The sequence below is a fragment of the Mesorhizobium sp. L103C119B0 genome, assembly GCF_000502235.1.
Classification (GTDB): Bacteria; Pseudomonadota; Alphaproteobacteria; order Rhizobiales; family Rhizobiaceae; genus Mesorhizobium.
The window spans coordinates 1-55,291 of record NZ_AYXE01000004.1 but is presented as its reverse complement, the minus strand read 5'-3'; the positions used below and the strand labels follow the sequence as shown (position 1 = coordinate 55,291).

General features: G+C 61.1%; 56 protein-coding genes and 4 pseudogenes (1 of these 60 cut by a window edge). 32 read left to right on the top strand and 28 right to left on the bottom strand.

Annotation, left to right across the window (positions count from 1 at the left end):
• Positions 1-794, bottom strand: partial view of a sn-glycerol-3-phosphate ABC transporter ATP-binding protein UgpC gene (gene ugpC, locus X728_RS158415; protein WP_023831025.1) — the 5' portion only. The gene continues 259 nt to the left of window position 1, outside the view; only the first 794 of its 1,053 coding nucleotides appear in the window; it begins with the start codon at positions 792-794; the stop codon falls past the left edge of the window.
• 273 nt (positions 795-1,067) lie between these two features.
• Between ugpC and X728_RS158420 the strand changes: the two genes are divergently transcribed.
• The 3 genes from X728_RS158420 (at position 1,068) to X728_RS158430 (ending at position 4,872) form a co-directional block, all read left to right on the top strand.
• Positions 1,068-2,732, top strand: a complete 1,665-nt coding sequence (locus X728_RS158420; RefSeq protein ID WP_023831024.1) for a sugar ABC transporter substrate-binding protein — start codon at positions 1,068-1,070, stop codon at positions 2,730-2,732.
• A 97-nt stretch (positions 2,733-2,829) separates the two neighbouring features.
• Positions 2,830-3,945 (top strand): sugar ABC transporter permease, encoded by a 1,116-nt coding sequence (locus X728_RS158425; protein WP_023689462.1) that lies wholly within the window; start codon positions 2,830-2,832, stop codon positions 3,943-3,945.
• Between the two features lie 9 nt (positions 3,946-3,954).
• Positions 3,955-4,872, top strand: a complete 918-nt coding sequence (locus X728_RS158430) for a carbohydrate ABC transporter permease (protein ID WP_023669427.1) — start codon at positions 3,955-3,957, stop codon at positions 4,870-4,872.
• 232 nt (positions 4,873-5,104) lie between these two features.
• Here the strand turns inward: X728_RS158430 and X728_RS158435 are convergent, their stop codons facing one another.
• Complete coding sequence (locus tag X728_RS158435) at positions 5,105-5,848, bottom strand: creatininase family protein (RefSeq protein ID WP_023821098.1); 744 nt, start codon at positions 5,846-5,848, stop codon at positions 5,105-5,107.
• 3 nt (positions 5,849-5,851) lie between these two features.
• Positions 5,852-6,418, bottom strand: coding sequence for an SIS domain-containing protein (locus X728_RS158440; RefSeq protein ID WP_023821099.1), 567 nt, complete (start codon positions 6,416-6,418; stop codon positions 5,852-5,854).
• 183 nt (positions 6,419-6,601) lie between these two features.
• Between X728_RS158440 and X728_RS158445 the strand changes: the two genes are divergently transcribed.
• A complete protein-coding gene (locus tag X728_RS158445; RefSeq protein ID WP_023669424.1) occupies positions 6,602-7,624 on the top strand; it encodes an aldo/keto reductase in 1,023 nt (340 codons plus the stop codon).
• A gap of 90 nt (positions 7,625-7,714) precedes the next feature.
• On the opposite strand, the gene X728_RS158450 is transcribed toward X728_RS158445, so the two are convergent.
• The 4 genes from X728_RS158450 to clpP form a co-directional block, all read right to left on the bottom strand.
• Positions 7,715-7,987: an HU family DNA-binding protein gene (locus X728_RS158450; RefSeq protein WP_023669423.1), complete on the bottom strand. Its 273-nt coding sequence runs from the start codon at positions 7,985-7,987 to the stop codon at positions 7,715-7,717.
• Positions 7,988-8,183: 196 nt separating this feature from the next.
• A complete protein-coding gene (lon, locus tag X728_RS158455) occupies positions 8,184-10,595 on the bottom strand; it encodes an endopeptidase La (RefSeq protein WP_023682304.1) in 2,412 nt (803 codons plus the stop codon).
• 273 nt (positions 10,596-10,868) lie between these two features.
• Complete coding sequence (gene clpX / locus X728_RS158460; RefSeq protein WP_023831023.1) at positions 10,869-12,143, bottom strand: ATP-dependent Clp protease ATP-binding subunit ClpX; 1,275 nt, start codon at positions 12,141-12,143, stop codon at positions 10,869-10,871.
• 295 nt (positions 12,144-12,438) lie between these two features.
• Positions 12,439-13,068, bottom strand: coding sequence for an ATP-dependent Clp endopeptidase proteolytic subunit ClpP (gene clpP / locus X728_RS158465; RefSeq protein WP_023682306.1), 630 nt, complete (start codon positions 13,066-13,068; stop codon positions 12,439-12,441).
• Between the two features lie 309 nt (positions 13,069-13,377).
• Here clpP and X728_RS158470 point away from each other — a divergent pair, with 309 nt between their 5' ends.
• The 4 genes from X728_RS158470 to X728_RS01000000166520 all read left to right on the top strand — a co-directional run bounded on the left by X728_RS158470 (position 13,378) and on the right by X728_RS01000000166520 (position 16,056).
• Positions 13,378-13,968, top strand: coding sequence for a hypothetical protein (locus X728_RS158470; RefSeq protein WP_023831022.1), 591 nt, complete (start codon positions 13,378-13,380; stop codon positions 13,966-13,968).
• A gap of 107 nt (positions 13,969-14,075) precedes the next feature.
• Complete coding sequence (locus X728_RS158475; RefSeq protein WP_023693297.1) at positions 14,076-15,323, top strand: cytochrome P450; 1,248 nt, start codon at positions 14,076-14,078, stop codon at positions 15,321-15,323.
• Positions 15,324-15,341: 18 nt separating this feature from the next.
• Positions 15,342-15,644, top strand: coding sequence for a transporter substrate-binding domain-containing protein (locus X728_RS1000000172065; protein ID WP_348625504.1), 303 nt, complete (start codon positions 15,342-15,344; stop codon positions 15,642-15,644).
• On the top strand, positions 15,529-16,056 hold the full coding sequence (locus X728_RS01000000166520; RefSeq protein ID WP_280790547.1) for a transporter substrate-binding domain-containing protein: 528 nt from the start codon (positions 15,529-15,531) through the stop codon (positions 16,054-16,056). Before X728_RS1000000172065 ends, X728_RS01000000166520 begins: the two co-directional genes overlap by 116 nt.
• Positions 16,057-16,076: 20 nt before the next feature.
• On the opposite strand, the gene X728_RS158480 is transcribed toward X728_RS01000000166520, so the two are convergent.
• The 6 genes from X728_RS158480 to X728_RS158505 all read right to left on the bottom strand — a co-directional run bounded on the left by X728_RS158480 (position 16,077) and on the right by X728_RS158505 (position 20,687).
• Positions 16,077-16,424, bottom strand: coding sequence for a cupin domain-containing protein (locus X728_RS158480; protein ID WP_023693296.1), 348 nt, complete (start codon positions 16,422-16,424; stop codon positions 16,077-16,079).
• Positions 16,425-16,679: 255 nt separating this feature from the next.
• Positions 16,680-17,960: an O-acetylhomoserine aminocarboxypropyltransferase gene (locus X728_RS158485; protein WP_023693295.1), complete on the bottom strand. Its 1,281-nt coding sequence runs from the start codon at positions 17,958-17,960 to the stop codon at positions 16,680-16,682.
• A gap of 167 nt (positions 17,961-18,127) precedes the next feature.
• Entirely contained in the window at positions 18,128-18,649 is a 522-nt protein-coding gene (locus X728_RS158490) for a CoA-binding protein (protein WP_023669414.1), read from the bottom strand.
• Entirely contained in the window at positions 18,646-19,422 is a 777-nt protein-coding gene (locus X728_RS158495) for an AAA family ATPase (RefSeq protein WP_023693294.1), read from the bottom strand. Before X728_RS158495 ends, X728_RS158490 begins: the two co-directional genes overlap by 4 nt.
• A gap of 8 nt (positions 19,423-19,430) precedes the next feature.
• Entirely contained in the window at positions 19,431-19,853 is a 423-nt protein-coding gene (locus X728_RS158500) for a VOC family protein (protein ID WP_023689472.1), read from the bottom strand.
• Positions 19,854-19,865: 12 nt separating this feature from the next.
• On the bottom strand, positions 19,866-20,687 hold the full coding sequence (locus X728_RS158505; protein ID WP_023743588.1) for an enoyl-CoA hydratase: 822 nt from the start codon (positions 20,685-20,687) through the stop codon (positions 19,866-19,868).
• A 146-nt stretch (positions 20,688-20,833) separates the two neighbouring features.
• Between X728_RS158505 and X728_RS158510 the strand changes: the two genes are divergently transcribed.
• The 3 genes from X728_RS158510 to rpsI all read left to right on the top strand — a co-directional run bounded on the left by X728_RS158510 (position 20,834) and on the right by rpsI (position 22,463).
• Positions 20,834-21,298, top strand: coding sequence for a PaaI family thioesterase (locus X728_RS158510; protein WP_023831021.1), 465 nt, complete (start codon positions 20,834-20,836; stop codon positions 21,296-21,298).
• A gap of 216 nt (positions 21,299-21,514) precedes the next feature.
• Complete coding sequence (gene rplM, locus X728_RS158515) at positions 21,515-21,979, top strand: 50S ribosomal protein L13 (RefSeq protein WP_023669409.1); 465 nt, start codon at positions 21,515-21,517, stop codon at positions 21,977-21,979.
• 1 nt (position 21,980) lies between these two features.
• Positions 21,981-22,463 (top strand): 30S ribosomal protein S9, encoded by a 483-nt coding sequence (gene rpsI, locus X728_RS158520; protein WP_023669408.1) that lies wholly within the window; start codon positions 21,981-21,983, stop codon positions 22,461-22,463.
• A gap of 264 nt (positions 22,464-22,727) precedes the next feature.
• On the opposite strand, the gene X728_RS158525 is transcribed toward rpsI, so the two are convergent.
• Complete coding sequence (locus tag X728_RS158525) at positions 22,728-23,627, bottom strand: LysR family transcriptional regulator (protein ID WP_023693291.1); 900 nt, start codon at positions 23,625-23,627, stop codon at positions 22,728-22,730.
• 91 nt (positions 23,628-23,718) lie between these two features.
• Between X728_RS158525 and X728_RS158530 the strand changes: the two genes are divergently transcribed.
• Positions 23,719-24,591 carry an aldo/keto reductase family oxidoreductase gene (locus X728_RS158530; RefSeq protein ID WP_023823246.1) on the top strand — a complete coding sequence of 291 codons (873 nt, stop codon included), beginning with the start codon at positions 23,719-23,721 and terminating at the stop codon, positions 24,589-24,591.
• 200 nt (positions 24,592-24,791) lie between these two features.
• Here X728_RS158530 and X728_RS1000000171450 read toward each other — a convergent pair.
• Positions 24,792-24,994 (bottom strand): annotated as a pseudogene (locus X728_RS1000000171450) (glycerophosphodiester phosphodiesterase); the annotation flags it as partial.
• 141 nt (positions 24,995-25,135) lie between these two features.
• Between X728_RS1000000171450 and speB the strand changes: the two are divergent.
• The 3 genes from speB to X728_RS158545 all read left to right on the top strand — a co-directional run bounded on the left by speB (position 25,136) and on the right by X728_RS158545 (position 27,994).
• Positions 25,136-26,137: an agmatinase gene (speB, locus tag X728_RS158535; protein ID WP_023669405.1), complete on the top strand. Its 1,002-nt coding sequence runs from the start codon at positions 25,136-25,138 to the stop codon at positions 26,135-26,137.
• Between the two features lie 29 nt (positions 26,138-26,166).
• Positions 26,167-27,093 carry an N-acetyl-gamma-glutamyl-phosphate reductase gene (gene argC, locus X728_RS158540; RefSeq protein ID WP_023831020.1) on the top strand — a complete coding sequence of 309 codons (927 nt, stop codon included), beginning with the start codon at positions 26,167-26,169 and terminating at the stop codon, positions 27,091-27,093.
• A 61-nt stretch (positions 27,094-27,154) separates the two neighbouring features.
• Positions 27,155-27,994, top strand: coding sequence for an aminoglycoside phosphotransferase family protein (locus X728_RS158545; RefSeq protein WP_023739331.1), 840 nt, complete (start codon positions 27,155-27,157; stop codon positions 27,992-27,994).
• A gap of 95 nt (positions 27,995-28,089) precedes the next feature.
• Here the strand turns inward: X728_RS158545 and X728_RS0134610 are convergent.
• Positions 28,090-29,362: pseudogene (locus tag X728_RS0134610) on the bottom strand (IS256 family transposase).
• 272 nt (positions 29,363-29,634) lie between these two features.
• Here X728_RS0134610 and X728_RS01000000166515 point away from each other — a divergent pair.
• From X728_RS01000000166515 to X728_RS1000000172240, 3 genes and pseudogenes are all read left to right on the top strand, one after another.
• Entirely contained in the window at positions 29,635-30,237 is a 603-nt protein-coding gene (locus X728_RS01000000166515; protein ID WP_023703256.1) for a hypothetical protein, read from the top strand.
• A pseudogene (locus tag X728_RS1000000172245) lies at positions 30,234-30,326 on the top strand (hypothetical protein); the annotation flags it as partial. The gene X728_RS01000000166515 and the pseudogene X728_RS1000000172245, both read left to right, overlap by 4 nt.
• Positions 30,327-30,393: 67 nt before the next feature.
• The gene (locus X728_RS1000000172240) at positions 30,394-30,633 is read left to right on the top strand and encodes a hypothetical protein (RefSeq protein WP_348529228.1); all 240 of its coding nucleotides are present in this window, start codon (positions 30,394-30,396) and stop codon (positions 30,631-30,633) included.
• Between the two features lie 14 nt (positions 30,634-30,647).
• Here the strand turns inward: X728_RS1000000172240 and X728_RS1000000168515 are convergent, their stop codons facing one another.
• The gene (locus X728_RS1000000168515; RefSeq protein WP_023750018.1) at positions 30,648-31,016 is read right to left on the bottom strand and encodes a hypothetical protein; all 369 of its coding nucleotides are present in this window, start codon (positions 31,014-31,016) and stop codon (positions 30,648-30,650) included.
• A gap of 777 nt (positions 31,017-31,793) precedes the next feature.
• Between X728_RS1000000168515 and hxsD the strand changes: the two genes are divergently transcribed.
• From hxsD to X728_RS158575, 4 genes are all read left to right on the top strand, one after another.
• Positions 31,794-32,126 carry a His-Xaa-Ser system protein HxsD gene (gene hxsD / locus X728_RS158560; RefSeq protein ID WP_023672253.1) on the top strand — a complete coding sequence of 111 codons (333 nt, stop codon included), beginning with the start codon at positions 31,794-31,796 and terminating at the stop codon, positions 32,124-32,126.
• Between the two features lie 31 nt (positions 32,127-32,157).
• Positions 32,158-33,576 (top strand): His-Xaa-Ser system radical SAM maturase HxsB, encoded by a 1,419-nt coding sequence (gene hxsB / locus X728_RS158565; RefSeq protein ID WP_196815062.1) that lies wholly within the window; start codon positions 32,158-32,160, stop codon positions 33,574-33,576.
• A 1-nt stretch (position 33,577) separates the two neighbouring features.
• Complete coding sequence (gene hxsC, locus X728_RS158570) at positions 33,578-34,744, top strand: His-Xaa-Ser system radical SAM maturase HxsC (RefSeq protein WP_023703251.1); 1,167 nt, start codon at positions 33,578-33,580, stop codon at positions 34,742-34,744.
• A gap of 111 nt (positions 34,745-34,855) precedes the next feature.
• Positions 34,856-35,410 carry a PH domain-containing protein gene (locus tag X728_RS158575; RefSeq protein WP_023672256.1) on the top strand — a complete coding sequence of 185 codons (555 nt, stop codon included), beginning with the start codon at positions 34,856-34,858 and terminating at the stop codon, positions 35,408-35,410.
• Between the two features lie 2,312 nt (positions 35,411-37,722).
• On the opposite strand, the gene X728_RS0134590 is transcribed toward X728_RS158575, so the two are convergent.
• Both X728_RS0134590 and X728_RS158585 read right to left on the bottom strand, forming a co-directional pair.
• Positions 37,723-37,914, bottom strand: coding sequence for a hypothetical protein (locus tag X728_RS0134590; RefSeq protein WP_023672259.1), 192 nt, complete (start codon positions 37,912-37,914; stop codon positions 37,723-37,725).
• Positions 37,915-38,048: 134 nt separating this feature from the next.
• The gene (locus X728_RS158585; RefSeq protein ID WP_023672260.1) at positions 38,049-38,258 is read right to left on the bottom strand and encodes a hypothetical protein; all 210 of its coding nucleotides are present in this window, start codon (positions 38,256-38,258) and stop codon (positions 38,049-38,051) included.
• Between the two features lie 465 nt (positions 38,259-38,723).
• On the opposite strand from X728_RS158585, the pseudogene X728_RS01000000166500 reads away from it, so the two are divergent.
• The 4 genes and pseudogenes from X728_RS01000000166500 to X728_RS1000000171445 form a co-directional block, all read left to right on the top strand.
• Positions 38,724-39,253 (top strand): annotated as a pseudogene (locus X728_RS01000000166500) (zinc-binding dehydrogenase); the annotation flags it as partial.
• 207 nt (positions 39,254-39,460) lie between these two features.
• The gene (locus tag X728_RS158590) at positions 39,461-39,691 is read left to right on the top strand and encodes a hypothetical protein (protein ID WP_023669678.1); all 231 of its coding nucleotides are present in this window, start codon (positions 39,461-39,463) and stop codon (positions 39,689-39,691) included.
• Positions 39,691-39,933 (top strand): DUF982 domain-containing protein, encoded by a 243-nt coding sequence (locus tag X728_RS158595; protein ID WP_023669677.1) that lies wholly within the window; start codon positions 39,691-39,693, stop codon positions 39,931-39,933. The genes X728_RS158590 and X728_RS158595 overlap by 1 nt, the downstream gene beginning before the upstream one ends.
• 185 nt (positions 39,934-40,118) lie before the next feature.
• Entirely contained in the window at positions 40,119-40,403 is a 285-nt protein-coding gene (locus X728_RS1000000171445; RefSeq protein ID WP_023834289.1) for a PilZ domain-containing protein, read from the top strand.
• 396 nt (positions 40,404-40,799) lie between these two features.
• Here X728_RS1000000171445 and X728_RS158600 read toward each other — a convergent pair whose 3' ends face one another.
• Entirely contained in the window at positions 40,800-41,633 is an 834-nt protein-coding gene (locus X728_RS158600) for a Crp/Fnr family transcriptional regulator (RefSeq protein WP_023831017.1), read from the bottom strand.
• 481 nt (positions 41,634-42,114) lie between these two features.
• Here X728_RS158600 and X728_RS158605 point away from each other — a divergent pair, with 481 nt between their 5' ends.
• Positions 42,115-42,525, top strand: a complete 411-nt coding sequence (locus tag X728_RS158605; protein ID WP_023708169.1) for a hypothetical protein — start codon at positions 42,115-42,117, stop codon at positions 42,523-42,525.
• Positions 42,526-42,952: 427 nt separating this feature from the next.
• On the opposite strand, the gene X728_RS158610 is transcribed toward X728_RS158605, so the two are convergent.
• Positions 42,953-43,552: an SOS response-associated peptidase family protein gene (locus X728_RS158610; protein ID WP_023732391.1), complete on the bottom strand. Its 600-nt coding sequence runs from the start codon at positions 43,550-43,552 to the stop codon at positions 42,953-42,955.
• A 60-nt stretch (positions 43,553-43,612) separates the two neighbouring features.
• Positions 43,613-43,876 carry a DUF982 domain-containing protein gene (locus X728_RS158615; protein ID WP_023831016.1) on the bottom strand — a complete coding sequence of 88 codons (264 nt, stop codon included), beginning with the start codon at positions 43,874-43,876 and terminating at the stop codon, positions 43,613-43,615.
• Positions 43,877-44,066: 190 nt separating this feature from the next.
• Between X728_RS158615 and X728_RS158620 the strand changes: the two genes are divergently transcribed.
• Complete coding sequence (locus tag X728_RS158620) at positions 44,067-44,525, top strand: hypothetical protein (protein WP_023669674.1); 459 nt, start codon at positions 44,067-44,069, stop codon at positions 44,523-44,525.
• Positions 44,526-44,629: 104 nt separating this feature from the next.
• Here the strand turns inward: X728_RS158620 and X728_RS158625 are convergent, their stop codons facing one another.
• Both X728_RS158625 and X728_RS1000000171440 read right to left on the bottom strand, forming a co-directional pair.
• Positions 44,630-44,839 carry a DUF768 domain-containing protein gene (locus tag X728_RS158625; protein ID WP_023669673.1) on the bottom strand — a complete coding sequence of 70 codons (210 nt, stop codon included), beginning with the start codon at positions 44,837-44,839 and terminating at the stop codon, positions 44,630-44,632.
• A 28-nt stretch (positions 44,840-44,867) separates the two neighbouring features.
• Complete coding sequence (locus X728_RS1000000171440; RefSeq protein WP_023669672.1) at positions 44,868-45,029, bottom strand: hypothetical protein; 162 nt, start codon at positions 45,027-45,029, stop codon at positions 44,868-44,870.
• A 148-nt stretch (positions 45,030-45,177) separates the two neighbouring features.
• Between X728_RS1000000171440 and X728_RS158630 the strand changes: the two genes are divergently transcribed.
• The gene (locus X728_RS158630) at positions 45,178-45,930 is read left to right on the top strand and encodes a pseudouridine synthase (protein WP_023831015.1); all 753 of its coding nucleotides are present in this window, start codon (positions 45,178-45,180) and stop codon (positions 45,928-45,930) included.
• 22 nt (positions 45,931-45,952) lie between these two features.
• On the opposite strand, the gene X728_RS158635 is transcribed toward X728_RS158630, so the two are convergent.
• Positions 45,953-46,534: a histidine phosphatase family protein gene (locus X728_RS158635; protein WP_023699534.1), complete on the bottom strand. Its 582-nt coding sequence runs from the start codon at positions 46,532-46,534 to the stop codon at positions 45,953-45,955.
• 138 nt (positions 46,535-46,672) lie between these two features.
• On the bottom strand, positions 46,673-48,019 hold the full coding sequence (locus tag X728_RS158640) for a dicarboxylate/amino acid:cation symporter (protein WP_155922526.1): 1,347 nt from the start codon (positions 48,017-48,019) through the stop codon (positions 46,673-46,675).
• Positions 48,020-48,238: 219 nt separating this feature from the next.
• Here X728_RS158640 and X728_RS158645 point away from each other — a divergent pair, with 219 nt between their 5' ends.
• The 3 genes from X728_RS158645 to X728_RS21950 all read left to right on the top strand — a co-directional run bounded on the left by X728_RS158645 (position 48,239) and on the right by X728_RS21950 (position 51,977).
• Positions 48,239-50,098: an ATP-binding protein gene (locus X728_RS158645; protein WP_023696666.1), complete on the top strand. Its 1,860-nt coding sequence runs from the start codon at positions 48,239-48,241 to the stop codon at positions 50,096-50,098.
• Entirely contained in the window at positions 50,095-51,444 is a 1,350-nt protein-coding gene (locus X728_RS158650) for a sigma-54 dependent transcriptional regulator (RefSeq protein ID WP_023730992.1), read from the top strand. Before X728_RS158645 ends, X728_RS158650 begins: the two co-directional genes overlap by 4 nt.
• Positions 51,445-51,629: 185 nt before the next feature.
• A complete protein-coding gene (locus tag X728_RS21950; protein WP_032885862.1) occupies positions 51,630-51,977 on the top strand; it encodes a hypothetical protein in 348 nt (115 codons plus the stop codon).
• A 17-nt stretch (positions 51,978-51,994) separates the two neighbouring features.
• On the opposite strand, the gene ggt is transcribed toward X728_RS21950, so the two are convergent.
• Positions 51,995-53,734 (bottom strand): gamma-glutamyltransferase, encoded by a 1,740-nt coding sequence (gene ggt, locus X728_RS158655; RefSeq protein WP_023831014.1) that lies wholly within the window; start codon positions 53,732-53,734, stop codon positions 51,995-51,997.
• A gap of 140 nt (positions 53,735-53,874) precedes the next feature.
• A complete protein-coding gene (rhaI, locus tag X728_RS158660) occupies positions 53,875-55,167 on the bottom strand; it encodes an L-rhamnose catabolism isomerase (protein ID WP_023726817.1) in 1,293 nt (430 codons plus the stop codon).
• Between the last annotated feature and the right edge of the window lie 124 nt (positions 55,168-55,291).

Below are 55,291 nucleotides of genomic sequence, written 5' to 3'. Positions count from 1 at the left end.
CTGCCGGCCGCGACCGGGAACAGCGTGCCTGCTATCTCGACCTTGTCGCCCTTGCGCACCACGCCTTTGAGCAGGTTCATCGACGGCGAGCCGATGAAGCCGGCGACAAACAGATTGGCCGGCCGGTCGAACAATTCCAATGGCGCGCCGACCTGCTCGATACGGCCATCGCGCATGACGACGATCTTGTCGGCCATGGTCATGGCCTCGATTTGGTCGTGGGTGACGTAGATGGTGGTGGTCTTCAGCCGCTGGTGCAGTTCCTTGATCTCGGTGCGCATTTGCACGCGCAGCTTGGCGTCGAGATTGGAGAGCGGCTCGTCGAACAGGAAGACTTGCGGATTGCGCACGATGGCGCGGCCCATGGCGACGCGCTGGCGCTGGCCGCCGGATAGCTGGCGCGGATAACGTTTCAGGTACGGATTGAGGTCGAGAATGTCGGCGGCGCGCTTGACCCGCTCGGCGACCACGGCTGGATCGGTCTTGCGCAGCTTCAGCGCAAACGCCATGTTCTGCTCCACCGTCTTGTGCGGATAGAGCGCGTAGTTCTGGAACACCATGGCGATGTCGCGCTTGGCCGGCGGCAGATTGTTGACGATGCGCTCGCCAATGGCGATCGTGCCGCCGGAGACGGTCTCCAGCCCGGCCACCATCCTGAGCAGCGTGGACTTGCCGCAGCCCGACGGGCCGACCAACACCACGAACTGGCCATCGGCGATATCGACGCTGACCTCGTGCAGGACCTTGACGGTTCCGAACGCCTTGGCCACATTGCTGATCGCGACTTGAGCCATCGTCCCCCCTTTTCTCGCGGTGAAGCTAGCCATTGCCAACGGCAAGGGCAAGTCGGTATGTTATCGATAAAAAGCCATTCGTGTTGACAAGGTAATCGATTACGCAAATATTAGCTGTTGCCAATCCGGCAGTCGGATTTTTATCCGAAAATCGGAGCTCCAGGCGACGCAGGGTGGGGTCCCACGTCCCCGTATGATAAAGGAGAACCGCCGACGTTTCGGCGTCGGAGGGACTGGCATTTTAATTCACGACTGTTGTTCTGGGAGGAATAGATGAGAGTCGGTTTGTACGAAAAACTCGTCCGCGCGGGTGCCACCCGGCGTGCCATACTCAAAGGCGCGGCCTCGATGGCCGCGATCGCCGCCGCATCGGGCGCTGGGCTCGGCGCTTTCACCCGCCCGGCTGAAGCCGCCAGCGAGCTACGCTCCAAAATTCTGCAGATCCCCGGCGTCGGCAAGGGTCAGCCGACGGATGCCGATTTCCAGAAGGTCGGCGAACTCTGCCTGGAAGCCACCAAGGCCAACGTCAAGGAAGGCGAATTCGCCGGCGTCGAGCTCACCTTCATGGGCCTCAACAACCAGAACCTGCACAATGTGCTGTTCCGCGGCTTCCTGAAGCCGTGGGAGGCCTATACCGGCGCCAAGATCAGCTGGATCGACCTGGCGCAGGCCGACTACAATGCCCGCCTGCAGCAGTCGATCGCCACCGGCACCGTCGACTTCGACATCATCGAGATGGGCGCGCCCTTCGAAGGCGATGTCTGCGGCAAGGGCCTGACGTCCGAGATGCCCGACTGGGTCAAAGAGCAGATCGACATGAAGGATGTCGTGGCCTATCTGCAGCCGCCGGTCGGCACCTGGGACGGCAAGCAGTACCGGATCACCGTCGATGGCGATGCGCACAACTTCAATTACCGCACCGACGTTTTTGCCGATGCCGACCTCGCCAAGGCGTGGAAGGACGGCGGCGCGACCACCGAATGGGGTGTGCCGAAGACCTGGCAGGAAGTCCAGGCCGTCACAAAATTCCTCAAGGGCAAGAAGTTCAAGGACCAGGACGTCTTCGGCTATCTCGATGCGCCCAAGGCCTGGGGCGGTTTCGGCTTCTACTTCCTCGGCAGCCGCGCCACCGCCTATGCCAAGCATCCCGACGACAAGGCCTGGCTGTTCGATGCCGACACGATGAAGCCGCGCATCAACAATCCGGCCTGGGTGCGCGCCATCCAGGACGTCATCGACGCGCTGCCGTCGGAGCCCGCCGACCAGATCAACGCCGACCCGAACACGACAGCCTTCCAGCAGTTCCTGGCCGGCACCGGTTCGATGGTCACCTGGTGGGGCGACGTCGGCTCCAACGTCAAGACCAACGATAGCTCGGTCATCGGCGACGTCACCGGCTTCTCGATCCTGCCGGGGTCCGACGACGTCTACAATGCCAAGACCGGCGCTTGGGACAAACTCGCCAGCGGCCCGAACTATGCGCCGAACTGCGCCTATCTCGGCTGGGGCGTCTACGTCATGGCCCGCGTCGATACTGACGAAAAGAAGAAAAAAGCGGCATGGTCGGCCGCCGCTCATCTCGGCGGCAAGGACCTGTCAATCTGGACGGCGATGTATCCGTCCGGCTTCCAGCCCTACCGCAACTCGCATTTCGACATTCCCGAATGGGTGGCGGCAGGCTACGACGAGGCGTTCATCACCTCGTATCTGAAGTCGGAAGCCGACAGCTACAACCATCCGAACGCGGCGATCGAGCCGCGCATCCCCGGCATCTTCCAGTATTATTCGGCTGCCGAGGACATTCTGGCCAACACATTCGCCGGCAAGATGAAGGCGCAGGAAGGCGCCGACGCCATTGCCGCGGCCTGGGAGAAGCTGACCGACCAGATCGGCCGCGAAAACCAGATCAAGCTCTACAAGGCCTCGCTCGGCGTGTAGGCTGATCCTATCGTGACAACAGGTCCGGCGGTGCAAGCCGCCGGACCTGACCGGCTCGGGCCGGTCGCAGGCTTGATTTTTAAACGGACGGGGACGCGTGGCAGACCAGACCACCAATGCATGGCCGGCCAACGCCGGCCCAGCCGATCTGATCTCGCCGGCCCGCAAGCGGGCGGGTTTTGCCCTGATGGCGGCCGCCACGCTTGGCCTGCTGGCGGTGATCGCGTTTGAGATCCTCTACAAGAACGAGATCACCACGCTCGGCTTCGAGACCTGGCGTCCGATCGTCTACGCCTATGTTCTGTGGGGCGTGGCGCTCGGCATCGGCCAGGTGCTGACGCGCGGCGAGGACGGCCAGCGCGCGCTGTTCCTGCTGCCGGCGCTGCTGTTCACCATCGCCATGGTGATCTTCCCGACGCTGTTCGGCTTCTATATCGCGCTGACCGACTGGAACCTGTCGTCCTTTTCCGGCCGCAAGTTCAACGGGCTCGACAATTTCTGGCAGATGCTGGCCGATCCCTACTACCGCAACGCGCTGTTCAACATGGTGCTTTATGTGCTCGCCGTGCTGGTCGAATATGTCATCGCCTTCGGCCTGGCGCTGCTGCTCAACGCGCAGATCCGGGCACGCAAATTCTTCCGAGTCGTCTTCCTGATGCCGCTGATGCTGTCGCCGGTCGCGGTGTCGTGGATGATCGGCAAATCGCTGATGGAGTACCGTTTCGGGCCGGCGGCGACGCTGGCGCGCCATCTCGGCTGGGAAAACCCCGCCTTCTTCTCCAACCCGATCACCGCCCGCATCTCGATCATGGTGCTCGACGCCTGGACCTTCATCCCGTTCATGATGATAATGCTGCTGGCCGGCCTGCAGGCGATGTCGCGCGACGTGCTGGAAGCGGCGCGCGTCGATGGCGCCACGCCCTGGCAGACTTTCTGGCAGGTCACCTTCCCGCTGATGCTGCCGGTGTCGGTCACGGCGGTGATCCTGCGCATCATCTTCAAGTTGAAGCTCGCCGACATCATCATTACCGTCACCTCCGGCGGGCCTGGCGGCGCCACGGATTCGGTGTCGAGCTTCATCTACCGCGAATACCGCGACCGCTCGAATGTCGGCTACGGCACCATGCTGGCGATGGCCTATCTCGTCATCATCGTCGTGTTCGTGACCTGGCTGTTGAAATTCGCCAATCGCTTCGTGCGCAACGTGAACTGACGAGGCACAATGAGCGTCCAGACCACCGACTATGCTGCCTCGGAAATCCGCTCACCGCTGGGTTTTCTGGCCAATCGCATCTTCATCTATGGCGCGCTGGCGTTCTGGGCCTTCATCTGCCTGTTCCCGATCTACTGGACGATCACCACCTCGTTCAAGACCGCGGTCGACGTCACGCAAGGACACCTCATCCCGTTCGTCGACTTCCAGCCTGACTGGAAGGGCTGGCGCTCGCTCGGCCTGTCGCCGGATTCGATCTTCCAGACCTCGACGGTGCGCGAGGAGTTTTTCAAGCGCTTCATGAATTCGGTCATCACCTCGGTCGGCGCATCGAGCCTCGCCATCGTCATCGGCAGCCTCGCCGCCTATGGGCTGACCCGGTACCGCTATCAGTTCGCCTGGTTCAAGAACGAGGACATCTCCTTTTTCTTCCTGTCGCAGCTGATCCTGCCGCCGGTGGTGCTCGCCCTGCCCTTCCTGGTGCTTTACCGGGAAGTCGGCCTGCTCGACACACGCATCGGCCTGATCCTGCTCTACACGCTGATGGTGCTGCCGATCGTCATCTGGATCATGCGCGACCAGTTCAACTCGATCCCGGTCGAGCTCGAGGAGGCAGCGCTGGTCGACGGCCTGTCGATCTGGGGCGCCTTTTTCCGCATCGTCATGCCGATTGCGCTGCCGGGCATGGTCGCCGCCTTCATCCTGGCGATGGTGCTGTGCTGGAACGAGTACTTTTTTGCGGCACTCCTGACGTCGACCGACGCCAAGACCATTCCGGTGATGGTGGCGAGCCAGACCGGCTCGCAAGGCATCAACTGGTGGTCGATGGCGGCGCTTGCCACCGCCGCGATCGCACCGCTGGCGGTCATCGGGATTGCGCTTGAACGCTATCTGATCATGGGCATGACGGCGGGGGCGGTGAAGTAGGCGAGAGGCGGCGTGCCCCTCTACTGTTGACCTCGGCGGGACAGCACCCCCCTCTGGCCTGCCGGCCATCTCCCCCGCAAGGAGGGAGATCGGCAGCTTTGGCTGCATCGCTTTTCTTGCGACGTAGGTGATTGGCGAAAGCGGAAATGACATCTGATCTCCCCCCTTGCGGGGGAGATGTCCGGCAGGACAGAGGGGGGTGTGAAGGATCGCTACAGAGCGACTTTGTCTGCTAGCGCCCCAATATCGCCCTCAGGTGATCCATGATCATCGCCACACCCTTTCGCCCCAGCTCCGCCGAGGCCTCCGGCGCACTGGCCGTATACCACGCGGTATTCTCGCCAAAACGCCCGGCATCGACCGCTTCCGGACACAGTGCCAGCATCAATGATGTCTCGCCAACACCGGCGTGATCGAACGGATACTTCCCGTTCATGGCAGCCGACATTAGCGGGTGCACCTGCACCCAGTTGAAGAAATTCTCGCCGGCGGCGTGCCCGGAATAATAATCGGCCATCTCGTCTGAGCCCCACCAGCCCTCGCCGCGCTGCTTCTCGAGGAAGCGGAAGATCGCCTGGCGGCCGGCGGCCTTGAAGGCGAGATCGGTCGGCATGCCGGCGGCAAAGTTCTCGGTCTGGTGGTGGATGATGGCGTTGATGTTACGAAAGCCGATGCGCAGCAGGCTGTAGAACAATTCTTCGGCGAACGGCGCCAGCTGGTTGCCGCCGACCTGCACCGAGCCGTTGCCTTCGGGTGCTGCCACCACATAGCTCGCCGCACCGTAGTAGAAAGCCGGCAGGATGACGACGTCGGCCTCCTTCTCGTAGAGCTCCAGCGTCTTGACGACGGCCAGCGTGTCCATGCCGACGGCCATGTGCTCGCCGTGATATTCGAGCACGCCGAGCGGGAGAGCGACCGGCCAGTTCTCGGCGATCGCCTTGCGGATCTGGTGCGGCAGCATCAGTTCGTAGCGCATGATCTATTCCATGTTGGTGTGGCGGGCGCGCATGGCCTCGGACGACTGGCCGGTCAGCGCCTTGAGCTTCAGCACCATGACCTCGAACAGCAGGAACAGCGCCCCTTCGAAGACCGAGCCCATCGGCAGCAGCGATGTCTTTTGCGGCCCTTGGTCACGCGCCATGGTCTGCGCCGGGATCAGCAAGGTGAAGTCGGCAAGCGCGACCGCACTGCTGCCTGCCTCGGCGGTGAGCAAAAGCACGGTGGCGCCGGCCTGGCGGGCGACTTGCATCAAGGTGAGCACCGTCGTCGTCTCGCCCGGGCCGGAACTGACCAGGAAGACATCGGCTGCGCCAAGCGGTGGCGTGTTCATGTCGCCGACCACCGACACCTCAAGCCCAAGGTGATAGAGGCGCATGGCGAAACCCTTGAGCTGCAACGCTTCGCGGCCGCAGCCATAGACGCCGATCTTTTGCGCGCGGGCCAGGGTTTCGCAGGCGATGTCGATGCCGGCTTCGTCGACGCGCGCCAGTACGGCGCCCAGCTCTTGCAGGGCGGTCGAAAACATATCCGAGCCGGCATTCGCCATGAGAGTCCCATCTGTCGGGCCGGGTTTGTGGCCGGTGATTTCCGGTTGCGCGCTTTCGGAAAAGGCTTGTTTTTGTTCATGCTATCATCGGGAAAATGCCTGTCCAACGGCCATGGCGGCTTTTGCTGAGCCAGCGGCGTGATAGTGTCATGTCAGACAATCAATCCAGGAAATCAGCACGACATGAAGACACGGCATTTCGACCGCATCGGCAATGGCGGCCTCGACTTCACCGAGCTTGGCTTCGGCAGCGCGCCGCTCGGCAACCTTTACCGCGCCGTCCCCGACGCGGATGCCAACGCGACGCTGGAGGCGGCGTGGGCGACCGGCTGCCGTTACTACGACACCGCGCCGCTCTATGGCCTGGGCCTTGCCGAAACACGGCTCAATGCCTTCCTGCGCGGCAGGAAGCGCGACGATTATGTGCTGTCGAGCAAGGTCGGTCGCCTGTTGCGCGCCTGCCCGCCGGAGGAACGAACCGGCATCGGCAAGTTCTTCGACACACCGACGCGCAAGGAGGTCTACGACTACAGCTACGACGGCGTCATGCGCTCGTTCGAGGCGTCGCTGGAACGGCTTGGCGTCGACCGCATCGACATCCTTTTCGTCCATGACCTCGACATCTTCACCCATGGCAGCAAGGAGGCGTCAGACCAGCGCATCGAGGAATTCATGGCCTCGGGCTACAACGGACTGGTTGCGCTGCGCGACCAGGGCGTGATCAAGGCCTTCGGCGGCGGCATCAACGAATGGGAGGTTTGCCAGACGCTGGCGGAGCGTGGCGACTTCGACCTGTTCCTGCTGGCCGGGCGCTACACGCTGCTGGAACAGGAAGCGCTTGCCACCTTCCTGCCGCTCTGTGAGCAACGCGGCATCGGCATCGTTCTCGGCGGTCCTTACAATTCCGGCATCCTGGCGACCGGGCCGAAGCCAGGCGCCTATTACAATTACTCCGAGGCGCCAAGGGACATCATGGATCGCGTCGGGCGCATCGAGGCCGTCTGCCAGCGCCATGGCGTCAGGCTGATCGAGGCGGCGCTGCAGTTTCCGCTGCTGCACCCTTCCGTGGTGTCGGTCATCCCCGGCGGCCAGCGGCCGAGTGAAGTCGAAAGCAACCGCGCCCTGCTCGATGCCAAGCTGCCTGCGGCGCTGTGGGCGGACCTCAAGCAGGAAGGCCTGATGCGCGCGGATGCGCCGGTGGGCTGAAGGCTCGCCTCAGCGGGCTGACGGCCTGCCGCGATCGAGGCAAAAGAAAAGCCGGGCGAACCCGGCTTTTCAACATTCTCTGAAAAATTTTTAGTTGACCGCGTCCTTGAGGCCTTTGCCGGCCGAGAACTTCGGCACGGTACGCGCCGGAATCTTCACTTCCGCGCCAGTCTGCGGGTTGCGGCCAGTCGATGCCGCACGCTTGGAGACGGTGAAATTTCCGAAGCCGACGAGCCGTACATCGCCGCCCTTCTTCAGTTCGCCAGTGATGACGGAGAACACCGCCTCAACCGCCGACTGTGCGTCACCCTTCGAAATGCTCGCGGATTCAGCGACAGCGGAAACCAGTTCGTTCTTGTTCATAAAAATTCCCTTCCATGAGAAAACCGGAACTTTCGACTCATCCGGCAGGAGAGGGACTTTAGAAAGAAGCGCTCGCAAACCCAAGTCAAAAAGCCGGAAAAAAGTTGAAAAAAGCCCGGAAATGGTGGGTTTTTCACATGAAAAAGCCGGGCTCAAGGCCCGGCTCTCTCTTTGTGCACTGCAACTTTAGTAGTTTCTAATGTGCAAGCGACTTTCCAGCATCGTCAACGGTATCGGTGGAAGCCGGCGGATTGACTGGCTCGACCCACTCGATTGGCTCCGGCATGCGCACCAGCGCGTGCCTCAGAACCTCGCCGACACGTGAGACCGGAATGATCTCCATACCGTTCTTCACATTGTCCGGTATCTCCGCCAGATCCTTGGCGTTGTCTTCCGGGATCAGCACCTTCTTGATGCCGCCGCGCAGTGCGGCGAGCAGTTTCTCCTTGAGGCCGCCGATCGGCAAGATGCGGCCGCGAAGCGTTATCTCGCCAGTCATCGCCACATCGGCCCGGACCGGAATACCAGTCATGACAGATACGATGGCCGTCGCCATGGCAGCACCTGCAGACGGACCGTCCTTCGGCGTGGCGCCTTCGGGCAAGTGGACGTGGATGTCACGCTTGTCGAACAGCGGCGGCTCGATGCCGAAATCGATGGCCCGCGAGCGGACATAAGAGGCCGCCGCCGAGATCGATTCCTTCATCACGTCGCGCAGATTGCCGGTCACCGTCATGCGGCCCTTGCCGGGCATCATGACGCCTTCGACCGTCAGCAGCTCGCCGCCGACTTCCGTCCAGGCAAGACCGGTGACGACACCGACCTGATCGTCAGCCTCGACCTGGCCGAAGCGGAAGCGCGGAACACCGAGGTAATCGGCGAGGTTCGCCGCCGTGATGCTCACCGTCTTCTTCTTCGTCTTCAGGATCTCGGTCACCGCCTTGCGCCCGAGCTTCATCAGCTCGCGCTCCAGGCTTCTGACGCCCGCTTCACGGGTGTAGGTCTGGATGATGCCGCGGATCGCGTCCTCGCCGACGGAGAATTCCTTCGGCTGCAGGGCATGATCGCGGATCACCTTGGGCATCAGGTGACGCTTGGCGATCTCGATCTTCTCGTCCTCGGTGTAGCCGGCGATACGGATGATCTCCATGCGGTCCATCAGGGGCGCAGGGATGTTCAGTGTGTTCGCCGTCGTCACGAACATCACGCTCGATAGGTCGTATTCGACCTCGAGGTAATGGTCCATGAACGTCGAGTTCTGCTCGGGATCGAGCACCTCGAGCAAAGCCGATGACGGATCGCCACGGAAGTCCTGGCCCATCTTGTCGATCTCGTCGAGCAGGAAGAGCGGGTTGGACTTCTTGGCCTTCTTCATCGACTGGATGACCTTGCCGGGCATCGAGCCGATATAGGTGCGGCGGTGGCCACGGATCTCGGCCTCGTCACGCACGCCGCCAAGCGCCATGCGGATGAACTCGCGGCCGGTCGCCTTGGCGATCGACTTGCCGAGCGAGGTCTTGCCGACGCCGGGAGGGCCGACGAGGCACAGGATCGGCCCCTTCAGCTTCTTCTGGCGGCTTTGCACGGCGAGATACTCGACGATGCGGTCCTTGACCTTGTCGAGGCCGAAATGATCGGTGTCGAGCACGTTCTGCGCAAACGCCAGGTCCTGCTTGACCTTGGAGTTCTTGCCCCACGGGATCGACAGGATCCAGTCGAGGTAGTTGCGCACGACGGTCGATTCCGCCGACATCGGCGACATCGTCCGCAGCTTCTTCAACTCGGCTTCCGCCTTTTCGCGGGCCTCCTTGGAGAGCTTGGTCTTCTTGATGCGCGCCTCGATCTCGGCGGCCTCGTCGCGGCCGTCCTCGCCTTCGCCGAGCTCCTTCTGGATCGCCTTCATCTGCTCGTTGAGGTAATATTCGCGCTGCGTCTTCTCCATCTGGCGCTTGACGCGCGAGCGGATGCGCTTCTCCACCTGCAGGACGGAGATTTCGGCTTCCATGAAGCCCATCGCCTTTTCCAGCCGTTCCTTGACGGACAGCGTGGCCAGCATCTCCTGCTTCTCGGGGATCTTGATGGCGAGGTGCGAAGCAACCGTATCGGCGAGCTTGGAATAGTCGTCGATCTGGCTGGCGGCGCCCACCACTTCAGGCGAGATCTTCTTGTTCAGCTTGACGTAGTTTTCGAAGTCGGTGACGACCGAACGGGCGAGCGCCTCGACCTCGACCTCTTCCTCCTCCGGCTCGACCAGCGCCGTGGCGGTAGCTTCGTGGAAGTCCGGACGGTCGGTGAACGAGACGATCTTGGCACGCGACGCGCCTTCGACCAGCACCTTGACGGTGCCGTCGGGCAGCTTCAGCAATTGCAGCACATTGGCGAGCGTGCCGATGTCGAAGATCGCATCGGGCTCGGGATCGTCATCGGCGGCATTCATCTGGGTGGCAAGCAGGATCTGCTTTTCCTGACCCATAACCTCTTCCAGCGCCTTGATCGACTTTTCACGCCCGACAAAGAGCGGAACGATCATGTGCGGGAACACCACGATGTCGCGCAGTGGGAGGACTGCGAAGACGCCGTCGCTGGGAGCCTTGGATATTTTGGCCATTGTCCAACCTTTCATGTCGCGGCCGCTAATCGAGCCAACCGCGAATCTCATATTAACGACCGAGGATCGTTCCGCCTACCACCGTTTGTGACGGGAGTTTTACAGCACAGAATTCGGCACCACGGCCTTCCGATGTTAGTTGGATGCACGAGGGGCAAAGATCAAGGGTCGACACGTTCGTTCATCCACTCCGTCACAAGGATCGGTACCTCACCACAGCAAAACGGCGCCCCGCGGGCGCCGTTCCATAAAAAGGTTAGGCCAGATGCCAGATCAGGCGCTGACGTTGCCCTTCTTTTCCTTCTGCTCGGAATAGATGTAGAGCGGCCGGGCGCTGCCGGTCACCACTTCTTCCGAAATCACCACTTCGCGCACGCCTTCCAGGGCGGGCAGTTCGAACATGGTGTCGAGCAGGATCGCTTCCATGATCGAGCGGAGGCCACGGGCGCCGGTCTTGCGCTCGATGGCGCGCTTGGCGATCGCCGACAGCGCATTCTCATGGAAGGTCAGGTCGACACTCTCCATCTCGAACAGCCGCTGATACTGCTTGACCAGCGCGTTTTTCGGCTCGGTCAGGATCTGCATCAGCGCCGGCTCGTCGAGGTCTTCCAGCGTCGCCAGGACCGGCAGACGGCCGACAAACTCGGGGATGAGGCCGAACTTCAAGAGATCCTCGGGCTCGACCAGGCGGAACACGTCACCGGTGCGGCGATCCTCGGGCGAAGCGACGATGGCGCCGAAGCCGATGGAAGTCTTCCTGCCGCGATCCGAGATGATCTTGTCCAGCCCGGCGAAGGCGCCGCCGCAGATGAACAGGATGTTGGCGGTGTCGACCTGCAGGAACTCCTGCTGCGGATGCTTGCGGCCGCCCTGCGGCGGCACGGAGGCAACGGTGCCTTCCATGATCTTCAGAAGCGCCTGCTGCACACCCTCGCCCGACACGTCGCGGGTGATCGATGGGTTGTCGGACTTGCGCGAAATCTTGTCGATTTCATCGATGTAGACGATGCCGCGCTGGGCGCGCTCGACATTGTAGTCGGCCGACTGCAGCAGCTTCAGGATGATGTTTTCGACGTCCTCGCCGACGTAACCGGCTTCGGTCAGCGTCGTCGCGTCGGCCATGGTGAAGGGCACGTCGATGATGCGGGCCAGCGTCTGGGCAAGCAGCGTCTTGCCGCAGCCGGTCGGGCCGATCAGCAGGATGTTGGACTTCGCCAATTCGACGTCGTTGTTCTTGCCGGCATGCGCCAGGCGCTTGTAGTGGTTGTGGACAGCCACCGACAGCACGCGCTTGGCGTAGGGCTGGCCGATGACATAGTCGTCGAGAACCTTCAGGATCTCCTGCGGGGTCGGCACGCCCTCGCGCGACTTCACCATCGAGGTCTTGTTCTCCTCGCGGATGATGTCCATGCACAGCTCTACGCACTCGTCGCAGATGAACACCGTTGGGCCGGCGATCAGCTTGCGCACCTCGTGCTGGCTTTTGCCGCAAAACGAGCAATAAAGCGTGTTCTTCGAATCACCGCTGTTGTTGCCGACTTTGCTCATTTTCCTGTCCTTTCATGGCCGCCCGCCGATGGTCTGGCTGAAAGGGCGCATATTCTATCTATCGCGGGAATTCGCCGCCGCCAGTGTCCCGGCTCCCGCAACGCATTCCGTACGAAACACAAATCAGAAAACGTCGCAATGATTCGCGCCAACCCTGCACAAAGCTAAGCCGTCGAAAATCAACATAGCCTTAACGTAGGCAATCCCATCCACCGAGGGAACAGCCAATTGTGGCCGAAATGCCGCAAATCCCAGCAAAAGCGCGTTATCCAGCCACGCAACTGCCATGCAGCGCTTATGCCGCAGCGCCTTCGACCGGCTCGCGCGACGAAATGACCTTGTCGATGAGGCCGAAATCCTTGGCTTCGTCGGCTGTCATGAAATGGTCGCGGTCAAGCGTCTTTTCAATGTCTTCGTAGCTCTTACCGGTGTGTTTGACGTAGACCTCGTTGAGGCGGCGCTTCAGCTTGATGATGTCCTGCGCGTGCCGCTCGATGTCGGAGGCCTGGCCCTGGAAACCGCCGGAAGGCTGGTGAACCATGATACGGGCGTTCGGCGTGGCAAAACGCATGTCCTTGTGGCCGGCGGTCAGAAGCAGCGAGCCCATCGACGCCGCCTGGCCGATGCACAGCGTCGACACCGCCGGCTTGATGAACTGCATGGTGTCGTAGATCGCCATGCCCGAGGTCACCACGCCGCCCGGCGAGTTGATGTAGAGATTGATCTCTTTCTTCGGGTTCTCGGCCTCGAGGAACAAAAGCTGTGCACAAACCAGCGTCGCCATACCGTCTTCGACCGGGCCGGTGATGAAAATGATGCGCTCTTTCAGCAGGCGCGAGAAAATGTCGTAGGCCCGCTCGCCGCGATTGGTCTGCTCGACCACCATCGGAACGAGGTTCATGTAGGTTTCGACGGGGTTCTTCATGGACTACCCTTTTTGGAGATGGGGATTCCGGCGCCGGAACATCGGGCAGAATCGGTTCTTGACGGTTAGAATGTAAATAGGATGCCGGCTCACCCTAGCGCAAGGCCGCCTCCTCCTAGCCATCTGGTTAAGTCGAATCAAGGTTTCCGCGCAAGGGAAAGTCCGAACGCGGCCAGCGGCGTTTTTGCGGTGTAGCAATTCCTTAACCGCGTCGCTTAACGAAATGCGGCGAAACCGCTTTCCCCCGGAGAACCTTCCCCTACAATTCAACATTGAACCTCACGTTTCGGGTTCAAACAGGGGAGTGCCATGATCAGGAAAACTGCTTGCCTCGCCATCTCCGGCCTTGCCGGTCTCGGCATGGTGTCCGATGCGGTTGCCGGCGGCCGGGCCGCCGAATGCTATGAGCCGGTGCACAGGCCGGCGCTCTATGACACCGTCTATGAAGACGTCATGGTCAGTCCCGGCGGGCAGTTGGTCGACTATGATCCGCCGATCTATGGCACCATGGAGCGCGTCGAGCAGATCGCGCCGCCCCGAGTCACCTATGACATCGTACCGGCGAGAACCCGCACCGTTTACCGCACGGTCCAGGTCGACGATGGCGGCTATGCCTGGGAATGGCGCGTCATCCACGGCCGCAAGGTGCTGTGCAAGGTGTGGCGCAAGGCCCGCTACGCGCGTGTGGCCGAAACGGTGGTGGTTGAACCGGAGCGCACCCGCCGGCTTGTGCTGCCGGCCGAATATGAGAGCGTCGCCCATGAAGTGCTGGTGCGGCCCGAGCGGCGGCACGTCACCCAGATAGCGCCGTCATACCAGAGGATGGCGCGCCGGGTGGTGGTGCAGGAAGGCTCGACCAGCTGGCGCCGCGTGCATATTGCCAGGCATTGCGAGGATTAGACTTCGGTACTTCGCCGAGGTCCGCCTCGGTTGGCTCAATCCATAGGGCCGTCGGGTGCCAACATCCGGTCTGGCACCAAGCCGGCAAGCCGCGGTAATGGTCTGGCATGACCACATCCATGCCGCCCTACCTCGCCTTTGATCCAGCCACGCGCCGCCTGCGGCTCGATCCGCACGAACCGGCGTTTTTCCAGAACCCCTACGACGCCTATGCCGTCCTGCATGGCGCATCGAATGCCTTCTTCTGGGAGGAATTCGGCTTTTGGTGCTTTGGCGGCTTCGACGACGTCAACCGGCTGTTGCGCGACCGCCGCTTCGGTCGCCAGAACCCGGCCGGCATTCCCGACAGCCGCGGCATCGGCGAGGATCGCTCGCATTTGGCCGCTTTCGACGGCATCGAGAGCAATTCGATGCTGGAGCTGGAGCCGCCGGTGCACACCAGGCTCAGAACCCTGGTCAACCGCGCCTTCGTCTCGCGCCAGGTCGAGCGGCTGCGGCCGCGCGTGGAGGCGCTGGCCAATGAGCTGATCGACCGTTTCGAACCGCGCCAGGTCGATCTATTGCCCAGCTTCGCCGCACCTTTGCCGATCACCATCATTGCCGAAATGCTCGGTGTGCCGGTCGAAATGGGGCCGCAACTGCTCGACTGGTCGCACCGGATGGTGGCCATGTACATGCATGGCCGGACGCGCGAGACCGAGGAAGCGGCCAATCGCGCCGCGCACGATTTTTCCGACTTTTTGCGCGGCTATGTCACCGAGCGGCGGAAGAAGCCTGGCGACGACCTGCTATCGCTGCTGATCGCGGCACAAGAGGATGGCCAGAAGCTGTCGGAAGACGAGTTGGTCTCGTCTGCCATCCTGTTGCTCAATGCAGGCCACGAGGCGACCGTCCATCAAACCGGCAACGCCGTGCGCACGTTGCTGGCGCAAGGCGGCGACCCCGGCCGTTTCTTCACCTCGCCGGAAGCAACCGCTGCAACGGTCGAGGAGTGCCTGCGCTTCGACGCGCCGCTGCACATGTTCACCCGCTACGCCTATCAGGAGGTCGAGGTGACATCGGGGGTTGTCGTACAACCGGGCGAGACGGTCGGCCTGCTGCTCGGCATGGCCAATCATGATCCGCTTGCCTTTGCCGAACCTGGCGCCTTCCGGCCCGGCCGACTAGACCAGAAGAATGTCTCGTTCGGCGCCGGTATCCATTTCTGCATCGGTGCGCCGCTGGCGCGGCTGGAGTTGCAGGTGTCGCTGAAAACCCTGTTCGAGCGGCAGCCGCAACTCCATCTTGCGGAGCAGCCGCGCTTCCGCGACACCTATCATTTCCATGGGCTGGAAAAGCTCACTGTGAGCTTGTGAGGACGGCGGAGCCGACGCATGCCCGAGAAAATGAGATTCGCCTTTCTACAGGAACCACCCTTCTGCTTTATCGACGGATCGGGACGTCTGGGCGGCAGCGATGCCCAACTGGCCAAGAGGGTCTGCCTGACGCTCGGGCTGGAACTTTTGCCCATCGAGACCGAGTTTGCCGAGCTGCTGCCTGGGCTTGCCGAAGGGGTGGGACATGACCACCGGCCTGTTCATTTCCGAAGACCGCCGGAAGCTGGTCGACTTCACAAGGCCGATCTGGATGCTGGCGGATGGATTGCTGGTCGCGAAAGACAATCCCCGCGCCTTTGATGGCTATCGGTCCGTCGCCAATGATCGGACGGCGCTGATCGGCGTCATATCGGGCCAGATCCAGCACCGGACGGCCCTGCAAAACGCTATTCAGCCCGAACGGCTAAGGATATTTGCCACCCAGGCCGAAGCAGCTAACGCCGTCGCGGCCGGCGTGGTGCATGCCTATGCGAGTGTAGCGCTCGCGCATCGCGGCTATCTGAGCCGGCGACCCGACGCGCCTCTCGACGTCGTCGACGTCCCGGCAGTCGAAAAACAGCCAGCGCCCGGCGCTTTCGCTCTCGCCAAAGGCAGTGCCACCCTGCTCCAGCGCGTCGACTTATGCCTCAGTGATTTGCTTGGCAGTCCCTGGCACAGGGAGATGATGAGCGGATACGGCTTTTCCGACACTGACATCGATCGGCTTTTGTGAAGTCCAAGCGCGCCGCGAGATCAGAGCTTGACCACATACTCCTTGCGGGTCGTTTCAAGCACTTCCCAGCTGCCCCTGAAGCCTGGCCTGAGCACGAAGCTGTCGCCGGCCCGGACCGTGCGCGCCTCGCCGCCATCCTCGGCAACCACCGAGACGCCGGACAGGATGTGGCAGAACTCCCATTCGTCATATTCGATGCGCCATTTGCCCGGCGTCGCTTCCCAGATGCCGGCATAGAGGCGGCCATCGCGCTCCTCGACATTCCAGGTGCGGAACTTCGGATCGCCCGCAATCAGACGATCCGGCGCCGGGGCGCCATGTTCGGCGTCGACGCTGTCGGTCGATATTGCCAAGTAATGCGCGGACAGGGTTTGCCTCCAACAGATTAGTGAGTAGTGAGTAGTGCAGTGAGTAGTGCAGTGAGTAGTGACTAGTGAGTAGTGAGCGGAAAGCGCTCCCTCGAGCGGGTGGCTGATCACTAATCACTGCTAACTAGTGAATACCGACTACTACTCACTACTCACTACTCACTACTCACTACTCACTACTCACTACTCACTACTCACTACTCACTACTCACTACTCACTACTCACTAATCACTACTCACTACTCACTCAAAAAATCAAACCTTGGTCAAAGCCTGTTCCAGATCGGCGACGATGTCGTTGACATCCTCGATGCCGACGGAAAGCCGGACCGTGTCCGGTCCGGCACCCGCCTTGACCTTCTGCTCGTCGGAAAGCTGGCGATGCGTGGTCGAGGCCGGATGGATGACCAGCGACTTGGTATCGCCGACATTGGCGAGGTGCGAGAACAGTTCGAGCGCCTCGACGAACTTGATGCCTGCGTCGTAGCCGCCCTTCAGGCCGAAGGTGAAGACAGCACCGGCGCCTTGCGGCGAGTATTTCTTCTGCAGCGCGTTGTTCTTGTCGCTGGGCAGGCCGGGATAGTTGACCCAGGCGACCTTGGGGTGGTTGGACAGCCAGCCGGCTACGGTGATCGCATTGTCGCAATGGCGCTGCATCCTGAGTGGCAAGGTCTCCAGCCCGGTCAGGATCAGGAAGGCATTGAACGGCGAAATCGCCGGGCCGATGTCACGCAGGCCAAGCACGCGCGCGGCGATGGCGAAAGCGAAATTGCCGAAGGTTTCGTGCAGGACAAGGCCGCCATATTCGGGGCGCGGCTCCGACAGCATCGGATATTTGCCGGATTTCGACCAGTCGAACGTGCCGCCATCGACGATGGCGCCGCCGATCGAATTGCCGTGGCCGCCGATGAACTTGGTCAGCGAATGGACGACGATGTCGGCGCCATGCTCGATCGGCCGCACCAGATAGGGCGAGGCCAGCGTGTTGTCGACGATGAGCGGCAAGCCGTGCTTGCGGGCGATGTCGCCGATTTTCTCTATGTCGACGAAGGTGCCGCCGGGATTGGCCAGGCTCTCGATGAAGATCGCCTTGGTCTTGTCGTCTATCTGGCTTTCGAAGGTGGAGACGTCGTTGGTGTCGGCCCAACGCACCTCCCAGCCGAAATTCTTGAAGGCATGGCCGAACTGATTGATCGAACCACCGTAAAGCCTTGTGGCGGCGACGAAATTATCGCCAGGCCGCATGAGATTGTGGAACACGATCACCTGTGCGGCATGGCCGGAAGCAACGGCAAGTGCAGCCGTGCCGCCTTCGAGCGCCGCGATCCGCTCTTCCAGCACCGCCTGGGTCGGGTTCATGATGCGGGTGTAGATGTTGCCGAAGGCCTTCAGCCCGAACAGCGAGGCGGCATGGTCGGCATCGTCGAACACAAAGGAGGTCGTCTGGTAGATCGGCGTGGCGCGTGCGCCCGTCGCCGGGTCGGGCTTGGCGCCGGCATGGACGGCGAGCGTGTTGAAACCGGGCGTGCGGGTCATCGAAAACCTCCCTGAGCGGTAAACGTGTGAATGATGAAATGGTCAATGGTGAGCGATGAATGGTGGTCGCAAAGTCGGCCAGTCCCACCTTGATTGCAAGCCGCTCATATGCGGCTTTACCCGGCTTCCAGGAAAATCCTTCTATTCACCATTCACCATTCACTGCCTTACTTCTGGCGCACACCGAAACTCTGGAATCCCGACCGCATCAGCGGCTTCTTCGACGAAAGCACACCGGAGTTGACGCCGGTCCAGCCGATCTCGCCCGACAGCTTGCCATATTCGATCTTCGGGCAGCGGTTCATCACCACCTTGATACCGGCCGCCTCGGCACGCGCGGCCGCCTCGTCATCGCGCACGCCAAGCTGCATCCAGACGACTTTCGGCAAGGGGTCGAGCTTCAGCACCTCATCGACAATGCCGGGCACCGCTGCGGAGGCGCGAAAGATGTCGACCATGTCGACCGGTTCAGGCAGATCGGCAAGGCTGGCATAGGTCATGCGGCCGAGGATTTCCTTGCCGGCCTGCCCCGGATTGATCGGAAACACCGAAAAGCCCTTGGCCAGCAGGTATTTCAGCACGAAAAAGCTCGGCCTGACATCGTTGGCCGACGCGCCGACCATGGCGATGGTCTTCACAGAATTGAGGATGCCGCCGATGTAGGCATTGTCGTAGCTATCGTGATTCACTCGTCGGTCTCCCTCAGTGCTTCCTCCATAAAGGACTGCGGGTCCGTGCAGAAGTCGCGCATCATGCGAAAATGATCGGTATCGGTGAAATCTGTGGGGTCGAGGCCGAAGCGGCTGATGCGGAACAGCCGCGCGCCCGGACAGGCCATCAGCAGCGGCGAGTGCGTCGCCATGATCACTTGAGCCGTGCCGGACCGGTCCATGCGCCGCAGCATCTTCAGCAGCTCGATCTGCCGCGATGGCGACAGCGCGCTTTCGGGCTCGTCGAGGATGTAGATACCTTGCCGGCGGCAGCGCTCCTCGAAGAAGCGGATGAACCCTTCACCATGCGACCAGGACAGGAAATCCGGCGGCGCCCCGCCAGATTCCAGCGCCGCCTGATCGAGATAGCGGGCAACCGAGTAAAAAGATTCGGCGCGGAAGAACCAACCCGCTGTGACCTTCGGCAGCCAGTGGCCGCGCAACGTGTCGGCAAGCGCTGCACCACTCTCGTCGATGGCGCCGGAGTGGTCGACGGGCATGTAGCCCTTGCCGCCGCCGGCTTCGTCGTAACCGGCCAGCGCGCCGATCGCTTCCAGCAGCGTCGATTTGCCGGTGCCGTTTTCGCCGACAATGATGGTGATCGGCGTGGTGAATTCGAGCTCGAATTCGCGGCCGCGGAACAGAGGCAGGTTCCAGGGATACTTGTCCCAATCTTCCACGCGCTCGGGGTCAATCAGGATGCGTTTGAGATAAGGCGCCTTAAGCCGGGTCAGTTGCTTGCGATAGCCCATGCGGACGCTCAGTCCGGCAGCGAGATGGTGCCGTCATCCGCGATCGGGAAGGCCGGATTGTGTGCGACTTCCCAGACATGGCCGTCGGCATCGGCGAAATATCCATACCAGCCGCCCCAGAAGGCGCGGCCTGCCGGCTTGACGATCCTGCCGCCGGCCTTCTCGGCGGCCGCCAGCACGTCGTCGACTTCGGCATCGGAGCGGGTGTTGTAGGCGAGGTAGACCGCCGACGGTGCTGCGGCGAAGGCAATGCCTGAATCCTCCTCGGCGCTTGGCCTCGGGAACAGGCCGAGAATGGCGCCGCCCATCTGGAAGAAGGCGACGCCATCGGTGATGCCGGCGTGGCGCTTCAGGCCCATGCCCTCGTAAAAGCGCACGGCGCGCTCGAGATCGTCGGTGGCGATGGTGATGATGGAGATGCGCGGTTCCATGGATCGAAAAGCCTATTCGTCCGTCCATTCCGGTTTGCGCTTGCCTATAAAGGCGCCGATGCCTTCCTCGGCGTCGCGGGCCAGCATGTTCTCGACCATGACGCGGCCGGTATAGGCATACGCGTCCGCCAACCCCATCTCGGCCTGCGCGTAAAAGGCTTCCTTGCCGGTCTTGACCACCAGAGATGATTTGGAGGCAATGGTTTGCGCGTATTTGGTGACGATCTGATTCAGGTATTCGCGCGGCACGACGCGGTTGACCAGGCCGAATTCCTTGGCGGTTGCGGCATCGATGGTCTCGCCGGTGAGCAGCATTTCCATGGCGTGCTTGTGAGACACGTTGCGTGACAGCGCCACCATCGGCGTCGAACAAAACAGGCCGATATTGACGCCCGGCGTGCAGAAGGTCGCTTCATGCGAGGCAATGGCGAGGTCGCAACTGCCAACCAGTTGCAGCCCCGCAGCAGTGGCGAGGCCATCGACTTCGGCGATGATCGGGAGCGGATGGCGCACGATCTGCTGCATCAACGCCGCGCAAGCCGAAAATGTCTGCTCGAAAAACCCCTTGCCCTTGTCGGCGTCGGCGCGGCGCGCGGTCATTTCCTTGAGATCGTGGCCGGCGCAAAAGACTTTCCCGGCGGCCGCCAAGACGATGACGCGGACCGATTTGTTGGCCTTGGCATGGTCGAGCTCGGCGCTCAATGCCGCCATGACGGAAAGCGACAAGGCATTGGCGGGCGGATTGGCGAGCGTCAGGCGCAGCACGCCCTTGTCCAGCCCGGCGATGACCGGCCCGTCTATGGCAACAGGTTTGATCGAAAGGATTTCGGCCATGACAAGGGTCTCCGCGATTCCGCCGGGCGCCGCCAGACTATCTAATATCGGATCGAGTTTCATCAACACCCATCGCTTGCGCCAGAGGTGTTGCCAGAAGCGCATCATTGCGTTCATACAGGCCCGGCATAGAACGAGAGACCGACATGCCCGCCCAGGATAATCTCAAGCCGGTGCTGACGGCGGCTGAAGTCAATGCGCTGATGGCCAGCGTCTACCCGCAGCTCAACGACGAGTTCACGTCGTATGAGGCGCTCGATGTGTTTCCGGGCGGCTGCACGGTGCGGCTCAATGCCGACGAGCGGCATTTGCGGCCCGGCGGCACGGTGTCCGGGCCCTCGCTGTTCACGCTGGCCGACATTGGCGGCTATGTCTGCGTGCTCAGCCATGCCGGGCCGGATGCGCTTTCGGTTACCGTCAACCTCAACATCAATTTCGTCCGCAAGGCCGAAGCCGGGCCGATCGACGGCCATTGCCGCATCCTGAAGCTGGGCAAGAGCCTGATGGTGTTCGATATCGACATCGTCGCCGGACCGAAGGGACACACGGTAGCGCATGCGACCGGCACCTATTCGATCCCGCCGAAGCGCGCCGCCGATGTGGTAAAATAATACCTTTTGATCAAACCTTTGTTTTTATTACACTTTACGAGCAGACGTGCTTTTCCCGCGCCTTGACGTGCACCACCCCCTCGCCTATAAGCCGTCACGAAGCAGCGGCCCGCAAAGGCCGCCGTTTTGTTATTGGCGGCGGGCAAGTGCCTTGTCGCCAATCCAAGCAACAAGAAACGCCTTCTTCGGAAGGTCAAAATCGAAAGCAGAAAATCCATGGCAACCTTTTCGCAGAAGCCTGCGGATGTGGTGAAGAAGTGGGTGCTGATCGACGCCGAGGGTCTCGTCGTCGGCCGTCTCGCCACTGTCATCGCCAATCATCTTCGCGGCAAGCACAAGCCCACCTTCACCCCGCATGTCGACGACGGCGATAACGTCATTGTCATCAATGCCGACAAGGTGGTGTTCACCGGCAAGAAGTTCACCGACAAGGTCTATTACTGGCACACCGGTCACCCCGGCGGCATCAAGGAGCGCACCGCGCGCCAGCTGCTCGAGGGCCGTTTCCCCGAGCGTGTCGTCGAGAAGGCCGTCGAACGCATGATCCCGCGCGGGCCGCTCGGCCGTCGTCAGATGAAGAACCTCCGCGTCTATGCAGGCACGGAACATCCGCATGTCGCCCAGCAGCCCGTCACCCTCGACGTCGGCGCGCTGAACGCCAAGAACAAGAAGGTTGCATAAGATGGCTGAGCTTTCCTCGCTCGCAGAATTGGGCGCCGCCACCGGCAACACCAACACCCAGCCGGCAGCACCCGTCCATGTCCAGAAGCTCGACAAGTCGGGCCGCGCCTATGCCACCGGCAAGCGCAAGAACGCCATTGCGCGCGTCTGGGTGAAGCCGGGTTCCGGCAAGATCGTCGTCAACGACAAGGAATTCGCGACCTATTTCGCGCGTCCGGTCCTGCAGATGATCCTCAACCAGCCGATCATCGCTTCCAACCGCGCCGGCCAGTACGACATCGTCGCCACCGTCATCGGCGGCGGCCTGTCCGGCCAAGCCGGTGCCGTTCGTCACGGCATCTCCAAGGCGCTGACCTACTACGAGCCGGCACTGCGCGCCGTGCTCAAGAAGGGCGGCTTCCTGACCCGCGACAGCCGCGTCGTCGAGCGCAAGAAGTACGGCAAGGCGAAGGCCCGTCGTTCCTTCCAGTTCTCGAAGCGCTAAGCGCTGCGACGTTCCAGACCTCGAAAGGCCGCCTCCGGGCGGCTTTTTTGTTTGGGTCACGGCAGTCACCCCGCCCGCGCCTTCGGCGCGACCTCCCCATCGAGGGGAGGTAGGGGTCACGGCAGTTTTGCCGCCCTGAACAATCCACGGGGGCTCGGCTGACACCAAAACCCGACCATAAGAGCGCGACGCCCTACCTCTCCTCGATGGGGAGGTCGGCGCGAAGCGCCGGGTGGGGTGATGGCGCCGGCCTCGGTTCAAGTCTCAGAACTTGCCGGCCTTAATATAATCGATAAACGCCCGTAGCGGCGCCGGAACCAGACGCCGTCCGGGATAGTACAGAAATGGCCCGGGAAAGCTCTGCCACCACGGTTCGAGCACGGGCTCCAGGGCGCCGCTTTCGAAGTGGGGGCGAAGCCAGCCCTCGAAGAGAGCGACGATGCCGCTGCCGGCAATGGCCGCATGGACGGCAAGATCGCTCGCCCCGCCGATCCGCACGATCAACGGCCCCGTCGTGTCGACCCGCACCACCTCGCCGTCGCGCTCGAATTCCCACGGCAGCATCGCACCGCTGGCAAAACGACCGCGCAGACAAGCATGGCCAAGCAGGTCGCTCGGGTGCTGCGGCCGCCCATGGCGCTCGAGATAGGCGGGGCTGGCGCCAGTGGCGAAGCGCTGGACGCGCGGTCCGATCGGCACCGCGATCATGTCCTGCTCCAGTCGCTCGTCATAGCGGATGCCGGCGTCGCAGCCGGCCGCCAACACGTCGACGAAGTTCTCATCGGCGATGACCTCCAGCCGAATGCCGGGATAGGCGGCGAGGAAGCCCGGAACGATGTCGGGCAATATCAGCCGCGCGGCGCTGACCGGGACGTTGAGGCGCAGCGAACCGGCCGGCCTGTCGCGAAAGCCATTGACCACGTCGAGGGCCGCCTCCACCTCCGACAGCGCCGGGCCAAGCCTTCCCAAGAGGCTGAGGCCTGCGTCGGTTGGAACAACGCTGCGTGTGGTGCGGTTGAACAGCCTGACGCCAAGTTGCGTCTCCAGGCGGCGCACCGCTTCGCTCAGGCCCGACGCGCTGCCGCCGCCGGCGCGAGCCCCTTCGCGAAAACCGCCGGCACGCGCCACCGTCACGAAAGCGTTCAGATCGCCAAGGTCCATCATTGTTCGCCATTCCGCACAAGCTGTACGGATTGTACCTTATTATCCCGAGGTTGAGCAGCGTCTATCTTCGCCTCCTCAAAGGAGACCGACCATGTCCACCATCCAAAAATCCGGCACATTCACCCTCGGCAGCCACACCGTGGAACGGCTCGGCTACGGCGCCATGCAACTTGCCGGCCCGCACGTTTTCGGTCCGCCGAAGGATCATGACGCGGCCATTGCAGTGCTGCGCGAAGCGGTGGCCTCCGGGGTCAACCACATCGACACCAGCGACTACTATGGCCCGCATGTAACCAACCAGCTGATCCGCGAAGCGCTGGCGCCCTATCCGCAAGACCTCGTCATCGTCACCAAGATCGGGGCGCGGCGCGGCAGCAACGGCTCCTGGCTGCCTGCCTATTCCGCCAAGGAACTAGAGCAGGCCGTGCACGACAATCTCAGGAATCTCGGCCTGGAGGTGCTGGATGTCGTCAATCTGCGCATCATGTTCGGGGTGATGGGTCCGGCCGAGGGCTCGATCGAGGCGCAGTTGACCGCGCTTGCCGAACTGCAGCGCAAGGGCCTGGTGCGCCATATCGGCCTGAGCAACGTCACCCCAGCGCAGGTCGAGGAAGGCCGTGGGATCGCCGAGATCGTCTGCGTGCAGAACCAGTACAATCTGGCGCATCGCGACGACGACGGGTTGATCGATGAACTGGCGCGCGCCGGCATCGCCTACACGCCGTTCTTCCCGCTCGGCGGCTTCAGCCCGCTGCAGTCGTCGACCTTGTCGGATGTGGCCACGCGGCTCGGCGCCACACCCTTGCAGGTTGCGCTCGCCTGGCTGCTGCGCCGCTCGCCGAACATCCTGCTGATCCCGGGGACGTCGTCGGTCGGGCATTTGAGAGAGAACCTGGCGGCGGCGGAACTGGAGCTGTCGGCTGATGTGCTGAGGGAATTGAATGGGGTGGCGAAAGCGGCGTGAAGATTTTGCGGGCGGCGCTGTCACCCCACCCGCGCCTTCGGCGCGACCTCCCCATCGAGGGGAGGTAGGAGGTCGCGGCAGCCTTGCATGCCTCGCAATCGCTACGACTGTCGGAATCTAAAGCGCCAACGCCCTACCTCCCCTCGATGGGGAGGTCGGCGCGCAGCGCCGGGTGGGGTGATGGCGCCGACGTACGATTTCTAATTGATACTCGCCGTATTCGCGGCTCGGCCGGCTTCCCTCATCCACATAAGGCGCCCGAAACCCATCGTCCCCCAGCCAGCCAATCGCAGCCTTCGGTTCTTCGGTCTGGATGATGGTGGCGCCGCGTTCGGCCCAGAAACCGTGTCTCGGCCGGCATGCCGGCCCGCACCGCCAGTTCATCGCCGCGGCCGCCGGAGAGGAGTCGCCGGGCCTTGCGCCTTGGCGATACAAATCCTGTGTCGCCCCTCTAGAACGCTATGGCGTTTCGCCAAGCTGTGACTGGCATCTTGCGTGCCGGTTCTGTAGTTGTGGCAGCCCGATGAACAAAGAAGGACCCGTAATGGCGAACCAGACCATCGACAACGCCTTCACCGCCCGCTCCAAGACGGGGCCTTCCTTCGAGCCGACCTATGCCGGCGCGCTGTCGTTCATGCGGCGCAAATACACCAAGGATGCAAAGGGCGCGGACGCCGTCGTGTGGGGCATTCCGTTCGATGCCGCCGTCACCAACCGGCCGGGCGCGCGCTTCGGGCCGCAGGCGATCCGCCGCGCCTCGGCGATCCTCGACAACGACCCGCAATATCCGTTCTCGCGCGACCTGTTCGAGCATCTCGCCGTCATCGACTATGGCGATTGCCTGCTCGATTCGGGCAATCACCAGAAGACACCAGGCACGATCGAGCGCGAGGCGGCGAAGATCCTGAAATCGGGTGCCTTCCTGTTGTCGCTCGGCGGGGATCATTTCGTCACCTGGCCGCTGCTCAAGGCACATGCCGCCATCCACGGGCCGCTGGCGCTGGTGCAGTTCGATGCGCACCAGGACACCTGGCCTGACGATGGCAAGCGCATCGACCATGGTTCGTTCGTCGGCCGCGCCGTCAATGAAGGCATCATCGACCCCGATCGCTCGATCCAGATCGGCATCCGCACGCATGCCCCCGATACGTTCGGCATCAAGATCCTTTACGGTCACGAGATCGAGGAGATGCGGGCTTCCGACATCGCCTATGCGATCGTCGACCGCACCGGCGGCAGGAAGACCTATCTCACCTTCGACATCGACTGCCTCGACCCGGCCTTTGCGCCCGGCACCGGCACGCCGGTTGCCGGCGGACCGTCCTCGGCGAAAATCCTGTCGACGCTGCGCCAGCTCGGCCAGGTCGATATTGTCGGCGCCGACGTCGTCGAGGTTGCGCCGGCCTATGATCACGCCGATATAACGGCGATCGCCGGCTCGATGGTGGCCATGCACTATCTCGGCCTGGTGGCCGAGCGAAAAGCGCGGGCGGAAGAGCTGAACAGCGGCAACCATGGCGCGGCAAACCATGGCCAGGGCATATAGGCCTGAATTAGCAGGGAATTGACGGGCACATGAAACCGAAAATCTTCATCGACGGCGAACACGGCACCACCGGCCTGCAGATCCGGGCGCTGCTGGCCGAGCGCGGCGACCTCGAGATCATCTCGATCCCGGCCGAGCGCCGCAAGGAAACGGCGGCGCGCGCCGAGTTCCTCAATGCAGCCGATGTCGCCATCCTGTGCCTGCCGGATGCGGCTGCCAAGGAAAGCGTATCGCTGATTGCCAACGACACCACCAAGGTGATCGACGCCTCCACGGCGCATCGCGTAGCCGAGGGCTGGGAATATGGCTTTGCCGAGATGGAAAAGGGCCAGGCCAAGATCATCGCCAATGCAAAACGCGTCGCCAATCCCGGCTGCTGGCCGCAAGGACCGATCGCGACACTGCGGCCGCTGGTCGCCGCCGGCCTGCTGCCGGCGGATTTCCCGATCACCGTCAATGGCATTTCGGGCTATTCGGGCGGCGGCCGGCCGATGATCGAGGACTATGTCGCCAAGGGCGAGGATGCCTCTGAATTCCAGGTCTATGGGCTGACCCTGCAGCACAAGCATGTGCCGGAGCTGCGCACCTATGCGAAGCTGTCGCACGATCCGATCATGCAGCCGGCGGTCGGCAATTTCGCCCAAGGCATGATCACGGTGGTGCCGCTGCAACTCGGCGGGCTTGACCATGTGCCGGCCGGCGCCGAACTGCACGCTGCAATCGCCGACCATTTTGCCGCCATCAAGGGCGGCGGGGTCGAGGTAGCTCCTTACGAGCACGTGGAGCGCCTGCCCGAGATCAATCCCGAGGTCTATAACGGCACCAATCGGATGAAGGTCTATGTCTTTGCCAATGACGACCGGGCGCAGGCGCTGCTGATTGCGGTCTATGACAATCTCGGAAAGGGCGCCTCGGGTGCTGCCGTTCAGAACATGGATCTGATGCTCGGCCTTTAATTCAGTTGGAGAGAGCATGTTGCCCGAAAACCGCTTAACACTTTTCGGCATCACGCTCTGAATGGACGCGCCTGCATTTCCAAAGCGCTGGAAGATCAGCGCGCCCGAGCTCATTGCGGAGACGTTTTCGAGCCGCATCTGGAAGGTGCGGCGTGAGGACGGCTCGCCGGCCATCGTCAAGGCGCTCAAACCATTCGACGATGTCGAGGACGAGTTGCGCGGCGAGCACTATCTCGCATGGCGGCGCGGCGAAGGCGCGGTGCGGCTGCTTGGCCGGGACGGCCACCGCATGCTGCTCGAATATGCCGGCGACACCCTGCTTTCCGACGTTCTGGCCAAAGAAGGCGACAACGCCGCGACCGCAATCGCGGCCGAGTTGATGGGGAGACTGTTCTCGCCCACAAGACACCCTGCCCCGCCGGACCTGCAGCCGCTGCGGACACGGTTTGCCAGCCTGTTCAAAAAGGCCGGAGCCGATCGCGACGCCGGAGAGCACAGCCTCTATATCGAGGCCGCCGAAATCGCGGACCGGCTGCTCGATGCCCCGCATGCGGTCAAGCCGCTGCATGGCGACCTGCATCACGACAACATTTTGCACGGTGCGCGCGGCTGGCTGGCGATCGACCCGAAGGGCGTGGTCGGCGATCCCGGCTTCGACGCCGCCAATCTGTTCTACAACCCACTGGGGCGCGACGACCTCTGCCTCGATCCCGAGCGCATCGCGCATATGGCCGAGATCTTCGCCAGGACACTGGGCCAGACGCCGGCTGCCATTCTCGACCATGCCATCGCCTATGGCTGCCTGTCGGCCGCATGGCATCATGAGGACGAGAATGCGGTCGACGAGAACCGCGAGCTGTCGGTTGCGGGAGTGATCCGAAAGGTGCGGCTCAGCTTCTGACCGGCGCAGCCTCGCGCGTTAGACGTAGCGAGGCAGTTCGTTCGCGAAAGGTTGTGTGCGTCAAGTTCTGCAAAATGGGGCAGCCATGATGCTGGTCATGCGGCTTGGCGCAGAGCGAGCTTCTTGTGCTCGCGCAGGTCGTCCATGTTGATGTATCGGTTGGCCTCCATCCAGTTTTCATTGGTCTCGACGGCCAAGGCCCTGACCAGGCGCAGGCAGCTTTCGGTATTGGGGAAGATGCGCACGACATAGGTGCGCCGGCGGATTTCCTCGTTGAGCCGCTCCAGCATGTTGGTGGATTTGAGATGCTTGTGGTGCTGTCTCGGCAGCCTGAAGAAGGTCAGGGTTTGTTCGATGGCATCCTCGGCCCAGCCTGTCAGGCGCGGATAGCGTGCCGACCATTTGGCAAGCCATGCGGCAAGATCAGCCCTGGCCTCTGCGAGATCGCGCCGGTCGTAGAGCCAGCGCAATTCCTGCAGGCAGTCGTCGCCGTGCTTCCTCGGCAGATGATCGAGCGCGTTCCTGAGGAAGTGCACGTAGCAGCGTTGCCAGGCGGCTTCGGGGATCACCTCGCCGATCGCTGCCACCAGGCCGGCGTGATCGTCGGACACAACCAACTCGACGCCCTTGAGGCCGCGCGCCTTGAGGCCGACGAGGAAGTCCCTCCAGGCCGAGCGGCTCTCGCGATTGGCCATCTCCACGGCCAGGATCTGGCGCCTTCCGTCCCAGTCGATACCGACCGCGATCAGCACCGCCTGGCTCATGACAACACCGGCTTCACGCACCTTCTCGTAGCGCGCATCGAGGATGAGGTAAGGAAACGGCTCTTGAAGGGGGCGCCTGGCAAAGGCAGCGAGGCTCTCGTCCAGCCGCTTGTTGATGGCCGAGATCGACGAGGCCGAGAAGGCATGGCCGCACAGTTCTTCCGTGATCGCCTTCACCTTGCGGGTCGACACGCCCTGGACATACATCTCGGCCAGTGTCGCCACCAAGGCCCGCTCGGAACGCTGGTAGCGCTCGAACAGCTCGGTGGAGAAGCGCCCGGCCCGGTCCTGCGGAACCCGCAGCTCGAGCTTGCCGACCCGCGTCACAAGGGTACGGCCGTAATAGCCCGAGCGATAGCCAAGCCGTTCGGGCGTGCGCTCGCTCTTCGAGGCACCCAGCGCCTCGTCCATCTCGGCCTCAAGCACCTCCTGCATCACCGCACGGAGCACTTCGTGCAATCCATCCGGGTTCGAAAGCANCGTCCATCTCGGCCTCAAGCACCTCCTGCATCACCGCACGGAGCACTTCGTGCAATCCATCCGGGTTCGAAAGCAAAATGTCTTTGACGGCAGCGCTGGCGGTCTTAACTTCAGTCTTGGTCATGGTGGCGTTCCTTCGCGGGAATCAGGTGACGTGAACAATCACCAGCCTGCCATGACCGCCCCCTNACTTCAGTCTTGGTCATGGTGGCGTTCCTTCGCGGGAATCAGGTGACGTGAACAATCACCAGCCTGCCATGACCGACGCCTCTCAGCGAATTTGCAGAACTCTCAGCACACTACCAACATTCAAGACGCAGAATTCTTCGGGGTAGGCTCCTACACCGTCGGAGAGGCCGCGCGCCTGATAGGGACGTCTGCGCTCAATATTTCGAGGTGGATGAAGGGCTACACCTCCGCCGCGAAGAAGTTGAGCATCGAATCGCGCCGCTATGGTCATCGCAGTGGCCGATCATCGACAATCATCTCGAGATCGGATTCCGTGACCTGATCGAGCTCCGCTTTGTCAAAGCATTCACAGGGGCCGGCGTCGGCCTTTTGGCGGTTAGAAATTGCATCGAGTACGCACGTGAGTGTGTCAATGACGAGCGCCCGTTCTCAACCAGGCGCTTCCAGACTGACGGCAGAACGATCTTCCTCGAAGGAATAGAGCGTTCCGGTGAAACCAAGCTACTCGACCTGAAGAGGCGGCAGTATGTTTTCCGCCAGGTCATAGAGCGGACGTTCAAAGACCTGGATATCGAGGATGACGCGGTGGCGCGCTGGCGGCCCTTCAATGGCAAGCAGTCCATCGTGATCGACCCCCATCGTTCGTTCGGTCAGCCGATCGCCTCCAAATATGGCGTCCCGACCGTGGCGCTTGCGCAAGCTGTAGAAGCCGAAGGATTTGTGGAAAAGGTGGCGCGCCTTTTCGATGTCTCAGCTACCGCTGTTAGAGACGCCATGAAATTCGAAGAGAGCCTTCAGAGTGCCGCGTGAAAGCCCTGGTCGACGAAAACCTGTCGCCCGCTCTCGCCCGTTCGCTAAATGCCCTGTTCGCCGGGGAGCATGAGATCGTCCATATCAGAGAGAAGTTCGGCCCCGGCGTGAAAGATGTGGCCTGGATCGGCCAGCTGAGCACGGAGGGGGCGTTGGATCGTCATCTCTGGCGATCGACGCATTACCCGGAACAAGGTCGAATATGCTGCATTTCGAAGCTCTCGGCTCGTCGGGTTTTTTCTTTCGAAGGGCCTCTACAAGGCTCCGGTCGTCAAGCAAATGGAGCGGCTACTCGCCCTTTGGTGCACGATCGAAAAGCAATCGGAAATTGTCGCGGGCGGCGCGATGTTCGAACTTCCAATAAAGAGCACGCGCATCGAGCAACTGAAGGTGTAGTCTAAAGGCAATGGCTACACTTTCGCTTTCCGCCAGCCCGCCCACCACGCTTCCCATTGTGAGCAGAACCAGCGCTCTCCTCGAGCTGGGTTGACACGCGTAGCAGAGTAATATTCCTGCCCCGGCATATGGTAGATATGCTCGCCGCGCTCGTTAATATTGCCCTTGATATCGCAGCCCGCCTCGCGGACAGCCGCGTTGCTGGCCGACGAATCGCCGCCATGGTGAACGCGCGGCAGCTCGTGCCGATCGTCGCCGACTGCAAGATAGCCCGCGGAAGTCGCCCCGAGCATCACCAGAACGGCGGCGAGACGATAGCGGAAAAGCGAGCGCCACCAAGGCCGTCGCCTCTGCAACCTCCTGGCATGAACAGAATTGCCCATGATCCCTTCCCCGAGGCGAGAATGCATCGTCTGAAGCCGGGAGTCCAGTATCAGGCCGCAGCGCTGTAGCCCGCTTCCTTGATGCGGCGCCCGCGACGCTACAGGCGCGAGACATGGTCGGCACGACCGCTTCCCTCCTGATGGTGGCGCTTGGCGCCTGGCCCTATCGCTCCCGTGAGAGTAGGCCCGGAGGTCAGGCAGCGTGGCATGTAGGACTATGGCCCGCGTTGCGGCGAACCCCCATCAAGCGGAGATCGCCAATGGCCCAGAACCAAACCTTCCGAACAGCTGTCTCGGGCTGAAATCCGAGCGCTTTCTGGCGGCAGCCGAAGCGGCTGCAATAGCATCGTCGGGCCGCTTCTGCGATCGATTGCGCTCAGAAGACGGACCCCGTCAACTCCACAATACAAGTATTTGACCCGGAACATTAGTGGTCCCTTAAGCACTTCTCCACAATCGGTACTTGTCCGGCTTGGCGCGTTTTGCTATTGAGTCCGTACAAACGGGGGTTTGGATAATGTCGAAACGCAATTTCCTGTCACCAATGGCCTTGTCGGCCACGATGATTCTCGGCGGCCAAGTTCAGGCTGCAGTCCTTGTCGAATCGGCAAATCAGCCTTCGACCAAGCTCGCTGAAGCTGGCACTGTCCCGGCGGACCTCGGCTACGGTGAGGTGCTAGATCGCTCAAATGGTACGGACGTTATCATGGCGTACCACACCAGCCATTCGAGCCATGCTAGTCACGGGTCTCACTGCTCTGGCTACAGCTATTGTTGATGGCGGACACCCCTCGCGAGAGCGAGCTCGTCCAGACTGCCCAAGTCAAGTTTGATCTGTCAGTCTTCAGCCTCGACTGTGTAAAGCGCGCAGCGTATCGGGTAACCGGCAACGCTGCGGTTGAGATCACGATCGAGGGCGGCTTCGCAGTATGCACGATCAACTTCAGCAAGGCGGCCGCGCGAACTTCGGCCGACGCAGCGGTAGAAAGACTGCGGCTAGAGGTCTTGGATCAGGACCTGCGTAGCAGCATCGCCGCCGAAACCGCCACTGTTAGAAACGCGATACTGGCGCTTGCGTTTTCCAGATCGGGCCTGCAGTCCGATGACTAAGTTTGCTCCGGCAACTGAGTTCCAACGACCGTTGGACGACACTTATCAGCTCGCGTACTTTCGTTTTTCCCAGTTGGACGACGAGCGGTATGTGCTGACCAACCAAGCGGGCGAATATCTGGTATTGCCGCGCGCCGTGCTGGCTTCGTTTATCAGGCACGAGCTTCCCAGCACACACCCCGCCTACTCCCGCCTGCGCAGCAGGCAGTTCCTCTTTGATGCATCCTCCAATATCGGCAAGGAGCTGCTGGCGCTGAAGGTTCGGACCAAGGCAAGAAGGCTTGAGAACTTCACCTCGCTTCACATCATGGTCGTGTCTTTGCGGTGCGAGCACTCCTGCCCCTACTGTCAGGTATCTCGCCAAAGCGAAGATCGTTCAGCCTTCGATATGTCAGAGGAGACTGCCGAGAAGGCGTTGGCGCTCATTTTCCAGTCTCCAAGTCCGGCTATCAAGATCGAGTTCCAAGGCGGCGAGCCGCTCCTGAATTTCCCGTTGATCCAACACGTCGTGCATCGGGCTGAAGCGATCAACAAGGTCGCCGGGCGGTCGCTGCAATTCGTCATCACGACCAATCTCGCCGTCATCACCGACGAAACCTTGGAATTCTGTCGCGTGCACAGGATTCTAATTTCAACGTCGCTCGACGGACCGGCCACTCTTCACAATGCCAATCGACCGCGCCCGGGAAAGAACAGCTACGAATTGGCTGTGGCAGGTATCCACAAGGCCAGACTGGCTCTCGGCCATGAACGCGTCAGCGCACTTATGACAACGACCAAAGCCAGTCTTCCACTGGCGCGCGAGATCATTGACGAATACGTGCGGCTAGATTTCCCCGGAATATTTCTTCGCCCGCTTTCCCCTTACGGCTTCGCGGTCAAGACGAAATTGTACGCAGCCTATGACGTGGACCGCTGGCTCGATTTCTACTTCGACGGGCTGAATTACATCCTGGAACTGAACCGTAACGGCATTCCTTTCAAGGAGTTTTACGCGGCCACCATCCTTACAAAGATGCTCACGCCTTTCGAGCCAGGATATGTGGATCTTATGAGCCCGGCAGGCATCGGTATCTCCGCCGTTGTCTATAACTATGACGCCAGCGTCTACGCGTCCGACGAAGCACGAATGTTGGCCGAAATGGGCGACAAGACATTTCTGCTCGGGAATGTCCACGAAAACACCTATGGCGAGATTTTCGGGTCCGACGCTCTCCTCGATCCTATCGAGCAATCTTTTGCAGGCTCCGTACCGATGTGCGCCGACTGCGCTTACGAGCCGTTCTGTGGCTCCGATCCAGTATTCCATACCGCAACGCAGGGCGACTTTGTTGGCCTCAAAACGCGGTCGGGATTCTGCAATCGCAATATGTCGATCTCCAAGAGGCTGATCGACCTTATGGAGAGGGACGTTACCGCCCGAGAACTCTTTCTAAGTTGGGCGAATTAGGATGTTGCGACTGAGTGGCTTCGCTGCGTCAGCAAGCGTCGGTGATTTCTCACAGCGAGTGGCACTTAGGCTCGTGACGGGCCAAGCTGACCAAGCGCCTAACCGAGAACATGATGCGTATCTTTTCAAGGGGCAGACGTTTCATCCTGAATGCCAGTGGATTGTCACCTTTGAGGAGCATCGGCCGGAAGCTGAGCGACTGTTTTCAGACCGACGACTAGTCGTTCTGCCCCACGAGTTCGACTACCTTAGCGAAGGAGACGTCATCCGCTTTGTGCCGGATCGGAAGGCAGTGCGTGTCCTGTTCAGAAAGGATGCCAACGCGAACTATTTCCTCGTAACGGAGCGGTGCAACCACCTGTGTTTGATGTGCTCCCAGCCACCCAAAGACGTTGATGATCGCTGGTTGGCGAGGGAGATTTTGGATGTGCTGCCCCTGCTGCCCGTAACGACCCCGTTTCTCGGGATCACTGGCGGTGAGCCAACGCTGGTGGGTGAGGACTTTTTTGACATTTTGTCATCAGCTCGTGACTACCTTCCGTCTACGCCGGTTCATATTCTTTCCAATGGCCGGACGTTCAAGGATCGGCAATTCGCAGAGCGCTATCAAGGGATTGGACATCCTCGTCTTTCGGTCGGCATACCGATCTATTCCGCCGACCCGGAAGTTCACGACTACGTGGTTCAGTCCAAAGGCGCCTTCGATGAGACCATCCGCGGGATCATGAACCTGAAGGCCGTCGGGGGTGAGGTTGAGATACGAGTTGTCGTTCACAAGCAGACCTATGAAGGTCTCGTCGACCTGTCAGATTTCGTTTTTAGAAACCTCACCTTCGTAGACCACGTGACGTTTATGGGACTGGAGATCACTGGCTTCACAAGGGCAAATATGGATAAGCTCTGGATGGACCCGTACGACTATCGAAGTGAGTTGCGGGCGGCTGTGCAATATCTGGCTGCGGCTAGGATCAATGTTTCAGTCTACAATCACCAGCTCTGTCTTCTTGATGGCTCTATCCACAAGTATGCAAAGCGGTCGATTAGTGACTGGAAAAATGCGTACTTGAACGAGTGCACAAGCTGCTCCAAGCGCGCCGAATGTGGTGGCTTCTTTTCATCTAGCCACCTTGCACGAAGCTCCCATATCTCGGCGTTTCAAACAAAATAGAACATCAGATTGGTTGAAAATTACGAAAGCCGTTCGCCCAGTGGGATAACCTAGCCAAATCTTAGAAATACAATCTGTGCGCTGCTGACTCGGATAGCGATTGGAGAGAATATGACCTTCGATTTTAAAAATGCGTCCAAGGCGGAGCTTCGAATTGAGTATAAACGTATCGCCGATGAAATCGGCGACGATCAATTTTTTACAAAGAAAGAGCTAAATCACCTTCCGGAGATTCTTTCAGACGGTGAGCAGGTATTGGCATTCACTTCTGGGCTCATGGACGGCGACACGTGGCTCATCACCCTGACAGACCGACGTATCATCTTTCTCGACAAAGGAATGATCTACGGCCTGAAGCAGGCCAGCATAGGCCTTGACAAGGTAAATGCTGTTAGCGGCAAAACGGGGCTCATCTTTGGTTCGATCACCATCGAAGACGGAGCTTCGCAGCGGCACATCAGCAACGTTTGGAAGAAGACTGTTGTCAAATTCGTCAATAAGGTTAGGGATGCACTGGAGCAGAGAAGGCAGCCAGCTCCAGTCTACAATCAACCGCAGGGTACCGACGTGGTGTCAATGCTTGAGCGTCTCGGCGCTTTGAAGGCGAACGGAATCATCACAGATCAAGAATTCGAACAGCAAAAAAGAAAAATACTGGCGGGATAATGGAATTTATAGGGGTCGTTGTCGGGATTATACTCTTCATCTCCGTTTATTTTTGCGTCGGTATTACCCTGCGCTTCATTTGGGAGTGGTGGATACTCGTTATGTCGACCCCATCGCTTTTTGCGGCAGCTCTGCTGTACGGGTGGATTGGTGCACTTGTATCCATAAGCCTTTGGGCCTGGACGCTTACCTTGAATAACTCGTGGCACTCGAGTGCGGTATATTTCAGAGGCGCAGATTGGCTTGATAGGCGGTTTAATTTCAAGGATACCTAGCCGCTGCGGTTCCTCGCGCCCAGAGCCGTTATGACTGTTGATGGGGCTTTAGTGTTTTTATCGAGGAAATTCAATGAAAGTAAACGTCATCGGATTGACGGCAGCATTTCTACTCGGCTGCACCGCTTCCGCATACGCTGATTGCTTGGGTGAAAGCGACTACAGGGTCTGCACAGATTCCTATTCCGGTAAAAATGGGGATCAACATGTGAGATCGTACGATACCGAAGGGAATAACTATTCGATTGACACCGAAACTCTTCGCTTTCCGAACGGAGGCCAAGAGGTCACCAGTAGCGATAGCGAAGGAAACTCCTACTCCATTCGCTCCTGGAGAGACAGCACCGGAACTCATTCCGTGGACACTGAAGGCAACGAATGCACCATCACGCCATCAGGTACTATGATGGGATGCGGGGAATAGGTGCGATGCGATGAAGAAGTTCGGAGTCTTTGGCTGCACTGGTTGCGTAGCCGCCATTATCATAGGGTGGCTGCTCGGTGTGCGCATATTGGTAGTTCAACCGATCGGAGCCATTCCTGAGGGTGTAACTGCCATAGTATATGGGGTTCCGGATCTGCATCTCGTTGACAGTCCGGATGCCATCTGCCAACGAACCCAAGGGGGCGTCAGTCTCCTATGTAGAGGAATGACAGCTGCGGCAATTGCCAACCACGGCAAGATCCTTGCTCGGCTACCCTACAGCGAGATGCTTTTTCGTCTTAGCGGCGCTCCCGTTCTTGACCGGTAAGCCGGACGGCTTTCGATTTGCGCATATGTTGTTGTTGCACATCAGGGTATACTTGGAAGTGACACCAAAGCGTCGGGTTCAGCAGGGTTGCGCTGGGCAGCCCGGTCAGCGTCCGACACTTGCGGACGCTCCGTTATAAGACATTCCCTCTTCCTCTCGGGGGCGCGCGCGCCACTGTTCGACCCGCTCGTCGACCCATCCTACGGATGGAGCCCAGGACTTCGACTTGCTGGCCGTTTATTGACCGGCCGCTGGGTTGCTTTTCGGCATCGGCACACCAAGAAGCTTTGGACGCCTACGAGGTAGTGGCAGCTCGCTGAAGCGGCTAGCTCGCCTAATCACTTCGGATAAGATCGTCGTAAAGCGAGAGATATACGAAGCTCCGCCAAACGGGGGGTGCGGCTCGCAGCAGCAACAAATTCGCGTCAGGCTTCACGGAAGCTCTTGAAAAGATATGCCGAGCGCAAAGACCATACCCTGCCGTGGGACATGGCCGGTGCAGTTGGGGGTGCTTGTGGGGCTTAACCGCACGGGCCACTGCGGGAAGATATGAGACCCCCACTCCTCTGCCTAAGATATAGGCATATTAGCAAGCGAGCAAATTATCTCGCAATGCCACCTTGAAGGCTCAACCGCGAAGCCAACTTAATTCCGAGAGAGCGGACGGAACTGGTGAGCGCTTTGTCGAACCCCGGAAGCAGTGAGCATCTTTGGGCATTGGACCTTGCCGACCTGCGCAAGGAGTTTGGAAAGTTTCGTCAAGAGCGCGGGACAACGCCCCTTGAGTGGGACGAGCACACCGAAGCTGTTCCTTGAAGAACGACGGGAACGCCGCCGGGAACCGGATTTGTCCGAGCCGTTGGGGAATGGCTAGGCTAGCGTCGCGATCATCATTCACCTTCCGGCGTGGGGGTCTTGTTGTCAGCCCTTCGAACGCATGCACACACACCCCCCGGAACTTTTGCCGGGTCGCCGTGTTCGTTGGTGATGACGAAAATTGTTGACCTTGGACCGCCTAAGCCCGGCAAGCCACATGACGCTGACTGGCCGGAGCATTTCCATGCGTGCCCCATCTGCGGCCAGCAGGTAGACCGACACGACTTCCGGCAGGTGATGTGGCACGAGCAGCCCGATCACGAGCCGCTCGATCTCAACCAATAAAAAGCCTGCCGCCCTTCCGGCCGCGCGGGCTGACGACAGAGACGTCACACCGCAAGCCTCACCAGCAATGGAACAATGGGCCATCACCGTCGCGGCCCTGAGGGTACCCAGCCGCAGGAGGGTCCTAAAGCCGCACAACCTTGTCGAGATGCAGGCGTATCCGCTGGCCTTCTGCGAAGGCCAGTGCGAACGATTCCAGGGCGAATGAGCGTGTAATTTCCTGGTCAGTTTCAATGATGCGGACGACCCATTCGCCACTGGCTCCGACCACTTCCACGCAAGGCGCGGCCTTGCAGATTGGCACCACGTTGCCCATCACGTCCTCCCTACGAAAAGCAATGGCGAGTCGACTTAAAACCGTCGTAGCCGGTAGATCAATAACAATTGCTTGTTCGGATCGGACGAACCAACCTGGATGGGCAATACGATCGGGTGCTAATGCCACTTCGGTCAGGCGAACCCTCCGGGGAACCTACCGTGAGATAGCCTCTGCTTCAGGTCGTTGGCATTCAGGATGGCGGCCAGCTCTTCGGCATACTCCATGTCGGGAAGGTCGACAGATGGGTGGCCCGCTACAATAGCCGGGAGCCCGGTGAACACGTCGAATACCGTCCACGTCCCATCCGGTTCCTGCCTTTCGTCGTACCGCAGAGTTGCCATGAGGGGATCATATAGTCACCCTTAGGTGTTGGGAATATTTGGTCCACGGAGGCTCGCGATCCGGAGCGCTGATTTCGCCGCTTTGAAGATTGCCGATCTCGTCGACAGAGATCAGGCCGCTCAATCTGCGATCGAACTTTATGGGATGGAAGCACCGACCGCCGTGGCGCACTGCGCTTTGGAGGCGCATTTCGACGGTCGACCAGATGACTACCGCTTTTGGTGCGATGTCTTTCACCAACTGAGAAAACCAAACTGACGGAACTTTGCCGCAGCATCTTGTTCGGTCGCGCATGGCTAGAATAGCCGACCTTGGACCCGCCTATCCCCGGCAAGCCACACCAACCGCAGGACTGTGACGATCGATTTCACGCATGCCCGATCGGTCAGCAGGTCGACAAACGCGATTTCCGCCAGGTGATGTGGCACGAGCAACCAGATCACGATCCGCTTGAACTGGATCAGCTGCCCGGCGATGTCGACTTTACGGTGGGCGCTAGCCTGCCGATCTCCGGCCTAACCGCATGGCAGGGGCTGTTTCAGCATGGCCGCATCAAGGCCGGGCAGAGCGTTCTCGCGCATGGCGCTGCCGGTGCCGTCGGTTCGATGGTGGCGCAGCTTGCAAGGGAGNGCTCGACTTCGGTGCAAATGAATTCCTCGACCTCGCAAAAGACACCCTTGAAGATGTAGGCAGCGTCGATCTGGTGTTCGATGTCATCGGCGGCGATATCCAGAAGCGATCCGCAACGCTCGTCCGCGCCGGAGGTATCCTTGTCACAGTCGTTGGACCAACGGACATTCGAGCTGCCGATGGCCTGACCGTTGACTTCGTCGTCGAGGCTGATCGCCCTCAGCTCTCTGAGATAGTGCAGCGGATCCGCGATGGACGACTGCGGACGAACATTGGCAAGGTTTCGAGCTTGGATGATGCCATCGGCACCTTCAACTCAACGGACCGACGCGCAGGAAAGACGGTTGTCCGCGTTCGTCCGTGAGAACTTGGGAGAGGAGGCCGGTCCTCTCTCCGTATGGCCGCCTCTGGCAGCTGACACGGTGAGGTGCAAATCAGCGCCTGTCGCGGGATTTAGCCATCGTAGGGCGGTGTTTGCGGGAACCTACTTTGTACGTTTCCGACTCTTGCCTTTTTCGGAAAGTGACCCACAGAATAGCTGATTGAGGTTCTATCTCTCTGGGAGGATGGGATGGACATTCAAGCACCTGTTCGGCCTACGCAGCAAACGGCCAAGGAGCTGGTCCGCGAGGTCCTGTTGGGCTCTCAACCCGGCGACATTATTTCCGTCAAAGCGACCATTGTAGCGGTCCGTGAGCGCGGCGGCGATCTTCTCGAAACTGACTGCCAGTTAGTCGAAATGATCGTCAAATCAGCCTCCGTTTGGGGACTGTTCATCGCCTTTGACGTTCGAGAGGCGTGATGCCCCACCGTTGGTTCAACCCTCCGGTTTATGTGAAGACTGAGCGCCCGGGGCTTCGCCTTGGTGTCAACCGGGTTGATGCCGCCGCCGAGGAGCTCCTAAAGTGGTCCAATCGTGGCCCCAAGTGGCGGCTGGCGGCCGAAGCTTGCCTATCTGCGATGGATGGCAAAATGCCGGGTAATGACTTCCGGCTGCTGTTCGAAGCCGCGGCCGATGAAGAGGAGATGCTGCTGCCGGATTAACAACGCTATACGACGAGCCCATTCGGGTCTGTTCGCGTTGCGAATTCACCGGCGCAACGGGCATTTATGCTGTCCGTCTCCGTCGTCAAACTTTAAAGTGAGACACTAACGAGCGACGACCTAGATGGACAGTTATTCGCCGGTGCGCGTACCATATAGGGCCGCGGGTGACCGATGGAGGTCACATGGTTGATGAAGAGCATCGCCGCGAACGGAGGCAGCGGGTGCTGAAAGGCGCCTCAATCATCAGCGGAATCACAAACTCCGAGATCAGTTGCACCATTCGGAACCAAAACAGTGGCGGAGCTGAGCTCAAAGTCCCGGTGGAATCGCGTGTCCCTGAGCGGTTCGTGGTTTACGTGCCGACCGACGGCGTTGCCTACCAGGCAGTCCTGCGGTGGCGCAGGAACGACCGAATTGGGGTTCAATTTATAGGAACGTTGCCAAAGCCGCGTCTCCACTATGGCTGAGCTTGTGCCCGGGATGCACAGACCGGGGAATTGGACACTCTCCGGCGCTCGGCACGTGTTCCATGGCAGTCGCACTTTAGAGATTACCCCCCGGCGAAACTTCGCTTCAGGTCGACACGGTCAGAAGGCTTACAAAATCGCGGGAATATTCCTCGTCCAGATATTTAGCCGGATCGCCCACGCCTCGGCTGGTTGGCCAGTGAACGCGTCAAACACCGCTCAGGTTTCGTCGAGTCCCTCCTGAGGTCGTATCTTTGAGAAGCCATGCCGTCGCTAGGTAAGTCTGCGGTCCAGTTCTCAAGCGGTGATCGACATTCCTGTTGGAGTGCGGGTTCTACAGGAGATTCGGTTTTGAGGATCGCGAGGGCTCAACGGATCATGAGCGACCCAGCAGGATCAGAAACCGGCACCCGTCTGCGCAGCCCTTTGATGAAGATAGGTAGAGTCAAAATCTGCGGCGCGAACGAGCCCTGCCCAGTCGGTCGCATGAAAACGCGAGCCAACGGTGGATATCAGACCGTCGCGTCTAAGGTCCTGAAGCACTCGGTTCACGTGCACGGTAGAGAGGCCAAGTGCGTCGCCAAGTGCAGCCTGCGTTATGGGGAGATAGGCCACATGATCTTCAATGCGGCCTACCGAGCGAAGGCGAACAATGAGTTCGCAAAGAATGTGAGCCATACGCGAGTAGGCGTCGCGCCTACCGACGTTGGTGACCCACTCTCGATATATCGCCGCATCGATCACCGTCGAGCGCCAAAACACTCTCGTTATCGAAGAGTGCTGGTCGCAAACGGCGCGAAGTTCGTCGTGCCGCATGAAGCCCACCCTAGCGGGCATGAGAGGGGTGAAAGTGCAATCCATGACCGACAAATGCAAACCATGCAGGTCGGGAATGTCGCCCGGAACAAAAAAGNGAGAGGGCATCAGAGGGGTGAAAGTGCAATCCATGACCGACAAATGCAAACCATGCAGGTCGGGAATGTCGCCCGGAACAAAAAAGGAGGAGATTTGACGCTTCCCCTCCCCGGTTAGTTTGATCGACCCTATTAAGCCTTCAAGAACGACGAACGAAAGGCTCGGCTTATCGCCCTCGCGCAGAATGTCTTCGTTGGCCTGATATCTCTTCTCCTGAATCGAGATGTTCCCCAAGGTCGCAATGTCTGATTCTGCGAGTTCCGAGATGGCTTGGAGCTTGCGGATCAACATTTTGAAAGAATGATCATGTGCCATCAAGAACCTGTTCGTGTATGCTCCCAACTTTTAGTTGGCGCTAATGTTCCCGCTGCCTAGAGGAGACGAAGGCCAATGGTCAGTGCGTCGATGATGCGCGCAAAGTTCAGCTGTCCTCAATCCTTTTCGCCTGCCGCAACCTGTTCGAAACGGCTGGATCACAACCTGCTTTCCACCGGATTAACGAGTGCTATTGCGCGCCAGGAACCTTAAGAGTTCGCAGCCGTTCAACTGTTGGGGCGCACGAAGCAGGCTTTCAATGTCATCGGGTTCCGTGCTGATCGTGGAGACGTCGAGAACTCTCTCCGGGAGGCCGGGTTCGAGGTAGTCGCCGGCTTAAAGGGCCTTCAAGCGATTGCGACTTTCGATCGTGAGCCGGAGCGAGTTGTGGCTCTCCTGACAGATATCAGACTTGGGGACGGCCCAAGCGGGTGGATGTGGCCCGGCACCTCCGAGGCGCCGATCCTACTATGCCAGTTATATGACAGCGTTGGTCGATGCCATGGCCTGCTACGCAATTGACCGACATCAAATCGACATCCTGTCTCTCGGCTGCGTTGAATTGGAGTTCGCCTTCACCAAGGGCCAAATCGCCAAGGGCGGTATCAGGCACTGGCGCGAGATCATTTCTGCCGCCATGCGCCTGCAAAGCCAGAATGCACTGGGCCAAGCTGGGCTGCTGGTAGGACGAGACCGTCTACTACGCATCGACGGAGCACCTATGAAGTCTAATCCGATCGACCTCGACGACTACACCGGTCCGCCGCAGAGTTACCTGTTATTGCTGCCTCACTGGTCAAGCAACATGAGGAACGGCTGGCCGCGCTTTTCGCTGCGCCGCGTCCACCCTACAAAGCGGTGTATGGGCCAAGGTCTCAGGACCCGTAAATAGCCACCTGTTCTTCGCACGATGTCGGCTTTCAGAAACCGCCTAAAGCGATCCCGATATTGGGCGCAATGGCCATCCGTTCTGATTAAGTCGTCTTGGCCAGCCGTGGTCTTCACTCGACCCCGCATGATGAGGTATGACCAAGAAGGATGTAGACTAAACCGGAAGAGACAAGGTGCAGGTGCAAGGCATTGAGAGAAATAGCAGGAACCGAACCAATCCACAGGAATATTTTGTTGGTATTTATGTTGGTAGCAGATGCGGCTAACATTCCCCTAAGTATCTGAAAGCAAAACGGGATTTTCTTCACTTGAATTCCGCCTCTGGGCACCAGTTTTCTCTGAACATCAAGGGCTTGACTTCCTGGCGCCGCACCGACGGATTCCTGATTTCGGCCTGCCGGCTGTGCCGGCAAGCCTGCGCAACCGAGTTATGAACTTTCGGGGCGCACGGTCTCCACGCGCAGCGAGCCGGCTGGAAGCGGCTGCAGCAGTTCGGCTTCCGGCTTCGTCAGACTGAGCCAAGCCGCCCAATCGCCGGGCCGAAGCACCACGACCTGCCGACTGTGATAGGGCGCAATATCCGGTCCAAGCTCGGTTGTCAGCATGGTGAAGGTTGGCGGCTTGTTGCCGGCAGCTTCACGCCAAAGCCCTGCGATGGCCATGAACGGCGAGCCGTTGAGCGTGAAGCGATGCTTTGCCTTCGGATACTTCGTGCCCGTGAACTCGAAGAAGGCGGATGCCGGCACGAGGCAGCGTTTGCTGCCGGCGAATTGCCGGCCTTCGGAGCGGAAGTTGAACACTGGTCCGCCTTTCGGGCCGGCCGGCGGAAATCCAAACGTCATCGACGTCAGTTCAACAACGCCAGTGTCGCCGGCGGCGCGCATGATCGGGGCTGGATCGTTGATATGGATGTCATCAACCCGCGGCAGGTCAAGTTCGGTCTGATGGGTCGGGATCTCGAGTGCCAGCGACTCCAGCATCCGGCAATATTCAGCCCAGAGAATATGCTGCTCATAGTCGTTGCACATGGACGGCTCCCGACCGGTCTGCCAGTTTACCTCACGCCAAACAAAGAGGCGATGGACCGCTCAACTCTCGCGGTCGCGCTCGAGCAGTATATCGGCCTCGATCGCCGCGTTGACGAAGGCGGCGCGGGCATAGCGCGCCTCTTGAAGGCCTTCCAGAACGCCAAGGCAGGCTTTGCGGGCGGCGACGTGATAGCCGCCTGTCTTCACGGGCCATCGGTTCATGAGGATGTCAGCGGCCTGCGCGACACGCTCCACCTTGTAGATCGTGTTTCTGGACCTGCCGAGCGCCACGCGAACCGGCTCATCGAAATGCTGATCTTGCATGCTTCCCCTCCCGAACGCGATCGCGAGTCAATTCGGGGGAGGCAAGTTCGGTTCCACGGGAGCGATTTGCCAACGCAATAAACCCGCCTTCTGAAATCACTTTGCGCGCATCGGCCAAATGGCGGATTTGATTTGCTTGGTGATCCCCTCTCCCTGGGGCAAACTGCCTGCCGGGGCTGCAGGAGGAGAAATGCGAGCACGCGCAGCTACGATCGGCGATCTCGAAAGTGTCTTCCGTGATCTGTCCACGCGGATGTCGGACGAGTATGTGGCCGCCGGCAAGGACAGCAAGGTCGCCTACGACAATCTGATGATGAATTTGAAGGAAGGCCGAGCGCACGCGCTGGTCGAGGGCGACAAGACGGTGGCGATCGTCGCCTGGCACGAGAACAGCGACGCCGCCGACACGCTGTTTGCCGCGCAGGAGGGTTTCTTCAGCGCCGCGACGGTCCGCTTCTGCAGGCGCCACATCCGCCACATTCAGGCGCTGGCCGGCAACCTTCCCATCCACTCGCGCAGCTGGCTACAGCGGGCCGACGTCGGCAAATGGTTCCGTGTCATCGGTTATGTCGAACGCGGCCGAGAGAACGGCGCCACTGTGTTCGAATTGCCGCCGGCACGGGGAGCGTCAGCTGCGCGGGCTGCCTAGGGCTGCGCACCCACGGATGCCATCACGGAAAAGCCCCCCGCCAAGATGGCGATGGGCCAATATCGCCTGCAATGGCCTCATATCGGGGGCTCAGATGTCGGGGCTCAGATATCGGGCTGATCCAGCGCCTCGAAAATCACCCGTTCCAGCGGACCGAGATCCTCTTCGATCTCGCTGACCTCAAGGCCTAAATGCCGAGCATCCAGGGCAGCTCGCGTGGTTAGGGTTCGAGCCGTTGCCTTGTCGGCAGGCAGTTCGCCCGGCAGGTGCTCGTGGATCCAGCCCTGCAGGAAATCAACGCCGCGCTCGCTCATCGATTTATCCCTTCCGTTATCTGGGGGATCATTCCCCCAGAATGACCCCAGAAGCGACGATCTGAGCCGTCAGGCTGGTGAGCCTGCCTCGCTTCACGAGCGTCGGCTTTTGGTAGATTTTCTTCATGGCGGTGCCTTTCGCGACAAATCGCTCGTCGGCAACAACGTCCGTCGCGGGGCAGCGTTCCATGGCGGGCTGTTGAGCCCGACCCCCTGACACATCGTATTTGAGAACAGCCCCGCTCCCGCGACCCGTGATGTTGGTGCCGCGGCAGGTTGCGAAGCCGATGCAGGGCGTGGCAATTGTCGATGCCGATCATTGGGATGGCAAGCAGGACATGGGACGGCCACCAGACATCGCCCGACACCAGGCCGCGAGCGCAGGCGTCAGCCTGAACCGGGCGCTTTCCAAACTCGGCCTGTGTTCGCGCAAGCAGGCCGAGCTGCTGATCGCCGAAGGGCGCGTGCGGGTTGGCGGCAAGGTGGTGCGCGATCGGTCGCTGCGCGTCGATCTCGGCCGCGACCGCATCGCTGTCGACGGCGAGCAGATCGTCGGCGAGGCAAAAGTCTACCTGATGATCAATAAGCCGCGCGGACAGGTCACCACGCGCGATGACCCGCAGGATCGTGGCACCGTCTATGACTGCCTGGTGGATCTGGAGTTGCCTTTCGTGTCGCCGGTCGGCCGCCTCGACAAGGCCAGCGAAGGCCTGTTGCTGATGACCAACGACACGCGCTGGGCCAACGGCCTGCTCGATCCGGCCTCGCATGTCGCCAAGACCTATCATGTGCAGATCGGTACCGCGCCCGACGATGCGATGCTGGCGCGCTTTCGCGACGGAGCGATCGTCGACGGCGAACTGCTGATCGCAAGTTCGATCGAACTGCTGCGCAGCGGCGGCCGCACTGCCTGGCTGGAAATCGTGCTCGACGAGGGCCGCAACCGCCAGATCCGCCGCCTGCTCGGGGCATTCGATATCGAGGTGCTGAGGCTGGTTCGGGTGGCGATCGGCGGTTTGCAGCTCGGCGAACTCGCCAAGGGCAAGGCGCGGCATCTGACATCGGAGGAATTGGCGGTGCTCGCGCGTTAAGAGGCAGGCTTGCCGCGAAACCCTACTTCTGGTTCCACCTGCGTATCACCGGCTCGCTCAGATCGTGCTCATAGCCGAGGATGCTGAGGCTCGCGGTATCAAGTACGAAGTGCGCACCGCCTTCGGGTGGCAGACCGAGCCAGCGCGCGGCCAGCACGCGCAGGAAATGCGAGCTTGAAAACACCAGCACATTGCCCTCGATTGCCCGCAGCCCGGCGATGATCCTGTCGGCCCTGGCGCCAACATCCGCTACCGACTCGCCGTCGGGACAGCCGTCACGGAACAATTGCCAGCCGGGGCGCTGCACAAGAATCTCCTTGGTCTTAACGCCCTCATAGGCGCCATAGTCCCATTCCTGCAGGTCGTCCTTCTTGACGGCAGCAGCGCCGAAGCCGGCAAGCGTGCAGGTGCTGTAGGCGCGCTGCGACGGGCTCGACCACACCGCCTGGAAGGACAGATCCTTGAGCCGGTCTGCCACGCCGCGAGCTGCCGCCTCGCCCTTTGCCGTCAACGGTATGTCGGTGCGGCCGGTGTGTTTTCCCGAAGCGCTCCACTCCGTCTCGCCGTGACGGACCAGATAGATCTCGGGGTATGCACTGCTCATTCGCCGGCCTTTCGGTTGAAAACCGCCGACATCCTAGCCGGGAAGCTTTGGCCAACACCAGCCGCCATGCGCGCCAAAACAAAAGGCCGCAACGGGCGAACCGGCTGCGGCCTTGTGGCGAACGTCTGCGTTCAGTAATCAGGCGGGCTGCAGATCGCCCGACAGCGCCAGGTCGGCTTCCTCGGACAATGTGCCGGCCATGGCGGCGGCGAACTTGGTCTGGTCGAGTTCGCCTTCCCAGCGCGCCACAACGATCGTAGCCACTGCATTGCCGACGAAGTTGGTCAGCGCCCGGCATTCCGACATGAAGCGGTCGACCCCTAGGATCAGCGCCATGCCGGCAACGGGTACCGTAGGCACGACAGAGAGCGTGGCGGCCAGCGTGATAAAGCCGGCGCCGGTGATGCCGGCGGCACCCTTGGAGCTCAGCATGGCAACCAGCAGCAGCAGAATCTGGTCGCCATAGGTGAGCGGCGTATCGGTCGCCTGGGCGATGAACAGCGCCGCCAGCGTCATGTAGATGTTGGTGCCGTCGAGGTTGAAGGAATAGCCGGTCGGGATGACCAGGCCGACCACCGAGCGGTTGCAGCCGGCGCGCTCCATCTTGGCCATCAGGCCGGGAAGAGCGGCTTCCGAGGACGAGGTGCCGAGCACCAGCAGCAGCTCTTCCTTGATGTAGCGGATCAAGGCGAGGATCGAGAAGCCGTTGTACCAAGCGACAGCGCCGAGCACGACCAGCACGAAGAGCAGCGACGTCAGGTAGAAGGTGCCGATCAGAAAGGCGAGGTTGGCAATCGCGCCGATGCCGTATTTGCCGACGGTGAAGGCCATGGCGCCGAAGGCGCCGATGGGGGCGGCCTTCATCAGGATGGCGACCAGGCGGAAGATAGGCGAGGTCAGCGCCTGCAGGAAATCGACGACCGGGCGGCCGCGCTCGCCGACCAGAGCGAGAGAGATGCCGAACAGTACCGAGAAGAACAGCACTTGCAGAATGTCGCCTTGCGCGAAGGCGCCAGTGATGGTGTCGGGGATGATGTTGAGCAGGAAGCCGACGATGGTCGTGTCATGCGCCTTCTCGGTGAAGGTGGCGACCTTCGAGGGGTCGAGCGTCGCCGCATTGATGTGCATGCCGGCGCCCGGTTGGACGACGTTGGAGACGACCATGCCGACGACCAGCGCCAGGGTCGAAAAGACCAGGAAATAGATCATCGCCTTGCCGGCGACGCGGCCAACCTTTTTCAGGTCGGAGACGCCGGCAATGCCGGTGGTCACCGTCAGGAAGATGACCGGCGCGATCACCATCTTGACCAGCTTGATGAAGGCATCGCCGAGCGGCTTCAGCGAAGCACCGAGTTCGGGATAGAAATGACCGAGCAGCACGCCGGCGGCGATCGCCGTCAGGACCTGCACGTAGAGATGACGGTAAAAGGGTAGCTTGCCGCGCGGTTCGGCGGCAGCGAATGCTGGCTGCATGACGTCCTCCATGGCGCCCCGATCGAAAGCTCGACCTCCCGGGGCAGTTGTTTCCGCAGCCTTGCGACTGCTGTATCGGTGATTGCAACTGCCGTGCCAGACTGTGCGGCATTACCGCAGCCATTGATTTTGTTGGGTATTCGACCGATGGAGGCTGATGCCGCTTAACCGCAAGTGCGGACATCCGCATGATTGAATTGTGCTTTGTGCGAAATTATGCACAAATAGGGAATGCTGCAACGCCCTGCCGCGGTCCTGTCGCCGACGTCCGAGCAACTCGGCAAAAGCGCGCGTCGCGCCTGGCTGCTGTTTGCGGCGATCGCGCTGGTGATCGTTGCCACGGCGCTCACCGGCGCCGGCTTCTACGCGCGCCGCGCCGAGGTCGCGGCACTGGCGGCGCAAGGCCGCACCGATGCCAATCTGAAGGTAGCGTTGCTGCGCGCCGTGCTGGAAAGCCCGCGGGCGCTGCCGCTGCTCTTGTCCGAGGACCAGCAGGTGCACGACGCCCTGCAGAACAAGGGCGCTGTCACGATCGACGTGCTCAACCGCAAGCTCGAAGGGCTGGTCTCCGGCACCAAGGCTTCGGTGCTTTACGTCACCGGCGTCGACGGGTTTGCGATCGCCTCCAGCAACTGGCGCGAAACAACCAGCTTCGTCGGCAACGACTATGGCTTCCGCGCCTATTTCTCCGGCGCCATGCAATCGGGAACGGCCGAATATTTTGCGCTGGGCAACACCAGCAAGCGCCCCGGCCTCTACATTTCGCGTCGCGTCGGCAATGCGGCGGCACCGCTCGGCGTCGTCGTCGTCAAGATGGAATTCGACCAGCTTGAAGCCGACTGGCATGAGGCCAACCGGCCGGCCTATGTCAGCGACGACCACGGCGTCGTGCTGATCACCAGCGTGCCGTCCTGGCGCTTCATGACCACCGCGCCGCTGGCCGGCCCGGTGGCTGCCGCCATCCGGAGCAGCCAGCAATTCGGCAACGCGCCGCTGATCCCCTTGCCGATCACACGCCCCGAGGCATTGAGCCCTGACGTGTCGATGGTGCATGCGATAACACCGGGCGGCAGCGATGCCGAATATCTCAGGCTTTCGACACTGGTCCAATCGACGCCATGGCGGCTCGATTATCTCGTGCCGGTCGAAGCGCCGATCGCGGCTGCGGTGCGTGAGATGCGGCTGCTGGCGCTGGGCGTCGTGGTGCCGTTGCTGGCGCTGGCCGGCTACCTCCTGTGGCGCCGTCAGTCGGCGCAGATGCGCATCGCCGCCGAACAGGCAGCGCGCATCGAGCTCGAGCGCCGCGTCGTCGAGCGTACGCATGACCTCAGCCTGGCTCGCGACCGGCTGCAGGCCGAGATCACCGATCACCGCAGCACCGAAGCCAAGCTGCAGGTCATGCAGCAGGAATTGGTGCAGGCCAACCGTCTTGCTACCCTCGGCCAGGTTGCCGCCGGCGTCGCGCATGAGATCAACCAGCCGGTGGCGACCATCCGCGCCTATGCCGACAATGCGCGTGTGTTCCTGGAGCGCAAGCAGACCGCCTCGGCCGAGGAGAACCTTGGAGCGATTGCCGCGCTGACCGAGCGCATCGGCGGCATCACCGAAGAGTTGAAGGTCTTTGCCCGCAAGGGGCGCACGGCAGCCGAACCGGTCGAACTGCGCGGCGTCATCGAGGGCGCCGTGGTGCTGCTCAGAAGCCGCTTTGCCGGCCGGCTGGACGCGCTCGATATCACGCTGCCGCCGGTAACGCTCAAGGTGATGGGCAACCGGCTGCGGCTCGAACAGGTGCTGATCAACCTGTTCCAGAATGCGCTGGAAGCGCTGGACGGGCGCGACGGCGCCAGGGTGCAGGTGTCGGCCCAGGAGACGGCCGACGGCGTGGCGCTTGCCGTCGCCGACAATGGGCCGGGCATTTCGCCTGCCATCCTCAAGTCATTGTTCACGCCGTTCAACACCTCGAAGGAAAAAGGCCTCGGGCTCGGCCTCGTCATCTCGCAGGACATCGTCGCCGACTATGGCGGACGCATCGAGGTGGCGAGCGGCCAGGCCGGCACGCGCTTTACCATTCACCTCGCCAGGGCAGCATGATGGACACCGCACCGGTCGTATTGATCGACGACGACAGCGAATTGCTGAGGGCCACGCGGCAGACGCTGGAACTCGCTGGTTTTTCTGTCTCGGCCTTTGCGGTGGCGGCCGAGGCGCTGGCCGGGCTCGACGCCAATTTTCCCGGCGTGGTGGTGTCCGACATCCGCATGCCCGGCATTGACGGCCTGCAGCTCTTCGACCGCGTCTTGCAGCTTGATGCCGACATTCCGGTAATCCTGGTCACCGGACATGGCGACATCGCGGTTGCGGTCAAGGCGATCAAGGACGGCGCCTACGACTTCATCACCAAGCCGTTCGCCGCCGACCGGCTGGCGCAAAGTGTGGCGCGGGCGGCGGAAAAACGCCGACTGGTGATGGAGAACCGCGCGCTGCGCGAAAGCGCCGAACAGGCGCAGGACGGCCTGCCGCTGATCGGCCAGACGCCGGCGATGGAGCGGCTGCGCCGCACGCTGCGGCAGATCGCCGACACCGATGTCGACGTGCTGGTGACTGGCGAGACCGGCTCCGGCAAGGAGGTGGTGGCGAGCCTGCTGCACCGCTGGAGCCGCCGCGCCAAGGGCAATTTCGTGGCGCTGAATTGCGGCACGCTGCCGGATACGGTGATCGAAAGCGAACTGTTCGGCCATGAGGCCGGCGCGTTCACCGGCGCACAGAAGAAGCGCATCGGCCGCATCGAGCATTCGAGCGGCGGCACGCTGTTTCTCGACGAGATCGAAAGCATGCCGGCCTCGACCCAGGTGCAGATGCTGCGGGTGCTGGAAATGCGCGAGGTGACGCCGCTCGGCACCAATGAAATCCGGCCGGTCGACCTGCGCGTCGTCGCCGCCGCCAAGGTCGATCTCGGCGATGCCAGCCGGCGCGGCGCCTTCCGCGAGGATCTCTACTACCGGCTCAATGTGGTGACGATCTCGATCCCGCCGCTGCGCGAACGCCGCGACGACGTCGCCCTGCTGTTCTTCTACTTCGCAGAGCGTGCAGCCGCCCGCTTCCGCCGGCAAATGCCAGCCGTGCCTGCCTCAGTGCACCGCCATCTGAGCCAGCACGACTGGCCGGGCAATGTGCGTGAACTCGCGCATTTCGCCGAGCGTTTCGTGCTGGGACTCGAGGAAGCGGCGCAAGCGCCACCTTCCGCCCCGGCGGAGCCGGATGACGCCAGCTCACTGCCGGAACGGCTGGAACGCTATGAAGCCAATGTCATCCGCGAGGCGCTTGGCCGCAATGACGGCGATGTCCGGCGCACGATCGAAGCGCTCGGCATTCCGCGCAAGACCTTCTACGACAAGCTGCAGCGGCACGGCATCGTGCGCAGCGATTTTTCCAGGTAATTCATTTTCCAGGCAATTCAGGCGTGTGGACCCGAAAGCAGGGTAGATTTTGTGAACCGGCGCAAAAAAACCGTGGCAAGTCGGCATCAGAAAGTGTTGAAGACCGCATCGGCGGCCTTCGGCACGGCGCGATCCGGTTGCGCTCGGCAGATGTTGATGATTTGTTGCCGGTCAGCGGAGAATGAATGATGCGAGAACCTGTCGGTCAAGATGAATATGGATCGACCAATCCGTTCGATCCGGACGATCTGACGAATTTGAACGCGATCGGCCCGGCCATGGGCGGCGGCAACGACTTCGAGAAATACGCCGTTGCCGTGATCATCGTCTTCGGCGCGCTGATCATTGGCGGGCTGATGGCCGCTTCCATGACCTTTGGTCACCGGAACGGCTTCCTGTTTGCGCTTGGCGGCGCAACCGCGGCCTGGATATCGGGCAATGCGCTGCTCCTCGACCGTCCCCGCATCTACGCGGCGTTCGTCGTGATCGCCGCGCTGATGCTCGTCGGGTCGACGCTTACGCTCGTCCTCTGATCAATCTCTTGTTTTGATCAGTAGCCAATCGCCTCGCCGGATGCGGCGCGGCTGTCGATCGCGCCGTTGTAGCGGGAGCCGCCGCCCTTCTCGATTTCCGCCAGGCTCTTGCCGCCGACAAGAATGCCGGCCGCCTGCCCCCAAGTAGAATCCGCGAGATCGAGGTGGTAGCCCATGCCGGCCAGCAGTTTTTCAGTGTCGGGCGACAGGCCGAAGGGTTCGACATAGATCGTGTCGGGCAGCCATTGATGGTGGATGCGCGATGCGTCGATCGCCTCCTGGATGTTCATGCCGTGGTCGATGACGTTGACGATGGCTTCCAGCGTGATGGTGATGATGCGCGAGCCGCCGGGGCTGCCGATAACCATGAACGGCTTGCCGTCCCTGGCGACGATAGTCGGGCTCATCGATGACAGCGGCGTCTTCTTCGGCTGGATAGCATTGGCCTCTCCCTGCACGAGACCGTAGAGGTTGGGCACGCCAGGCTTCTGGGTGAAATCATCCATCTCGTTGTTGAGCAGGATGCCGGTGCCGTCCGCGACCACGCCGGCGCCGAACGAGCCGTTCAGCGTATAAGTGACCGCGACCGCATTGCCGTCATCGTCGATGATCGAATAGTGCGTCGTTTCCTTCGACTCGCCGAAGCCCTTCGGCATCAAATCCTGCGAGACGCCGGCGCGGAACGGGTCGATCTTGTCGCGGATCTCCTTGGCGTAATCCTTGTCGAGCAGTTTCGAGACCGGATTGTCGACGAAATCTGGATCGCCGAGCGCCGAGTTGCGGTCCACATAGGCGTAACGCATCGCCTCGACCATGACATGCACCGTCTCGGCCGAGCCGGCGCCGAGATAGGACCGCGGGTAGCCCTCCAGCACGTTGAGGATTTCGCAGATGATAACGCCGCCGGAGCTTGGCGGCGGCGAGGACGTGATCTCATAGCCGCGATAGGTGCAGCTCACCGGTTGCAGCTCGCGTACCTTATATTGCTCGAAGTCTGCCTTGGCCAGAATGCCGCCCCTGGCGCCGCTCGCCTTGACGATGGCGCCGGCGATGGCGCCTTTGTAGAAGGCGTCGGCGCCTTTTTCGGAGATGGCGGCGAGCGAGGCTGCAAGATCGGGCTGGAGGAGACGCTCGCCGGCGCCATAGGGTTTGCCGTCCGGCTTCAGGAAGATGGCGGCGGCGGCAGGGTCCTTCGCCAGCCGTGCGGCATTGCTTGCGAATGAAGCAGCGTCGCCCTGGTCGAGGATGAAGCCATCCTTGGCATAGGCAATTGCCGGCGCCATCAAATCCTGGCGTGGCAGCGTGCCATATTTTTCACGAGCCATCTCGAACCCTGCCACGGAACCCGGTACGCCGACCGCAAGGTAGCCATCAAGGCTGGCGCCCTTCACCGGATTGCCGTCCTTGTCGAGATACATGATCTTGGTTGCCGCCAGCGGCGCGCGCTCGCGGAAATCGAGGAAGGTCGATTTGCCGTCCTTGAAGCGGATGGTCATGAACCCGCCACCGCCGATATTGCCGGCATTAGGGTAGACGACGGCGAGCGCATAGCCGACGGCGACCGCCGCATCGACGGCATTGCCGCCCTTCTTCAGCACCTCGACGCCGGCTTCCGACGCCAGATGCTGGGCAGTGACGACCATGCCGTGCTCGCCCTTCGCCGGTTGAGGCGAGGCGGCATGGAGCGCGCCGGATGGCGCGAGCGCAATTGCGAGCGAAAGGGTGACGCCAATCAGCGTCCGGCGGGTCAAGGGCATGGCGGTGCTCCAAGTGCGGTGTGCCTAGAAGAGCTACATGGAGCGGCCGAGTCCATCATCAATATGAGCGAACACATATTGGTGTTCGCCTGCCGGCAGAGGCAAGCTGATCTCCCCCCTGTGGTGGAGATTAGCCAATCTCAAACAATCCCGCCTGAACCGCCCACAACCGCCGGCCGTTCCGCCGCGACCTTCGCCCGGTAGCCCGCCGCGCGATATGCGGCGACTGGATCGATGGCGCCGCCTGTGTTCAGCCGCGCCATGGCAAGGATCGGCTCGACATCGGTGCGGTAGGCAGCTTTCAGAGTCTGCGTCGCCATCAGCGCATCATTGCCGTCTTGGAAACCCTCGAGCGCCTTGCGGTCGACCAGCAGCGCCTGCGCATAGGCGCGCTGCACCTCGACTGCCGACAGCATCAGGCTTTCGATCGGGTCGGTGACGTTGTGGCTCTGGTCGAGCATGTGGGCGGGATCGAAACCCTCGGCGCCGGAAAGCTCTGCATCAACCAGTTCGTTGAAGACCAGGAACAGCCGATAGGGATCGATCGAGCCGGCATCGAGATCGTCGTCGCCATACTTCGAATCGTTGAAATGGAAGCCGCCCAGTTTTTTGAACTGGATCAGCCGCGACACGATCATCTCGATGTTGACATTGGGCGCATGGTGGCCCAGGTCGACCAGGCAGAACGCCTTGTCGCCCAGCTCCTTGGCGATCATGTAATTGGTGCCCCAGTCCTGCACGACCGTGGAGTAGAAAGCCGGCTCGTACATTTTGTGTTCGGTGAACAGTTTCCAGTCGGCGGGCAGTCCGGCATAGATCTCCTTCATGGCGTCGAGATAGCGCTCGAAGGCTTTGGCGAAATTGACCTGGCCGGGGAAATTCGAGCCGTCGCCGATCCACACTGTCAGCGCCCTGGACCCCAGCGTCTTGCCGATCTCGATGCATTCGAGATTATGCTCGACGGCCTGGCGGCGCGTGCCGGCATCGGCATGCGAAAGCGAGCCGAATTTGTAGGAGAGCGTCTGATCCCTGGCATCCGAAAAGGTGTTGGAGTTCATGGCGTCGAAGCCGAGGCCGAAGCGCGAGGCGGCCTGCTTCAGCCGGTTCGGATCGGCCTTGTCCCACGGGATGTGCAACGAGACGGTCGGTGTCGCCTGCGTCAGCTGGCTGATGACGGCGCAGTCCTCGATCTTGTCGAAAATGTCGCGCGGCTCGCCGGCGCCGGGAAAGCGGGCAAAGCGTGTGCCGCCGGTGCCGACGCCCCAGGACGGAATGGCGACGGCGAATTTCTCGACCTTGCCGCGGATGGCGTCGATGGCGATGCCGCGACGGTCGAGGCGTTCCCCGAGCGAGGCGTAGTCGCGTTCGAGGTCGGGTTTGCGCTGGGCGTTGTGGCTGGAGACGAGATCGGCGGCGATGATGGTTTCGGACAAGTGCTATTCCTCCCAATGCGTTCAGTCAGCGCTGCCCCTCATCCGGCCCTTCGGGCTGTCCAGCCGATAGATGGGTAACACTTTGAACCGGATACATAGGTGACACTTCTCTCCCCCTATGCGT

What these genes read in the sequence shown, in the direction of transcription:
- X728_RS158495 (WP_023693294.1), bottom strand. Translation starts at nt 19,422, where the DNA reads ATGGGCTATCGCAAGCAACTGACCCGGCTTAAGGCGCCTTATCTCAAA.
- X728_RS158610 (WP_023732391.1), bottom strand. Translation starts at nt 43,552, where the DNA reads ATGTGCAACGACTATGAGCAGCATATTCTCTGGGCTGAATATTGCCGG.
- X728_RS158475 (WP_023693297.1), top strand. Translation starts at nt 14,076, where the DNA reads ATGACCACATCCATGCCGCCCTACCTCGCCTTTGATCCAGCCACGCGC.
- X728_RS0134590 (WP_023672259.1), bottom strand. Translation starts at nt 37,914, where the DNA reads ATGGGCAACGTGGTGCCAATCTGCAAGGCCGCGCCTTGCGTGGAAGTG.
- speB (WP_023669405.1), top strand. Translation starts at nt 25,136, where the DNA reads ATGGCGAACCAGACCATCGACAACGCCTTCACCGCCCGCTCCAAGACG.
- X728_RS158510 (WP_023831021.1), top strand. Translation starts at nt 20,834, where the DNA reads ATGCCCGCCCAGGATAATCTCAAGCCGGTGCTGACGGCGGCTGAAGTC.
- hxsC (WP_023703251.1), top strand. Translation starts at nt 33,578, where the DNA reads ATGTTGCGACTGAGTGGCTTCGCTGCGTCAGCAAGCGTCGGTGATTTC.
- X728_RS158450 (WP_023669423.1), bottom strand. Translation starts at nt 7,987, where the DNA reads ATGAACAAGAACGAACTGGTTTCCGCTGTCGCTGAATCCGCGAGCATT.
- X728_RS158630 (WP_023831015.1), top strand. Translation starts at nt 45,178, where the DNA reads ATGGGACGGCCACCAGACATCGCCCGACACCAGGCCGCGAGCGCAGGC.
- rplM (WP_023669409.1), top strand. Translation starts at nt 21,515, where the DNA reads ATGGCAACCTTTTCGCAGAAGCCTGCGGATGTGGTGAAGAAGTGGGTG.
- rpsI (WP_023669408.1), top strand. Translation starts at nt 21,981, where the DNA reads ATGGCTGAGCTTTCCTCGCTCGCAGAATTGGGCGCCGCCACCGGCAAC.
- X728_RS158430 (WP_023669427.1), top strand. Translation starts at nt 3,955, where the DNA reads ATGAGCGTCCAGACCACCGACTATGCTGCCTCGGAAATCCGCTCACCG.
- X728_RS158505 (WP_023743588.1), bottom strand. Translation starts at nt 20,687, where the DNA reads ATGGCCGAAATCCTTTCGATCAAACCTGTTGCCATAGACGGGCCGGTC.
- hxsD (WP_023672253.1), top strand. Translation starts at nt 31,794, where the DNA reads ATGGCGGACACCCCTCGCGAGAGCGAGCTCGTCCAGACTGCCCAAGTC.
- X728_RS158625 (WP_023669673.1), bottom strand. Translation starts at nt 44,839, where the DNA reads ATGAGCGAGCGCGGCGTTGATTTCCTGCAGGGCTGGATCCACGAGCAC.
- X728_RS158605 (WP_023708169.1), top strand. Translation starts at nt 42,115, where the DNA reads ATGACAGCGTTGGTCGATGCCATGGCCTGCTACGCAATTGACCGACAT.
- X728_RS158645 (WP_023696666.1), top strand. Translation starts at nt 48,239, where the DNA reads ATGCTGCAACGCCCTGCCGCGGTCCTGTCGCCGACGTCCGAGCAACTC.
- X728_RS158620 (WP_023669674.1), top strand. Translation starts at nt 44,067, where the DNA reads ATGCGAGCACGCGCAGCTACGATCGGCGATCTCGAAAGTGTCTTCCGT.
- X728_RS158445 (WP_023669424.1), top strand. Translation starts at nt 6,602, where the DNA reads ATGAAGACACGGCATTTCGACCGCATCGGCAATGGCGGCCTCGACTTC.
- X728_RS21950 (WP_032885862.1), top strand. Translation starts at nt 51,630, where the DNA reads ATGATGCGAGAACCTGTCGGTCAAGATGAATATGGATCGACCAATCCG.
- X728_RS158575 (WP_023672256.1), top strand. Translation starts at nt 34,856, where the DNA reads ATGACCTTCGATTTTAAAAATGCGTCCAAGGCGGAGCTTCGAATTGAG.
- clpP (WP_023682306.1), bottom strand. Translation starts at nt 13,068, where the DNA reads ATGAAGAACCCCGTCGAAACCTACATGAACCTCGTTCCGATGGTGGTC.
- X728_RS158470 (WP_023831022.1), top strand. Translation starts at nt 13,378, where the DNA reads ATGATCAGGAAAACTGCTTGCCTCGCCATCTCCGGCCTTGCCGGTCTC.
- X728_RS1000000168515 (WP_023750018.1), bottom strand. Translation starts at nt 31,016, where the DNA reads ATGGGCAATTCTGTTCATGCCAGGAGGTTGCAGAGGCGACGGCCTTGG.
- X728_RS158435 (WP_023821098.1), bottom strand. Translation starts at nt 5,848, where the DNA reads ATGCGCTACGAACTGATGCTGCCGCACCAGATCCGCAAGGCGATCGCC.
- X728_RS158635 (WP_023699534.1), bottom strand. Translation starts at nt 46,534, where the DNA reads ATGAGCAGTGCATACCCCGAGATCTATCTGGTCCGTCACGGCGAGACG.
- X728_RS158525 (WP_023693291.1), bottom strand. Translation starts at nt 23,627, where the DNA reads ATGATGGACCTTGGCGATCTGAACGCTTTCGTGACGGTGGCGCGTGCC.
- X728_RS158615 (WP_023831016.1), bottom strand. Translation starts at nt 43,876, where the DNA reads ATGCAAGATCAGCATTTCGATGAGCCGGTTCGCGTGGCGCTCGGCAGG.
- ggt (WP_023831014.1), bottom strand. Translation starts at nt 53,734, where the DNA reads ATGCCCTTGACCCGCCGGACGCTGATTGGCGTCACCCTTTCGCTCGCA.
- lon (WP_023682304.1), bottom strand. Translation starts at nt 10,595, where the DNA reads ATGGCCAAAATATCCAAGGCTCCCAGCGACGGCGTCTTCGCAGTCCTC.
- X728_RS1000000172065 (WP_348625504.1), top strand. Translation starts at nt 15,342, where the DNA reads ATGCCCGAGAAAATGAGATTCGCCTTTCTACAGGAACCACCCTTCTGC.
- X728_RS158640 (WP_155922526.1), bottom strand. Translation starts at nt 48,019, where the DNA reads ATGGAGGACGTCATGCAGCCAGCATTCGCTGCCGCCGAACCGCGCGGC.
- argC (WP_023831020.1), top strand. Translation starts at nt 26,167, where the DNA reads ATGAAACCGAAAATCTTCATCGACGGCGAACACGGCACCACCGGCCTG.
- X728_RS158590 (WP_023669678.1), top strand. Translation starts at nt 39,461, where the DNA reads ATGGACATTCAAGCACCTGTTCGGCCTACGCAGCAAACGGCCAAGGAG.
- X728_RS158420 (WP_023831024.1), top strand. Translation starts at nt 1,068, where the DNA reads ATGAGAGTCGGTTTGTACGAAAAACTCGTCCGCGCGGGTGCCACCCGG.
- X728_RS158585 (WP_023672260.1), bottom strand. Translation starts at nt 38,258, where the DNA reads ATGGCAACTCTGCGGTACGACGAAAGGCAGGAACCGGATGGGACGTGG.
- X728_RS1000000171440 (WP_023669672.1), bottom strand. Translation starts at nt 45,029, where the DNA reads ATGGAACGCTGCCCCGCGACGGACGTTGTTGCCGACGAGCGATTTGTC.
- X728_RS1000000171445 (WP_023834289.1), top strand. Translation starts at nt 40,119, where the DNA reads ATGGTTGATGAAGAGCATCGCCGCGAACGGAGGCAGCGGGTGCTGAAA.
- X728_RS158545 (WP_023739331.1), top strand. Translation starts at nt 27,155, where the DNA reads ATGGACGCGCCTGCATTTCCAAAGCGCTGGAAGATCAGCGCGCCCGAG.
- X728_RS158485 (WP_023693295.1), bottom strand. Translation starts at nt 17,960, where the DNA reads ATGACCCGCACGCCCGGTTTCAACACGCTCGCCGTCCATGCCGGCGCC.
- X728_RS158650 (WP_023730992.1), top strand. Translation starts at nt 50,095, where the DNA reads ATGATGGACACCGCACCGGTCGTATTGATCGACGACGACAGCGAATTG.
- X728_RS158530 (WP_023823246.1), top strand. Translation starts at nt 23,719, where the DNA reads ATGTCCACCATCCAAAAATCCGGCACATTCACCCTCGGCAGCCACACC.
- X728_RS158595 (WP_023669677.1), top strand. Translation starts at nt 39,691, where the DNA reads ATGCCCCACCGTTGGTTCAACCCTCCGGTTTATGTGAAGACTGAGCGC.
- clpX (WP_023831023.1), bottom strand. Translation starts at nt 12,143, where the DNA reads ATGAGCAAAGTCGGCAACAACAGCGGTGATTCGAAGAACACGCTTTAT.
- X728_RS01000000166520 (WP_280790547.1), top strand. Translation starts at nt 15,529, where the DNA reads ATGACCACCGGCCTGTTCATTTCCGAAGACCGCCGGAAGCTGGTCGAC.
- X728_RS158500 (WP_023689472.1), bottom strand. Translation starts at nt 19,853, where the DNA reads ATGGAACCGCGCATCTCCATCATCACCATCGCCACCGACGATCTCGAG.
- X728_RS158440 (WP_023821099.1), bottom strand. Translation starts at nt 6,418, where the DNA reads ATGGCGAATGCCGGCTCGGATATGTTTTCGACCGCCCTGCAAGAGCTG.